We start from the raw sequence: 56,132 nt of genomic DNA, 5'->3' as shown, positions 1-56,132 counted from the left end.
TATTTACAACATCTGCTGTGTGTAATACGGGTGAAGGTTGAGCTACATTCACTCTTACTGGCACACAACTATTATTTGCTATTGATATTTGAACATCATCAATAAAGTTTCCTACTGTTAAACTACCAGTAGCAGTTGAAACTGCTTCAAAGGCTATTACAGTAGTAGATTGATCGGCTGGTACAGTATAGGTACCATTATAAACTACCCATGCGTTTCTTCCTGTACTCATGTTTTCAACAACCGAAGCCGTTGCTAAGTCTCCACCTATTTTAACTACTGCTTCATCAACCCCTGCTCTACCTCTATGTGCTACAGACCAAGATATTACGTCTCCTGGTTGTGTACAATACTCTTGATATAATGAAGATTCTGTTCTTGCATTTAACTCAGCAAAAGCAACACCTTCATGCGCAGAAACTCCATTAAAATTATTATACCAAACTTCTATTAAATTATCTGAAGCTGTTGAATCCCAACCAGGTACATTATCTTCATGCAATTGTCTAAATCTAGTAGTAGATTCAGAAGGTGATTCAAAGCTACCATTTTCGAATAAGTTTGCTGTACAACCACATTCATTACAATTTCTCGAGTCTCGAATCATCACTGTATAAGGTGTAGGACTTGGTGCTACATTTGAAAATACTGGTGATGATTGCCATGTTGTTCCATCTATACTATATGTATAAGGAGGTGTTCCTCCGCTTGCTACCGCTGTTATTGTAGCTCCTGTACCTGTACAAGAAGCTACTTGTGTTACTGATGCCGAAAGAGTTAACTCATCTGGTTGAGCTATAGTTATACTTCCTAATGAAACATCACAAACCATTCCTCCCCCAGAAGTATCTCTAATAGAAATATTATGGGTTCCTGCTCCTAAACCAACAATTCTATATGGATTATCTGCCGTATCTGACCAATTTGTTCCATCTAAAGAATATTGATAACTTCCTCCACTAAAATTTTCTGCTTGAATTGTAATTGTTCCATTATCTGATCCAAAACACTCACTATCAGTTGAACCAACTATACTTCCTCTGAATTCTTGATTAGCTGCTACATTTGCAGAAATATCTGTTGTACATGAACTACCATAAGCTACTTCAACTGTATAGCTCCCTACTGGTTGGTTATTAAAAACCCCTGTGCTATTATCAACTCTAGTTCCTGCTGAATTTATTAACGTATATGTATAACTTCCTGTTGGATTTGCTGTTACTGTAATATTCCCTGTGCCATCACAATTATAAGCTATAGTCCTAGATAAATTTGGTGCTCCTGGCACATCATTTATAGTTAATGTTCCTAATGGTTCTACACAATTATTTTCATCTCTAACTGTTACTACATAATCTCCAGGTGTTAAATTAGAACGTACTAAATCTGGTAAGTAATTTCCATTTAAACCATAAGTATAATCTGGCCCAGTCCCTCCAGTTGCTGCAACAAAAGTAATTTCTCCTCCTGTTGGTGCTGTACACGTACTATGTTTAGTTACACTTGCACTTGAAACTATTGGTGTTTTATTTTCTATTTCTATAGGACCAACTGTATACTCACATTGATAAGAATTTCTAGACGCTCTTATTGTAATAGTATAATTATTAGGCGATAGGTTGTTAAACAATCCTGATGTTTGATAAGTTGTTCCTCCATTAATGCTATATTCTAACAAATAACCATTAGAACTTCCATTAACTTGCACATTAATTGTTCCGTCAGTCTGCCCACTACACGAAATATCTGTATGTATTTCACTAAATGTTAATGGAGCTTCAACATTTATAATTATTGGGTTAGATATTGTTGTACAGTTGTTACTATCAACTACTATAAAACGATATTCTCCTTCTTGGCCATTCGGTATATTAAATGTATTACCTGTTTGCCAATCAGCTAAATTGATGTCACTAACATTCGTATATAAATCAGTTCCTTGCCTTGTCCAGATAGCATATCTGTAGACTCCTCCTGTTGAGCTATCTAAAGTTCCGCCTCCAGCTGTAAGCGTAATAATACCATCAGACGCCCCGTTTAAACAAGTTATATCCTTTGTTGAAACAGCTGTTAATGTTAATTCATTTGGTTTTATTACATCAATACTACGAGTAATAGTACATTGAGCAGTAGTCACAGTTACTTGATACGTACCAGCATTGTTTACATTAAATGTTTGATCATTACTTGGAACCGATATAGCTGAACCAACCGTGTTCGTTCCTTGAGTAACTACATAAGTATAAGGACCTGGAACATTGTTTACTTGAACTCTTATCTCGGCAATGTCATCAAAACATAAAATTGTGTTATCTATTCTTAAATCAATGTCTATATCTCTTCGTTGAATATTAATTGGAGGAAAACTATACGTACATCCTCCAGGCGCACTAGCATTTCTTATAACCAAGTTATAATCTCCTGGCTCAGAAACGTTAACATCTAAAACATTATTTGGCACATTACCTGCTTGAAAAGGTAGATTATATCCATTTGGGCCAGTTAAGCTGAACTCATATCCTGGAGGAACATTAGAAACCATAATGCTTCCATCGTTACCACAAATAATGTCCTCTGGAGTTATTGTAGGATTTAAAGTTGCTTGGAAAACGTTGAAGTAATAAGATCTTGGACAACGACCATCGTATAAAATATCTACACGATACTCTCCTGCTTCGTTAAAGGTTTCACTAATGCCACCACTACCTACTTCATTCCAAGTACATGATGTTCTTACATTCGGACAACCATTTTCTGTTTCATCGGCACAAGAACCTTCATCTAATTTAAACCATCTTGCTGTGGTTGTAGAACCTGAAGCTATCGGTAAATTTATTGTTCTAGAACTTGTTGTACCACATAAATAAATTTCTGCTAAATCTAAATTATTATTAGGACAAACCAGCATTCTATCTGCAAAAGGAGTTAAAGGGTTAGGTCCTGCTGCAATATCAATAACATTTATGGTTTCTGTTAAATTTAAACAACCACTTGCTGCTGATGCTGTTTTTGCTACGGTATAAGTACCTACTTGACTTACTGTAATCGATTGATTGTTTCCTGGTATTGGACCGTTAGGACCAGTCCATTCATAAGTTTCAAAACCAGCACCGGCTGTTAATGTAACACTAGTTCCACATAAAACTTCATCTCTTGTAAAAGAACAACCATCAATATCTACTAAAAAGTTAGAAGCTCCTACTATACCAAAGTTACAAGCATCAATCCCCGCAAAACTAGGTTCGTTAATTACTCTAGGTGTACCCGCTTCATCACTACTATAGTTTGCAAAAGCTTGATTTTCTATTCTATTAGAACAAACATTTCGTAATTCATTACAATCACTAACAACTTGAACTCTAAAACGTATTGTATGAGCTGCACCTCCTTCTTCTACCATACTATCTGGTATATTGAAGCGTAATTCTCCTCTAAAACCATTAGCTGAACTAGGTGGTGTATACGTATAATCTGCGGCTGTTAAACCTGCTGGTAAAATTAAATCTCCTGGATTTGTAAGTAAATCTACATTAACAGGTAATCTATCAATCACTTCAGTATCAATAGCATTATCTGTTCCTACGTTTTGAAAAGTTACTTGATACCATAATTGAGACCCTAAAGTTACATCTGTTCCTCCTAGATCATTACCAGCTCCATCATCAATCGTTTTAACTAATTGAATTTTTGGTTCAATAATTTCTACTGCAAGCGCATTTAAGAACGCCCAATAAACATCACCACTAGTGGTAAACCTTACATCTAATGAGGTTTGATCATTCGCTATTAAACTATTACCTACATTAGCATCATTTAAACTAAATAAATCAACGTCGAAACCTAACGTATTTTCACTATCTGGTCTTCGTCCCCCTAAAAATGCATCAAATAAGCTTATCGAGCCATTAAAAAAATTAGTTGCCCCGTTTCTATTAGGAGTTGACTGAGGTATATAATCTCCATTTGTATCTCTAATGTGAAAACCATCTCCACCAATTCCTCTATCTCCTTCAAGAGCACCAACTAACATAGAAGCTCTTACTGGCCCTTGAGGTATTGTCGTAAATCCAGAATAAGTTATATCTGTTGTTGGGTTAGAATTTGGGTTAATTGTTGAAAACCCATCAAAAATAGAGATGTTTTTACTTGACTCATTTTCATTTTCATAAACGATTACTAGAGTCCAACCTGCAGAACCTCCTAATCCATTATTTTGATCCCATCCTACTACACCACGTACGTTACCTACTAAATAATTACCATTTGGACTAGCTCCTAAACCTTGTAACATTGTAGTTACATCTTTAAAACAAACATATGGTCTTGCTGACGGTAAATCTGGCTCATTATATATAATATCACCTGTAATATCTTGATATGGGCTCCCTGGTAGTTTAAATTTTATTTGATTAAAATCATCACTTCTAACCCCTTCACCATTTCCATCGTCATCCCATCTTTCATATGGATATACCCCTGCCCAATATAAACCTGCAAATACTATTCTTGAACATGATGGTAAACTTAATCTGGCTCTAGAAGAAGAAAAAGTTGATGAATTACTATCAATATCAATGTAATCCATATACAAACTACCATTTTGAGAGAATCCATCATAAGGATCATTCGGTCCTGGTGAAAACCCAAATGGTAGCCAACTTCTATTCATACTATTATTTCCTATAAACGTTAAATCTCCTCTAACATTTATACCACCAGCTCCTAATCTCTGTGTAAAATCTACATCTGCTCTTCTAGCATTAGCTGGTAAACTTTCTTGAATTATTTGTTTTAATTTCTTTGACTCAAAAGTTCGTTTAGATTTATCATCTACTTGTGCCTGAGTAAAAAAACTTGATACTAAAATTAATAGGGGTAATAATCTTTTCATCATCGTCGGGGAAATTAATCTTGTATTTATTTGGGGGAATCTATTTTCTATTTAATATGAACAATGGTTATTGGATCGTAATAAGCGCCATTCAAATTACTATTATACATTTTAAGAGCTTCATTTCTATCTTTAGTTTTAAAGATATAAATGTGCATGTATCCTGTTTTAGGATTTACGAAATAATCTGCATTAATATCGTCATTTCGTAATTCATCTACATTTCTGTCTGCTAATGGTTTTTTAGAGTTTACAACGGTTTGTAAGTAATACCCTTCTTCTAAACCTTCAGCTTTTCTCATTACTGCTATTCTTGCTGGTTTACGAACTTTTGGTTCTTGATAACTATCAGAAGTTCCTTCTCCACGTCCAAGTGTGATTTTTAATGCATAAAGGTTTTGTTTTTTTGTACCTCCCTTAACATTAATCGTTGAATCATCTTTTGTGTCACTTTCAAAAAGACGGTTTTTCTCTTTAAATTCATCTACTTTTTCCTCGGCATCTTCTTTTTTAACAAAACGATCTATATAAACATAGTAATTCTTCCTACTTGGATCGAACACATATTTATAATCAATATCATTATTTTTATTCCTTTTCATACGGTTCATAAACGCTTGTACATTATCTATACTCTTAAACCTGTCAGCAACAACATAATACATAGTACCTCCTCCACTAGCACCAGAACGAGTAATAGTTTTTTGACGCCAAGGTTTATTAGACCTTCTTCTTAATGAAGTATCTTTATCATCAACATTTGGTGTAGGAACTACTGTTGTATTATTATTTGGAGTTGAAGTTTTTGGTGGTTGATTTTTTAACAACCTTAAAACTTCATCTAATTTTTTATGTAAAGTATTTATAGAATCTTGAGCTCTTTGGATTTCATCAGATAAATCATTATGCTCAGGGTTATCGTATTCTTTAGGTTCAACAGCTTGTGGTTTTCTATCTGGCAATGAAACATTAACAGACGGAGTTCTACGTGTTGGTCTTCTTCTACGATACGATTTTTCTCCGAAGTTATATATTAATCCGACTTCATTAGTTGCTGCAAAATCTCCTTTTTCATAGGTAAATCCTAAAGCTAAATTTTCAGAAAGATTAACTCCTAATCCTGCTGAAATTCCATATTGTTTATCATAACCTACTTTAACCCAACCTGCTTTTGGTAAATCGTAAATTACTGTTCCGCCAAAACCAAAATCTCCTTGTCCTGGTTTACGTGCTAATGCTAATACTCTTAAATCTGCTCCTTCAAAAATACCGCTAGCATACGTAAACTCATGCGTATACATAGCATGAGCAGAATAGGTTTTTTCATTAAAAGAAGTTGCTAATTCGTTTTTCTTTAAATTAAAATCGAGTAGGTTTTCAAAAAATACACCAACATCAAACTTACCAAAAGATAACGTTACTGCTGGCTGAAAATTTACGATAGGAATATCTTGAAAGTTTGCTATTAAAGGATCATTAGGATCGCTAGCATTTACTTTAACTGCATCGGCACTTCTACGGCTATATAAAAAGTTAAAACCGAAAGTAAGATCCATACTTTCGCTCATTTTAATTTTATGAGCATAATTAACAAGTGCACCAAAGTCTTTAAAAACTCCTACCTCTTGTTGATAAATAGCAATACCTGCACCAACATTTTCTCTCATCTTACCAGAGTAAGTACCTAAATACAATCTTGGTGCATCTTCAAAATCAACAAAACTATTACGAACAATTGCTGAAATGCTTGTTTTATTTTCTCTTAGTGCTGAAAAAGTTGGAACCGTTAAAAAACGGTTGAATTTCATAAAATTACGAGTAGTAAAACTGTTATAGTTTTGTCCTTGCGAAAAAACTGTAACTACACTAAAAAATACTAATACACTTAACGTAATTTTTTTAATCATACTTTTATTTTAATCTAAAATCGATATCGTTCCTGCTTTCACCACCTTCTCATCTCTTTGTATTCTATAGTAGAATACTTTTTGATTACCCAAATCTTCTTGTGGCCAATTGTTTTGATAATCATTAGTATTAAATACTTCTCTACCACTCGAATTATAAATACTAATTGTTACTGTTGGTTGAAAAGCATATCTATTTGGTATTAACCATGTATCGTTTATTCCATCTTGGTTTGGTGTGACTATATTTGGCACTACAATTTTACCATCTTCCTCTACAGCTTCAATTGTTTTTCTCACCTCACAATTATCAACTTTAGCTACTAACGTATAAAATCCTAAATTATTTACTTCTAAAGTAGAATTTGTAGATAATAAAGCTCCAGAATCGTCATACCATTCGTATGAATTTGCTCCACTAGCAGTGGCTGTAACGGTTTGTCCTGCTGGTACAACTATTTTTTCTGAAGGTGAAACTTGTACTGCGGAATCATCAAAAGGAATAACTTCGATAGGCTCCATATTATTTTGACAACCAAATCCTGAAAAATGTAATGTATAAGTTCCTACTTCGGTTACTTCTAATACTTTTGGATCTGCCAAAGTAATTGGGTTATTATCTTTATCTCTCCATTCATAAGTAAATCCTGCTACAATATCTGTAATTGTATAAGTAATCGTTCCATTAGGACATAGAGAATTTGAAGTTTGGTTTGATGTTACTTCTGGGAAAATTGTCAACTTAACATCTTGATTATCAGAATCTCCTTTAACTCCCAAATCAGCTCTTACCTCGAGATAATATACTCCATTTTCAAGATACGAAGGTACCTCATAATTATTGTTAATAGCATTATTAACCTCTGTAGTATCTTTAAACCACCTATATCTCAAAACGTTATCAGTATTAAGTTGAGTAACTCTATCAGCAGCTAGAGTATATTCTTCATCATCTGTCCCTAAAGCTTTTAGGTTACTTATAACAAGTTTTACTTTATCTAATTTACATTCTTCATAATTAGAATTAGAATCTTTCTCAATTTCAACTAAAAATTCTTTTGCTAATACAATAGTAACCTCATTTGATTTTTTTGTTGTTACACAAGAACCAGAACCTTCTGTAACTTCAGCATAATAAACCCCAGGATCAGCTATATTACTAGAGTTACCTGTAACTCCTGTTGCTGTATTATTTCTATACCATCTAATAGAAACATTTGTTAAAGTAGATGGTAAATCTTCTAATTCTAGAGTTAATCTTTCTCCTGGAATAATTACATTCTTATCATCCCCTTTGATAGCTGGTGTAAAATCTACTCCAGTTTTCGATTTTAATTCTACTTCTGCAGATTCACTAGAACAGCTTCCTGCTTCAACTCTAAGCTTATACATACCGAATTGATTAGAGTTTGGTGTAGTATACTCATGTGTAGTAGTAGATGAAAAAACTTCTGTATTATCTTTAAACCATTTGTATGTTAAACCAGAAACAAAACCTCCATCTGCTCTAAATGTATGTGTTTCGTTACCGCAAATTTCTATTACTGAACCTCCTTCTATCGTAGCTTCAGTATTACTAACTCTTTTAACTATAATTCCTGCTTCAGCAAAGACTCCTCCACAAGCTCCATAATCTATTTGTACATTGTATAATCCTGGTTGTGTAACTTCTACTTGAGGACTTGAGGTTGTTGTAAAACTATTTCCATCTCTTGTCCAATTATAAACCCCGTCTGTAGTTATATTTAAGGTTAGTGTTGTCGATGTATTTCCGCAAATTACTGCTTCCCTATCTCCATTATTAATTTTAACTTCACTTGAACTTAACATTCCCTGATACGCTTCAAAAACATCCGATTCTGGACTAATCATAGCAGGAGAAGTAGCTCTTACTCTTATTTTATATCCTCTACCAAAAGTTCCTACAGGTAATTCAAAATTTCTTGAAAAAGAAAAAGTATTATTCTCATTTACAATAGTTAAAAGACTGGTAGCTGGATCTGCAAAATTACCATCGGCATCAGAAAGCTCTAAATGAAAAACATTATCAGTATTAAAAGCAGCAGTATGATACAAAATATCAACCCCAAAATTTGGGGTAGAAGCGTTATTACAAGCGTTTGTAAATTTTAATGTTGGTTTCGTTAAAACTTGAGAAAAAGAATTCAAGCTTAACGTTAACATTAAAATTCCTAAAAGAAAAACACTTTTAGCGCTGATTTTGATCATCTTAAGGGGTTTTAAGGGGCTGTAAAATTACATAATTTTAATACAATATTACCATCTAAATATATAAAAAATCATATTGCAAATGCAACTTTACAACTTTTTAAATAAAATAATACAAGATTTTTACGTTTTTTGTAGTGCAAACTAACATCATTTTTGTGTATAAAAGGTTAAGCTTATTTGTTTTGTTTATTACGTTTTTTTCTCAGGCACAGACTGGAGGAGAAGATGCATATTTATTTTTAAATACCCCTACTTATGCTCGTCAAGTAGCCCTAGGAGGAAAAGTTTTAACTTTTATAGACGATGTAAATCAACCTATGTGGAATCCTGCCACGATAAATTTATCGCATCACAACCAACTTTCGGTTAATTACACAAGCTTTTTAGCCGGTGTAAATATTGGTTCGGTTGCTTATGCTTATGAGGTAAATAAACATATTGAAACCATTCATACCAGTGCAAAATATATTAATTATGGAAGTTTGATAAGAGCCGATGTAAATGGTAATGAAGATGGAAATTTTGGAGCTAGTGATATTGCTCTTACTTTAGGATATGCTAGAAACATTCCTAAAACCGATTTTTATGTTGGAGCTAACTTAAAATTCATTCATTCTTCTATAGATAATTTTACTTCCAGTGGACTCGCTTTAGATATTGGTTTTATTTACTATAGTGCTGATAAACCTTACATAATATCGGCTGTTGCAAGAAATATTGGTACTCAAATTAGTTCTTTTAACGGAACCAGAGAACGCTTACCTTTTGAAGTTGCTATAGGTGCTTCTTACCGACTAGAAAAAGTTCCGTTAAGATGGTATGTAACGTTAGATAATTTACAAAAATGGAATGTAGGAGTTTCTAATCCATCTAATAGCACTACAGATTTAGAAGGAAATACAACTCTCGAAAAAGTTTCTTTTTTAGACAACATGTTTAGACACGTTATTATTGGAGCAGAACTATTTCCTGAAAGTGCCATTAACCTTAGAGTTGGATATAACTTTAGAAGAGGAAAAGAATTACAACTTCAAAATGTTCGCTCTTTTGGCGGACTATCTTTCGGTTTTGGTCTTAAAATGAATCGATTAAAATTAAATTACGCGTATTCAAAATTTCACTCAGCTTCAAACGTTAGTACTTTTAGTTTACAAATAGATTTAGATAGAGGTATTCGTGGTAAAAATCCTGTTAGATATTAGAATTCCAACGTATATTTGTAATCTATTTTTTTCAACATGACAAAGAAGATTACCATAGCCATTGACGGCTTTTCATCTACCGGAAAGAGTACTATCGCAAAACAATTAGCAAAACAATTAGGCTATATTTATGTAGATACTGGCGCTATGTACAGAGCAGTAACTTTGTATGCAATGCAGCATGACTATATTAATGAGGTTTCGTTTAACAAAGAATCGTTAATTAACGATTTGAATAACATTTCATTATCTTTTAAATTTAATTCTGATTTAGGTTTTGCTGAAATGTTTTTAAACAATATAAATGTTGAAAAAGAAATTAGAACTATTGAAGTTTCTAAATTAGTAAGCCAAGTTTCTACTGTATCAGAAGTTCGTAAAAAACTAGTAAGCGAACAGCAAGAAATGGGAAAAAACAAAGGGATTGTTATGGATGGTCGTGATATTGGAACAGTTGTTTTCCCTGATGCTGAATTAAAATTATTCATGACTGCCTCTGCCGACAAACGTGCAAAAAGAAGGTACAAAGAATTAATTGATCGTGGTGACAAAGTAAATTATGAAGAGATTTTACACAATGTTCAAGAACGTGATAGAATTGATTCTACTAGAAAAGATTCTCCATTAATTGTTGCTAATGATGCTGTTGAGTTTGATAATTCTGATATGGGCTTAAAAGAACAATTCGAACGAATTTTAAGTTTAGTAGACGATAAACTATAATTCAATTTCTTAACCGTATTTGAGTAACATCTCAACTTATTTTCAAATACGTGATTCTCAACGATTATCTAAAACTTAATATAAAAAACTAAACAACAGATAGTTATATTGATAAAAAGAAAAAACCAGTCTTTTTAACAGACTGGTTTTTAGTTTTTTACAAAACATTATTTTTAACTTTTTATGATTCTAATTTTGAATTTTCAGAATATCGTCGCCATTTTTCCATACAATCAACCATATCTTTAGGTATTTCAGAATCAAACCTTAAAAACTCTCCTGTAGTTGGATGCGTAAACCCTAAAGTTTTTGCGTGTAACGCTTGTCTTGGTAACACCTTAAAACAGTTATCTACAAATTGCTTGTATTTGGTAAATGTTGTTCCTTTTAAAATTGCATTACCTCCATAACGTTCATCATTAAATAACGTATGACCAATATATTTAAAGTGTGCTCTAATTTGATGCGTCCTTCCAGTTTCTAATTTACACTGCACCAATGTTACATAGGTAAAACGTTCAATAACTTTAAAATGCGTCACCGCGTGTTTTCCTAACTCACCATCAGGGAACACACTCATTTGCATTCTATTTGTTAAACTTCTTCCTATATTTCCTTCAATAGTACCTGAATCGTCTTCAATATTTCCCCAAACTAAAGCATAATATAATCTTTCAGTAGTTCTATCAAAAAATTGTTTTGATAAATGTGCCATAGCAAATTCAGTCTTGGCAATAACTAATAATCCACTTGTATCTTTATCAATTCTATGCACTAATCCTGGACGGTCACTACTATTATTCGGTAAGTTTTCAATATGATGTATCAATCCATTAACTAAAGTACCAGAGTAATTTCCATGTCCTGGATGTACTACCATTCCTGGTTCTTTGTTTACAACAATAACCTGATCATCTTCATAAACAATATTCAATGGTAAATCTTCAGCAACCAATAAATTTTCATGTGGTGGATATGTTAACACTACCCTAACCACATCTTTAGGCTTAACCTTATAATTAGATTTTACAACTTTATCGTTTACTAAAATATTACCTGCTTTAGCGGCTTGTTGAATTTTACTACGTGTAGCATTTTCAATAAAATTCATTAAAAATTTATCAACTCGCAAAGGAACTTGTCCGTCAGTAGCTACAAAACGATGATGCTCATATAAATCATCGTTCTCTATTTCTTTAGAATTATTTTCTATCATTTACAGATTAATTTCCGTTACCGTCTCCTAAAATTAAATTAATGGTAGATTGTTTCGGTAACTTTTGTCCTGGTTGTATACGCTCTCCATTAAACTTTAATCCTCTCACAACATTTTTTCCAATATCTGGCACATAAGTAACCTTATCTCCAACTTTAAAACCTATAGAACGTAAATGCGTTGTTGCTTGTCTTTGCGTCCTTCCGTTTAAATCTGGAATTGCAACATCTCTATATTTAGACGGATTTAAAGTCAAGTAAATTTTTCTTCGTTCTTTTACAAAATCTCCAACTTCAGGATTTTGTTCAATCACCGATTTTTTAGGATAATTCGGATTGTAACTCGCGCTATCAATCACAATAAAATCTAAGTTTAATTCTTCTAATTTCTTTTCTACATCAGCAAGTGACATTTTATGTAAATTAGGCACCTCTATTTTTTGACTATGATTTGTTGTGATTCCTAACCACCACTTAAGTAAAAACACAAATAATAAAGTAGCTACAACTGCTATAGCTAACTGGATGAAAAAAGTTTTACTTTTTAAAAATTGAAATAAACTCATATCGATTTTTTGTAAAATTTAAAGGTATTAGCTTCTTTTTAGAATACCTTTTAAGAACTTTCAAAAATATAGAAAACACAAATGCTATCCTAATATTTTTAATTACTGAACAATAGCAAGGTATTGAATCTGTTTATACTTATTTTATAAAACTCTTTTTACATAAACTAAACGAGTTTTTTGGTAAGTTTGTATTACAAACATTAAATTGATGAAAAAAAATATCGCCGTTATAATGGGAGGATATTCTTCTGAAGTTGAAGTATCCTTAAAAAGTGGACAAGTAGTTTACAATCATATTGATACTGAAAAATACAATCCGTTTAAAGTACATATTTTACAAGACAAATGGGTTGTTTTAGATGAAAACAATAACGAGTTTTCTATTAACAGGCACAATTTTTCATCAGAAATTAATGGTAAAAAAATTACTTTCGATTGTGTTTTTAACGCTATTCATGGTGCACCCGGTGAGAACGGAACCATTTTAGCATATTTTGATTTAATTGGATTAAAACACACTTCTGCCCCATTCTATCAAATGGCGTTAACGTTTAATAAACGCGATACTTTAAGTGTTGTAAAACAATACGGAATTCCAACAGCTACTTCAATTTATTTAAACCAAGGCGATACTATTTCAGAAGATATTATTATTGAAAAAGTTGGTTTACCTTGTTTTGTAAAACCTAATAATGCGGGTTCTAGCTTTGGAATTTCAAAAGTAAATGCACAACAAGAATTAATTCCAGCTATTGAAAAAGCGTATAAAGAAGATTCAGAAATTTTAATTGAAAGTTTTTTAGACGGAACAGAAGTTTCTGTTGGCGTTATTCAATATAAAGGAGATACTGTTGTATTACCAATTACCGAAATAGTTTCAGAAAACGACTTCTTTGATTATGAAGCGAAGTACGAAGGAAAATCACAAGAAATAACTCCAGCTCGCATTAGTAAAGAAGAAGAAGAAACGGTACGAAAAACTGCAAAAAGAGTTTATGAAATCTTAAATATGAGCGGATTTTCTCGCTCAGAATATATTTTAGTAAACAGTAAACCTCACTTTTTAGAAATGAATACTGTACCAGGTATTACCGAAGAGAGTATTTTGCCTCAACAAGCAAACAAACATGGTATTTCTTTAAAAGAATTATTTACCAATGCCATAGAAATGGCTTTAAATTAAAATTTATTTGTTAGCTTTATATTTCTAAATTATTTTCAATGAAAAGAGCAGTTTTTCCTGGTTCATTCGATCCAATTACTTTAGGACATGTAGATATTATTAATAGAGCCATACCTTTATTCGATGAAATAGTAATAGCAATTGGGGTAAACGCCAAGAAAAACTATATGTTTTCTTTAGAAGAACGTAAACGTTTTATTGAAAATGCTTTTTTTGCAGAAGATAAAATCTCTGTAGAAACCTATAAAGGACTTACAGTAGATTATTGCAAGGAAATTAATGCTGACTTTATTTTACGTGGATTAAGAAACCCTGCCGATTTTGAATTTGAAAAAGCCATTGCTCAAACAAATAGAAAGCTATCTGGTATAGAAACTGTGTTCTTACTTACCAGTGCAGAAACTTCATTTATTAGTTCATCTATTGTACGAGATATAGTTCGTAATAATGGAGATGCTTCAAGCTTAATTCCCGACAGTGTAAAAATCTAATAATCAATTTGTTAAAAATTTTAGCAATTCACAATAAAATAGTTAAACTTGAGTTAAGTTAGGGAAACCTCTGCAGAATATTTATAGTTTTGCGCCCTCTAAGTCCCCAAAAATGAAACACTTAACTATTCTGTTTTGCTTTTTTTTAGCTACAAAAGCATTACACTCTCAAACAAACTATTACGTAGCTACTAACGGAAATAACAATAATAACGGTTCTATAAACCAACCTTGGAAAACCATTCAATACGGAATGGATAGACTCTCTCCAGGAGATATCTTAAATATTCGACAAGGTAATTACAACGAAAAACTACAAGTTAATAAATCTGGTAATAGTAATAATGTAATTACTATCAAAGCCTATAATTCTGAAAATGTAGTGGTAAATGGAGATTCTTTTAATGATAAAAAATCTTTATTTAGATCTTACAATAAAGGAAATTTTACAGTAGAAGGAATTCATTTTACCAACTGTTACTCTAGTGATGGTTTAGGAGCTATTTTTGTTGATGGTTATGGTGAAAACATCACTATAAACAACTGCAAATTCAGTAACATTGCTATTAGTAGAAATAAAAATGCTTCAGTAAATAATAGTACCAATCAGCCAGTAATTTCTTTTATTGGAAACTCTTCTCAACAATCATTAAAAAATATTAAAGTTACCAATTCAGAGATTTTTGATTGTAGACCTGGTTATAGCGAATGTTTAACCATTACTGGTAATAGCGATGGTTTTGAATTCAGTAATAATAAAGTGTACAATAACACTAATATTGGTATTGATGTTATTGGAAATTACAATGACAGTTCTAATTCTAACCTAGATCAAGCTAGAAATGGAGTTATCAAAAATAATCTTTGCTATAACAACAATTCACCTTACGCATCGGCAGCTGGAATTTATGTTGATGGGGGGAAAAACGTTACTATAGAAAACAACATTTTACATCATAACGACTACGGTGCTGAAATTGGTTGTGAAGAATCTGGAAGTGCAAGCAATATTATTTTTAGAAATAATGTAGTGTACAAAAATAAAGATGCTGGTATTGCTTTAGGAGGCTACAATGCTAGCACAGGTGGTAAGGTTACCAATTCTAAAGTAATAAACAACACTTTTTATCAAAACAACACTAAAGGTGATGGTACAGGAGAAATTTTATTTTCTCAATTCGAAAACAGTGAGATTAGTAACAATATCTTTTTCCTTTCTAATCATAATTATTTAATGTCCAATTCTAGAAATCAACCTAATTTAACTTTTAGATACAATCTAGTATTTAATCCGAACGGGAGTAACAAAATAAATGCATATTGGAACAAAAAAGATTTAACTGGTTTTTCTACAATATTGAATCAAACGCCGCTTCAAAGCAGTAACTTTCATAAAAACCCCAATTTTTGTAATCCATCACAATATCAATTCTGTTTACAAAATAATTCTCCTGCAATTGACAGTGGTAATCCAAACTATCAACCAGATGCTAACGAAACTGACATTGATAATCAAGCTCGTTTGTACAACAATGTTATAGATTGTGGTGCCGACGAATTTCATGGAACTGTTCTTGGTAATGATGATGTTACTTTAGAAAATGATTTTACAATCTACCCAAATCCAGCTTCAGATTTTATCTATATAAAATTTAAAAATGTTGTGGTATATCGAGTTAAAATATTCAATCTTTTAGGAAGCTTAGTGAGTTCAAAAACTTTAGAAACTAACTCAGATAATCGTATAAACATTTCTTCTTTTTCTCAAGGATTGTACATAATGGTTTTTCTAAACGAGAATGGAAAAAAAATTAAACATCATAAATTCTTTAAAAGATAACATATACTAGTTTTTTCATGTAAATTTATGCATTCTATTTTTAGTAAATTTCATGAAAAAACTATGTTATTTTATAATACTGTCTTTAATTTTTACTGCTTGTAACAGGCATAAAAATACACAGAAAGACTTTACTACTCTTTTCGAAAAATCTAAAGGAACCGAAACTCCTAAATACAACGAAGTAATTTCTTTTTACAAAGATTTAGCAAATACATATGCTAAAATTTCTTTGTTTGAAATAGGAAAAACCGATTCTGGCAAACCTTTACATTTAGTTGTTTTTAATGCTGACGGAAAAATTGATAAAACTCAATTAAAAACGTCAACAAAAAATAGGGTTTTAATTAATAACGGAATCCATCCTGGAGAATCAGACGGAATAGATGCATCCATGTTATTACTTAGAAACATTGTGCAAAATGATTCTTTAAAACAACATTATAAAAATTCGTTAATTGGTGTTATTCCTGTTTATAATATTGGCGGAGCATTAAACAGAAATTCTCACACACGTGCCAATCAAAATGGTCCTAAAGAATACGGTTTTAGAGGAAACGCTCAAAACTATGATTTAAATAGAGATTTTATTAAACAAGACACTAAAAATGCTGCTGCATTCGCTGAAGTTTTTCATTTGATGAATCCAGATGTTTTTATAGACAACCATGTAAGTAATGGTGCCGATTATCAATATGCCATCACACATTTATTTACGCAGCACAATAAGTTAGGAGGAAAATTAGGAACTTTTTTAGAACAAAAAATGCGTCCTTCTATTGAACAATCTTTAGCTAAAAAAAATATTGACATCACTCCTTATGTTAATGTTTGGGGAACTACTCCAAAAAGTGGCTGGAGTCAATTTTACGATTCTCCAAGATATTCCACAGGATATACGACACTATTTAACACTTTAGGATTAATGGTAGAAACTCATATGTTAAAACCATACAAACAACGTGTAGAACAAACTTATGAGCTATTACTTTCTGCTTTAGATTTTTCTCAGAACAACGCTACTAATATCAAAAAGTTAAGAAAAAAAAATATTGATGAATTATTGGCAAACAAAAAGTATCCTATCGCTTTTAATGTAGATAAAGGTAATCCGTCTTTATTAAATTTTAAAGGATATGAGGGATATTATATCCCTAGTAAAGTTACCAACGGAAAACGCTTGTTTTACGATAAGAACAAGCCTTACACAGCTTTAGTAAAGTATTATAATAACTTTATCAAATCAAAAGAAATAACGATTCCAAAAGCCTATATTTTAAAACAAGGTTGGTTTAAAGTTGAAGATCGATTAAAAAACAACAAAATTGAATTTACTCGTTTTAAAAACGACACAACAATAAAAGTTGAAGTAAATCATATACAAGACTTTAAAACACGTAAAACTCCTTACGAAGGGCATTATTTACATTACAATACCCAAGTTTCTAAAACTATTAACGAAATCAATTTTAAGAAAGGAGATATTTACATTCCAACAAATCAAAAAGGAGTTCGATACATTATTGAAACTTTAGAAGCAGAAGCTATTGACTCTTTCTTTAATTGGAACTTTTTTGATACCGTATTACAGCAAAAAGAACACTTTTCTCCTTATGTCTTTGAAGACAAAGCTTCAACATTTTTAAAGCAAAATCCAAACATAAAAGCTGAACTAGAAAACAAAATTAAAACTGATACTGTATTTGCTAAAAATCCTTACGCTCAATTAGATTTCGTATACAAACAAACACAACACCACGAAAAAGAACACATGCGATTACCTGTTTTTAAAATATATTAAAGATGATAAAAAAACTCTTTAGATGGCAAAAAGGAAGGCAAAATTCTGGTTATGAAAAAATGCTATTAGCTGGATCATATTGGCCTTTAAAATTTGACTGCTATCTTTTAAAATTTAAAACAGGTTCTGTAATACCAAAACATAAAGACCCTGTAGCAAAGGGGAAACATTTTCGCTTAAACATCATTCTTCAAAACGCTATTCAAGGAGGAGATTTTATTTGTGATAAAATTATTTACAAAACCAACCGAATAAAATATTTTCGTCCAGACTTACACGAGCATTCTGTTACAGAAATAAAAAAAGGCACTCGATATGTATTAAGTATCGGTTGGGTTAAAAAATAAAAAAGCCTCACAAAGTGAGGTTTTTTTAATAATTTCTATACTGTTTTGTTTCTTCAAAAATGTATTCTAAAATTTGCTTTTCTTTATCATCAAACTCAACATTTCTACGTTTCATCACTACTTCAGCAACTTCAAAAACTTTATTGGTTTTATATTCAGTAAAACCTGAAGCTCCTCCCCAGCTAAAAGACGGCACAAAATTTCTTGGAAATCCGCTACCAAAAATATTAGCAGATACACCAACTACAGTTCCTGTATTAAACATAGTATTAATTCCACATTTAGAATGATCTCCCATCATTAAACCACAAAACTGTAATCCTGTTTTTGCGAATCGCCCAGTTTCATAATTCCATAGTTTAACTTCTGCGTAATTATTTTTTAAATTCGAATTATTACTGTCTGCTCCAATATTACACCACTCACCTAAAACTGAATTCCCTAAAAATCCGTCATGCCCTTTATTAGAATAGCCCATTAAAACAGAATTATTCACTTCTCCTCCTACTTTGCAATAGGGTCCTAATGTAGTTGCTCCGTAAATCTTAGCTCCTAATTTTAACACTGAATTTTCGCACATTGCCAACGCTCCTCTTACAACAACACCCTCCATAATTTCAGCATTTTTACCAATATAAATCGGACCAGAAGACGCATTTAAAGTAGCAAAAGTTAATTTTGCTCCTTCTTCAACAAAAATATCTTTTCTGTTTACACAATTTACTGTTTCAGGAATTTCGGCTGATTTTCTTCCTTCGGTTATTAAATCAAAATCTGCACGAATTGCTTTATCATTCAAAGAAAAAATATCCCAAGTATTTTTAATTTGAATTACTTCATCTTCAAATTCTATTTGCTCGTACGAAGAAAAATCAACTTCTTCTTGAGTACTAGTAGTATAAAATGCTATAACATCTTCTCCTTTAAAAATTGCTTGATTCGGAACAAGATTCTCAACCATTTCTACCAAAGACTTAGAAGGTAAAAAAGACGCATTTAACAATACATTCTCATCTAGTTCTACCATTGGGTATTTCTCTTCTAAATACTCTTCTGTAACTGTCGTTGTAGTATATCCTAAGAATTTTTCCCATTTTTCACGAATGGTTAAAATCCCAACTCTAATATCGGCTACTGGTTTAGTATACGTAAAAGGTAATAACGCAGTACGAACATCACCATCAAATAAAATATAATTCATTTCTTCCTTTTTTGCAGATAACAAACTTACTACTTTCCTTTCATTTTTTAAGTCTAAAATTTTAATATTACTTTTGTCATACCATTGAAATTTTTAAAACAATCATGAAAAAGATTTTATTCTTAATAATCGCTGTAATTTTATTAATTGCATCACTTTACTACGCTTTCATATACTACGTACCTTATAGCGAAGGAGTTCGTTCGGGAGAATTGATAAAAATTAGCCACAAAGGGGTTTTAGTTAAGACTTGGGAAGGAGAAATAAGTCAAGGAATTTCTGGAGCTCAAATCTTTGCTTTTTCAGTAGAAGATGATGAGAAAAAAGTAATCGAAAACTTACAAAAATTTCAAGGACGCTATGTAAAAGTAACTTACAAAGAACGTTACGGTACCTTCTTTTGGTTAGGTGACACAAAATATTTTGTTACGAAAGTTGAAGAAGAAGCGTCACCACATTTTAGAGGAACTCAAACTACTGATGAATAATAAAACATATAAACACATAGAAGATACTCGTATCTCAATTTCTGAATTAATGCTACCTTCTCACGCTAATTTTAGCGGAAAAATTCATGGTGGATACATTCTTAATTTATTAGATCAAATAGCTTTTGCTTGTGCTTCAAAATACTCAAGTACATATTGTGTTACTGCATCGGTTGATACAGTAGATTTTTTAAACCCAATAGAAGTTGGCGAGCTAGTTACTATGAAGGCCTCTATAAACTATGTGGGTAGAACTTCTATGGTTGTTGGAATTAGAGTTGAAGCTCAAAATATTCAAACTGGTCACATCAAACATTGTAACTCTTCTTATTTTACAATGGTAGCAAAGAATGATGAAGGAAAGAGTGTTGAAGTTCCTGGACTTATCTTAAAAAATGAATTAGAAGTTACTCGATTTTTAAAAGCTATTAAGCGAATTGAAATGAAAAAGAAACGTCAAGATGAATTTGACAGAGATGATTTTGTCCCTCACGATTATATAAAAGATTTACAAGATTATAATGTAAAAATCGATTTATAATTTATGCCAGAAATTATCGATTTAAGTCAAGAGATATTTGAAGGAATGCCTGTTTACAAAAGTCTCCCTCAAGTAAAAATGACTGTTCACAACACTCATGAGGAATGGGATGATATTAAAAATCCTACCACTCAAACTCCAGCCGTTTATAAACTAGAAATGGGTGAGCATACAGGTACTCATGTTGATGCTATTAATCATATGGCAGCAAAGCATAAAGGAAAATCTATTGATACCATGCCTCTCTCTATGTTTTACACAGAAGGCATTTGTTTAGATTTTTCCCATAAAGGGCTAAGAGAACTGATAACTTCTGAAGAAGTTAAAGAAGCTTTATCTAAAGAAAGTTTAACCATAAAAGAAGATGATACTGTATTGTTTTACACCAATCATTACAACAAACATTTTAACACAAAAAACTGGGGAAATGGACCTGGAATTACTGCAGAATGTGCGCAATGGTTAGGAGAGCAAAAAATTGTTGCTTTTGGTGTAGAAACTATGTCTCCTGGTGTGCCTAAAATTTCAAACAAAGAAGTACATCATATTTGTGGAGATATGGGATTTACACATTATGAAAATATGATAAACCTTGATAAGTTAATTGGAAGAGGACGATTTAGGTTTATTGCCTTACCTTTAAAAATACGAGGTGGTACGGGATCTCCAGTAAGAGCAGTTGCTATTTTTGAATAATCTCTGTGATCTTTTTAGCTTCTCTGATTCCACTTAAATAGGCTCCATGTACTGTTCCTCTATACTCTCTTATTGTATGCTCACCTGCAAAGAATAATTTATCATCAATTGGTTCTTCAAAAACTTCATATTCCTTTGTCCTTACTCCATTAGTAGCGAAAGAATATGAGCCAAAAGTATAGGGATTCGTATTCCATTTTGTGCGTAGCATTTTAATTGGTTTTGGAATATCTTTTCCATAGATTACTCGTAGATGATTCATTATTTCTTCTATAATTTCGTTATCTGACATTTGTTCTGCTTTAATTGAATAGTCTCCAAAAGTGAATGTCATCAAAGCATTTGCATTTGCAAACTTTTTTACATTCATAAAATAATTGAATTTCCCTCTAGTTTCTGGTGTGTATCCGATATACTGTAAGTTTTCATCCCAAAAAGCTGTTTCCCAAACCAATAAAAACTTATTTACAGACCCCATATCAATACTATTAATAGCTTTTTGAGTTTTAATAGGAAGTTCTGGTCTAAACGAAATAATCTTATTCTTTAACACACCTAAAGGAACAGTTATCAAAACATAATCAGCTTCAAAATTTCCTTTAGATGTTTTTATTTTTACTTTTTCTGCATCATAATTTACCTCAGTAACTTTAGTATTTAATTTCACATCTATTCCCTTGGCTAAATAATCAGCAACTTTATCATAACCATTGGTTATAATAATATCTTCTCCATCAAAAGTTTCATCATCATAAAAATCTTTAGAAGAAAGTTTATAAATATCTCCACCAGAATCAAATTCTAAAAATGCAGACAGCATATATGTCCATAATTTATCATTCTTGTATTGCGGAAAACCTTTGTAAAAAACCTCTCCAAAACTTTTATCTTTTTTGCCGTTGAAATCACTTAAAACTTCCATAAATTTTTCTTCTGCAGATGCTAATTTCTCTTCAGAATACGACTTTTCATCCGTATCAAAAACCTCAACCTTATCATCTGAAGTTAAATAAGTTTTTGCTCCAGATTTTTTAGCTATTTCTGTAATAGGATTTCCTTCAGGTCCATGAATCCAACTTGCTCCTTCATCAAAGGATATACCTAAACTTCTATCAGTTTTTAATCTACCCCCTATCTTTTCTTGAGCTTCTAATACAATAACATCTATTCTTTTATCTTTTAAATATTTTGATGCGGATAACCCTGCAACACCTGCTCCAATTACAATTACTTTTTTGTTCGTTTTTATTGATTGTGAAGTTTTATTTGGTTTACAAGAAGCTAACAACCCCAAAAATGATAGTAGTATAATTATATTGTTCATCATACAAATTTAGTCTTAAAAATAGTGAAATATCGACTTAGTATATTTAACCAAGAAATAAAATTGCTAAAATTTCCACTTATAATACATATAGTAAATATAATAGTAGTTTTATTGTGTATATAAACTAGTTGTAAGCAATTTGAACGACAAACACTTTTATAAATCGAAAACTATCAATATGTTTGCACAGTGGATAAAAAACAATTTATAGAAGTTAGTAAGTCATTAACCAATCAAACTCGATTGAAAATATTGGAATGGTTAAAAAAACCTGACGAAAACTTCCCACCTCACCCAACTCTTGGACATTTTGACTTTGGTGTATGTGGAACATTTATTCAAAAGAAAACTGAAATGTCACAATCTACAATTTCTACATATTTAAATAATATGGAAAAATGTGAGTTGCTTATTTCTACACGAAAAGGAAAATGGACTTATTTCAAACGAAATGAAAAAACTATTGAGGATTATATAGAATATTTAAAATAATTTTTTTTATTAATCATATCGACAATTCCCGATATTAAAATACGTTATTATGATAAATACAAACAAATTGATATCAAAGTTTCCAGAAGCTAACATTCCAATTGATGGAGTTCTCTCAAGATTAATTCAAGCAGGAGAGCAACAATTCATTTTTATGGAATTTGAAAAAGACATAGAAGTACCATCTCATTCACACAATGCTCAGTGGGGAATAGTTTTAGATGGAGAAATGGAAATTACCATTAGTGGAAAAATATACAATTTGAAAAAAGGAGATACATATTTCATAGAAAAAGATGAAATTCATTCTGCCAAGATAAAAGCTGGATATAAAGACTTAACTTTATTTGACCAAGTTGATAGATACAAAGAAAAATAAACTGCACGTAACACGGTGTATAATTCATTGCTAATACTCTCCTACTTATGAAAATCCTCACGGATTTTCTGTTCAGTTTGTAATTGTTAATTTAGTTGCTTAAACACGCAACGAAATCATACACAAAACCATTACTTGTAATTTAAAGCAGCATATTTAAAATAAAGGAAGAGAAAATGGAATCAAATTCAGAAAATATTTTTAAAAAGGAATTACCCAATGTTTATATAGAGTTTCTTAGAAAGAATCCTAATGGAGATGAAATAGAATTCAATGAATATAAAGATGAAGCCCCTGATGATGAAGGTAGATACTGGAATATAATGGGAGAAAATGAATTGTTAGAAGAATGGGAAATGATTGGCGTTGGAAAATCTGCAAATTTTGAATGTTTGAAATTATATGTAAAAACTCAAAAAGAATTCGGTGCAGGACAATTTACTTCGTCAAATGTAGGAAAAGTTGATTTAAATAGAGTTGAATCTGGCTTTGTTATTGGAGATGAAAATGGAGACTATTTATACATTGATTCTTCTGACAATTTTTCCGTATGGGTATATTATCATGATGGAGGAGATGTTCGTAAAATTGCGGCTTCTTTTGGGGAATTTATAAATAATTAAAAACTACAGATAATAATGTATAATCGTAATTACAGCTGATTCATCCACATCTTAAAATGACATTATAAAAACTAACTAAAAAATCCGAAATCATTTACTTCGGATTTTTTATTCTTTAAAAGTTCTTATTATCTAAGAGTATTCCTCCTAATTGCAATAATTGTAATTCAGAATTTTTAGCATTGTATTTTGCTCTACTTAAACTTAACTCAGCATTGATTAAATTTTGTTGTGCTTGTCTAAAATCAATCGAAGAGATTTGTCCTAACTTATAACGTTCATTAGTTCGTTCAAAATTTAATTTATTTGTTTCTACATTTTTCTTCTGAGCTTGTAAAGAAAATAAATTGTTTTGATAGGTTTCCCAAGCATTATTTACATTTCTTTCTAATTGCTCTTCTTGTTGTTCTTTTTGTATTTCTTGGGTTTCTACAGCTATTTTAGCGTTCGCAACATTTGTTTTTGTTCTTCCTCCATCAAAAATATTCCATGATAAACTTAAACCTGCTCTAATTCCTGTTTGTACATTCGTTGTTGGACTAAAAGCATTGGTTGCATCGTTATCACTTTTATTCCACGCATATGAACTTGTTAACCCTACATTAGGCATCCATCCTGCTTTATTAATTTTAACATTCAGTTCTCCTATTTCAATGTTCTTTTTAGCTTGTAACAAACTTGCATTATTATCTCTAGCATTTTGTAATAAATCTGGTAAATTTAAATTAATAGCATAGGCTACGTTTGTATCTACCTTTACAGGTGTATTTACACTTCTACCCAATACTACATTTAAGTCTCTTTTAGAGTTTGCTAATTGTCTTTTAACATCAATATAGGTTATACTATCATTGTTTACATCAACCTCAGCATTTAACACTTCTAATTTTGTATTTTGCCCATATTCAAAACCATATTTTGCTCTTTCTAATCGCTTTTTAGAAATTTCTAAAGCTTGTTTTTGAGTTTCTTCATTTTCGGTTAACCTACCCACTTCATAATACGCCAAAAATAGTGTTGTTAGTGTATTTTCCATTACTTGACGTGCTTGTAATTCGGTTAAATTATAGTTCTCTTTTAAACGTTTATAAGTATTCTGTCTATTGAATCCATCAAAAATTGTATAGTTTAATCCTATTGAAGCATTGTATGTTTTAGATTCTGCTCCTTTAACCGAGTTTACTGTTCCATCTTGAAAACCAACATCAGTATCATTATTACTGTAATTAGCCCCAGCATTACCTGTTACAGTTGGTAAATAACCACTATTATAAACACTTTTGTTATTCTTTGCTGTTTCTAAATTATTCTTAGTAATTCGAATATCATAATTATTTTCAAGAGTTATTTCTACTGCTTTTTCTTTAGTTAATACCTCCTGTGCATAAAAAGAAACACTTACCAATAGAACTCCTATCGTTACATATATTTTTTTCATTCCTCTTTTCTTTTATTGTTCTAATTCTTCTTTTTCCGATTCCAATTCCTTAATAGCTCTTTCAACCTCTTCTCTTGTTGGTTTTTTACCTTCCCACAACCATTTTGCGTATACTTTTGAATAGTTTGAAATAGATAACAAAACAGGTAAGGTTAAAAGCGTTAAAAAGGTTGCTATCATAATTCCGTAAGCAATAGATATTGCCATAGGAATTAAAAATTGTGCTTGTCTACTTGTTTCAAAAATTAAAGGGGCTAATCCAGCAACAGTAGTTATAGTGGTTAAGAATATAGCTCTAAATCTCGATTTTCCTGCTGCAAATAAAGCTTCTTCATATTTCATTCCTTCTTTTATATAACTATTAAATTTACTAATGAGTACTAACCCATCATTTACCATAATTCCGATTAAAGCAATGATTCCTAAAAGTGATAAAATATTTACTGCAAATCCATGAATCCAGTGTCCCCAAGCTACTCCAATTAAACTGAATGGTACCATAACCAAAAGCATGAATGGTTGTCCGTACGATCTGAATGTAAATACAATTACAATATAGATTAGTAATAGAATTACTGGACCAACTACTGCCGCTGAACTTGATACTTTCTCTGCTTCTCTATTTTGACCTTCATATAAAGCTGTTACTGATGGATATTTAGCTACTATAGATGGCATTATACGTGTTTTTATATCTTCTAACACATCTGTTGCACTGGCTTGCGCATCTTTCATATCTGCTTCTACCTTTATTTCTCTTTGACCTTCTAAATGATTGATAGAAATTTCTCCTCGTTCAATTTTATATGTTGCAATTTCAGAAAGTGGAACTCTTGCTCCTGTTGGAGTTGCAATACGCATGTCATCTAAATTCTTAATAGAAGAACGCTCATTTTTATCGTAACGCACCCAAACTCTTATTTCATCTTGTCCTCTCTGAAAACGTTGTGCTTGTCTACCAAAAAAACCACTTCTAATTTGCGACATTACTTCATTTAAATTCAACCCTAATAAATAGGCATTATCTTTAAGCTGAAGTTTTATTTCTTTGATTCCTTGTGGATCATTATCAGTAACATCTTTTAAATCTTGATTTTTGTTTAATTCTGCTTTTAACTCGGTTTTTGCAGCTTTTAACTCAGAAATATTATTACTTAATAACGATACGGATACTGGACTTCCTCCAAAATTTCCTCCAGAACCAAAGGTTAGAGCTTCTACTCCATATACCTCGCCTACTTTTTCTCTAATGGCATTGGTTATTTCTCTTGAACTAAAAGTTCTAGTTTCTCCTGGCAATAAATTAATTCGTAAAGATGCTCTTGCTGTTCCTGGACCAATTTGTTTTAATATGTTTTCTACTACAGGCTCTCCTTCTTTACCATATTTCTTTGTAAATTCTTTTTCTACTTCCCAAGTTTTTGCTTCTATTACTGATATAATACTATCTGTAATTTTTTCATTCGTTCCTTGTGGCATAGTTAAGTTTACAGAAACTCGATCACTTGCTATTGATGGAAAAAATGTTCCTTTGATAATTCCTCCTTCAAAAGCTCCTATAGTAATCATTAAGAAAGCTACTGGAATTACCAAACCAAAAAACTTGTTTTCTAACACAAATTTTAACGCTGGAGCATAGATTTTATCACGCATAAAATCCATTACATCTTCAGCATATTTATTGAACTTATATAATTTTTGATTTCTATCTAGAGCTTTCGAGTGTGCTACGTGTGCTGGTAATATAATTAACGCTTCTACTAAAGAAAGTATTAATGTTAATGCAACTACTGTAGCTACTTCACCAAAGAACTCACCAATATTTCCATCTAAAAAGAAGAATACTGAAAATGCTAAAACCGTAGTTGTAATTGCTGAAATAATTGGCGGAACTACTTCCATTGTACCATCAATTGCTGCACGAATTGGGTTCTTTCCTTTTTCGTAATGATGGTAAATATTTTCTGAGATTACAATTCCGTCATCAACCAGAATACCAATTACGATAATCATTCCGAATAATGATAATACATTAATTGTAATGTTAAAATAACCCGCTAACATAAACATTCCAAAGAATGCAACTGGTAAACCTGCTGCTACCCAAAATGCTAATCTTGGACGTAAGAACAGTGACAAAAATAGCATAACCAATAACATTCCTTGCCATGCATTTTTAAATAATAATTGCGTACGCTGATTTAAGGTTATTGATGAATCTCTTGTTACTTCAATTTTTACATTTTCATGTTCTTTGTTAAACTTTTCTACGTATTCATTAATCTTTTCTGCCGATGATAATAAGTCTTCACTATTGGTATTGCTCACCTGCATTCTTACAGCTAAGTTGCCGTTATAATAGTTTCTATTAGGTGTTTCATTCCAAATATCTTGTACCGTTGCTACGTCTTTTAGTCTGATAATTCTCCCTGATGCGTCTGCTCTTACCACTAAATTATCTAGCTCATCACCGTAATACGATCTATTATTAGCACGTATTAAATACTCTTCAGCATCTGTTTTTACAGAACCTCCTGTAGTTAAAATATTCGCATTTGAAACAGCATTTGCTACTTGATTAAAAGTTAAGTTATAAGCGATTAAATCGTTTTCTCTAACAGCTATTTCAATTTCTTCTGCTGGATATCCTGATATGGTTATTTGTGATATTCCGTCTATTCTTCGGATATCATTTTCAATATCTCGGGCAATATTTTTTAATGATTTTAATGGAATTTTATCTCCTGTAACTACAAAACTGATGGTTTCTGCTACATTTTCTATTTTAGCTACAACAGCTGGTTCCATTCCTGTAGGAAAATTCGGAACTTTATCTACTGCGTTCTTTACATCGGCTAAAACAACATTAATATCGTAGTCTTTTAAAATTTCTACTGTAATGTTTGCAGCATTTTCAGATGATGTAGATGTTACTCTATCTACTCCTACTAATCCTTTTAAATTGTCTTCTATTTTTAAAACTACTCCTTCTTCTATTTCTTGTGGTGATGCTCCTGGGTAGGCTACATTTATACTAATAAATTTTGCATCTGTTAATGGGAAAAAGGATGATTTTAACGAAGAATATCCAAAGAATCCTAATACTACAAAAGCAATTATAATAATATTTACTGCTACTGGATATTTTATAAAATATGCGATTACTTTCTTCATCTCTTCTTATTTTGTTGATTCTTGAGTTTCAGAAAATATTTTTACTGGCATTCCTACATAAGCTCCTGCTATTGCTTTAGAAACTAATTGTGTTCCATTTTTTAATCCTTTAACTACAACAGAGCTTTCATTAAAATGTATTGGGTTTATTGATACTAAGTCTAAAACGTTATTTCTTACCACATATACTGATTTGTTTTCAACTAACAATTTTCTATTAATTTCTATGGCTTCTGTTGCTGTTTTTGTAGGTACATTGGCCTCTAAGTACATTCCTTCTCTTAAATCTTTTCCTTTTACTTCAATAAAAACTTGTACTGTTTGTGAAGTTTGATCTATTTTTCCATTTATTCTTGATACTTTTCCTCTCCAAGTTTTTGTTTTTTCTAAATTTTGAAGTGTTACAACTTTTCCTTTTTGTAAGATATCTGCGAAACCTCCGTTTACCGATAATGGTAGTTCAAATACTGATGTATCTATAAATTCTCCCATTTTTTGCCCCGATCTTACTAAGGTTCCGTTTGTTACTAACGTTTCTGTTAATATTCCATTAAACGGAGCTCTTACACTATATTTTCCTAACCTAGCTTCTAAGTTTTTTATATTGTAATAGGTTGTATAAATATTCTTTCCTGTAACAAAATATTTTTCTTTATCTGAACTTGGTGTTGGTAGCGGTTGTACAGTTTTATTTATGTTGAAGTTCTTTAAATACGTATTCCATTTTTCAAAAGAATTCGGATAATCTAATCGAATATCTGGCATAATTGAAGCTATTAAATTTTGTAATGTGCTTCTTTGCGATTGAATGGATGCGTAAAATTCTTGACTGTTAATCTTTAACAATGTTTGTCCTTTTCTATACGAAACTCCTGCTCTAAAATCTCTTCCTGTACTTTCTAATACTCCTTGTACTTCTGAATAAATATCTACTTTATTTTTTGCTACTAGATTTCCGTTTGCAGAAATAACAATAGGCACTTCTCCGTTTTTTACAGTTTCAACAAAAACTGTTTTTTCTACTTTACTTACTTTTTGCTCAGGAAGTTTTTTACTATTTTTTAAATATCTAGATAATAAAAGTGAACCTCCAAGTAATACTATTCCTGCTCCAACAATGATTAGTTTTCTCATATTTTATTTTTTAGTTGCTACTACAACTGTTATTGAATCTTTTTTATTAAATTTTCTTGTACTTTTTTAATTACATTAATGGCATGTTTTATTTCTTCCTCAGAAATATTTTCTTGTAATGACTTTGCAAATCCTTCCATGATTGGCATGGTTTCTTTAAGCAACAATGCTCCCTTTTTGGTTAAATGTATATGATTGATTCTCCTATCTGACTTTGAAGGAATTCTCGCAACCAAACTCTTCTTCTCCATGGTGTTTATTAAACGTGTTAAAGAAGTTTTATCTCTACCTGTTAAAAAAGCTAACTCTTGCTGCGGCACTCCATTTTTTTCCCCCAACCTTTTTAAAAGAACCCATTGTATCTTCGTTAAACTTATCTCCTTTGCATAAAACATCTCTTGAATATGATTGTCTATCATTTTCACTGTTTTTCCCAACCAAGGCGCTAATGTGTTTTCTATATCCATCTACTTTCTTCAATATTAGACACAAAATTAACTGAAAAGATTAATTTAGTTGCATATACAACTAGTTAATATTGTGTTAAAAAATCCGAAGCATTAAACTTCGGATTGTATTTTCTTTTTTACTAATTAATTGTATAAACATCATTCACCGTTTCACTCAGTCGGAAATAACCAAAGACTTCTTCATTTGAATCATTCACATTTATACAATTTCCTTTTAATCGAGCTGGTGTAGTTTGGAAAGGACCTCCTTGTCCTAACTGTTCTACTAACAAATCAATGTAATTATAATATCGCTGTGAAATTCCTTGTAAGCTTATTGTAATTGTAGCTCCTGCAGTTAAATCCTCATCTTCGTATTCTATAAAATTTTCATTTCCATCTGTAAATTCGTCATCTAAAGTTTCTAGATCTGGTATCGCTAAATTAGAAGCTTTAAATGCTCCAAGATAAAAATTTGCTTCATTTGCAGGATCATCAAAATAAATTTTCAACCTTATTTCATCATCTCCTCCTATTGAGGAAACTGATTCTTGTTCAATATTTTTGATTTCTGAAACAGACACCAAACTTTCCACAGCAGTATACGTTTTACCATCGTTTACTACCTCTAATTGATACTCATTATTAAGTATAGGATTAAAATTGTTTGTGGTATATTCTCCATTATTCTGATTCAAAAAAGTAAAAACTTCTCCTGTATTCGTATTCGTCACTTGAACTGTTGCATTCGTTACTGGTACATTGGGAGTATCAGAAAAGTACTCTGTAGAGGTACTTAACTTAATAGTTTGGTTAGCTCCCGTAGTTCCCTTTTCCCATAAAATTGATGCCTCCACAACTAATCGTGCTCCTCCATTAGGAACTTCTACATTTACAACCTCAGTACAAGATGAAAAAATACCGATTATTAAAATTGTGATTATTGATTTTATAATTGACTTTTTCATTTTCTTAAAATTTAAAATTATAACTCACTGATGGAACGATACCAAAAATGGTTGTTTGTGTAGCTTCATTCAATCCATTGGTAGCATTTTGTCCGAAACTAATAGAAGCTGCATTGCTACGATTGTAAACATTATAAATACTAAATACCCACTCTCCTTTCCATTTTCGATTTTTATTTTTTCTTGGAGTTAGTGTAGCTGATATATCTAAACGATGGTATGCAGGTAACCTACTTGCATTTCTATCACTATAAGTAGGCACTGATAAGCCTTGATATTGAAACTGACCATTAGGATATGTAACAGGTCGACCTGTTTGGAAAATAAAATTACTTCCAAAACTCCATTTTTCATTTAACTTATAATTTCCCGTAAATGAAAAATCATGTGTTCTATCGTATGCTGTATTATACCAATTACCACCATTAATCCCTAATCCTCCAGAAGCATTACCTGGTGTTCGTTGCTCAGCTTTAGATAATGTATAAGCTAACCATCCTGTAAAGTTTCCTTTGTTCTTTCTCAATAGAAACTCTGCTCCATATGAACGCATTTCTCCTATTAAAACTTCTCGTTCAATATTGTTTTGAGCTATTAAATCTGCTCCATCTATATAATCAACTCTATTATCTACTGTTTTATAATAGGCTTCTGCTTCAAAAGAATACATATTATTCTTAAAATTTCTGAAATATCCTATAGCATATTGATCAGCTAATTGAGGCTTTAAAAACTCACCACTTGGCGCCCAAACATCTAAAGGAGTAGCAGAAGTAGTATTAGAAATTAAATGCAAGTATTGTGCAGTACGGTTGTAACTCGTCTTTAAAGAAGACTTTTCATTAAGCTGATATGAAAGGGCAAATCGAGGTTCAAAATTTCCAAAAGAAGCTATTGTACTTCCACTAGAATATGTAGTTTCTCCTATGGCTTCTGCACGTTCATAAATTCCTAACTGTGTATTATAAACTACTGGTAAATCATTTTCATATTGATTCAATGTCTGGCTACCTAAGCGGTGAAAACTACTGTAACGTAAACCATACATCGCTGTTAATTTATTCGTAATCTTATGTTCTAAACTAGTATAAATCCCCCCTTCTAACGCAAACTTGTCATCTAATTTTCTTGGATTAATTCCCGAACTTTCATTTAAAGGATTCAACTCTCCTGGATTGAACTTGTAATAAATACCACTCGCTCCGAAGTTAAACTTCATTTTATCATTTAAATAATACCCAACATCATATTTTATATTGTAATTATTAATTTTTGATTTCCAATCTAAACCTTGTGTATCTATTTGTAATCCATAGTTATATTGACTATAAATTAAAGACAGGTTAGAAAATAACTTATCATTGAAGATATGATTCCAACGTAAATTCCCAGAGACATTACCATATGAATTTGAAAATCTATTGGCTAAACTAAAGTTATCTTGACCTAAATAACCTGACAAAAACAGTCTGTTTTTATCGTTAATTTTATAGTTTGTTTTAAAATTTAAATCATAGAAATTAGCACTATTATTATTGTTTGTTAATTTTAAAAATAGGTGAGCATAAGAGACTCTTCCTGCAAAAAGAAATGATCCTTTGTCTTTAAATGTTGGTCCTTCTACAGTTAATCTACTAGATATAGCGCCGATTCCTCCTGTTAGAGATAGTTCTTTACTGTTTCCTTCTTTTTGACGAATATCTAATACAGAAGAAATTCTACCTCCAAATTGTGCTGGAATTCCACCTTTATATAATTTTATATCTTTAATTGCATCACTATTAAAGACTGAAAAAAAACCAAATAAATGCGAAGAATTATAAATAATTGCTTCATCTAACAATACTAAATTTTGATCTTCAGCTCCTCCACGTACATTAAACCCTGAAGCTCCTTCTCCCGAATTCGTAACCCCAGGTAATAGTTGTATTGATTTAATAATATCTACTTCTCCCATAACCGCTGGTATTTGCTTAATCGTTTGTGTAGATAGTTTTGTTACACTCATTTGCGGAGTTCGCAAGTTAGTCTTCTTCATTCCTTCTGAAGTAATAACAACTTCATCTAACTGTGAGGTGTCTTCTGCTAATTCGAAATCAAGTTTTAAATTAGCCTCTAATGATACTTTTTTCTCTATTGTAGTATATCCTAAATAAGAAATAAGTAGTGTATAATTTCCTTTTGGAACTGTTAATGAATAGAAGCCGTATTCGTTGGTTGATACTCCAACATTAGTTCCTTTTACAATAATGCTTGCTCCTGCTAAGGTTTCTCCATTTGTCTTGTCTTTCAATGTTCCTCTTATTGTAAATTTCTCTTGAGAGAATCCCCAAAACGATACTAATAAGAAAACATATAAAATGTGTTTCTTCATATATTTTTGAATTAATTTTCCTCAAAACTAACGAGAAGAAACCTTCTGTATTGGCTTATTTTATTGGGATTGGTGCGAAAAAACCTTTTTTGGAGTGAAAAGACTTAGATTAACTTTTCTTTAAGAATGGAAAAATATGCATTAGCATATTAATACAAAGAAAGTTTGATTTTTATATCTTTTAAAAAGGTTTTTGATACTGGAATTTTTATGCTTTTTTCAGTTCCTAAAATCAAATTTGGTTTTTGATTCATATATCGTAAGCCTTCAATATTTAATAAATTTACTGCATACGAACGATGGCATTTAATAATAGATGGAAAATGATCTAACTCTTTTAATATTTTTGAAAACCTTGTTCTAATATTTTGCTCTACTAATTTTTCATTTTTTATATAGCGTACTGATACATATTGATTTTGAGATTCTATCACACAAATAGTATTCATTGGTACAGTTAACTTACAATCATTCTTCTCATCTAGAAATTGAACTAATTCTTCATTTCCTGAAGCAATTTTATAATGATTGGTTATAACATTTAAGTCCTTTTCAAGTTCTTTTTTTTCCTGTAACATTTGCTTAAAAAAACTATAGACCAACATTCCTAATACAGGATATAATAAAACAATAGATAAAATAAGTGCTGTTCGAAAAATAGGTCTTAAAATTTCTTCAAATAGATTTTCTAATGAAATAATATCATCTTCAAAAAAGATTAGATCAACTACAATTCGTAAAAAAACAATCAATAAAATATCTATGAGAAACCACAGAAAAAACTGTTTTACAGTATAATTTCTTGTCAAAAATTGTTTTCGCAGTATAAACTGGCTAAATGTTAACACTAAAAAAATAATGCTCGAAAACAAAACAAGTACCATTAAAAACTCTGATAATGTATGCCCATCTGCTTTTACTTTATCATAAATTCCATAAGGCTGATACACCATAAAAAATGCCATAAAAAACAAAGTACAACTGATAGCATACATCCATTTTTCTCTAGCAATGGTAAAAAATTGAAAAGGCAAATTTAAAAACTGTCTAATTTTCATTGATAAAGTTTGGAAAATATATAACGGCGATAAAACTAAAAAAATTGCTTTTTCTATATAGTTAAATAGTTCTTAATAGAAATCCCCAAAGGAAATTTCCTTTGGGGATTTTTTTATTTTATATAGAACTTAGTCTTTGAAAAGAAACCACTGACGACCTTTACCCAAAAATCACTAATCTCTCCATTTTTTTCTAGTTTTACTATAAAAAACTCTTCTCTTTTCCAGTTTACTGGAATCCCTAAGACTTTAATACTTACAAGACTTAGTTTAATCATTGATGGTCTTTCAAATGGACCTTTCTTCCAATCTAATTTATTAGGAACTCTCTTGTTTAAGAAAACATAACCTTTACTTTCTACAAAAGCAGATAACTCCTTAATAATTGTATAATCAAACAAAATTATCCTTCTATTTACTCAAATACATTTTACGTCTTGAATATAAATCATAGAAAGTATCATCTCTTAACGAATCAATAAATAGAATACTTTCTCCAGTAGACTTCATCTCTGGCCCTAGTTTTTTATTTACATTCGGGAACTTGTTGAATGAGAATACGGGTTGCTTAATTGCAAATCCTTCTAACTGTGGATTGAAATCAAAATCAGTTACTTTCTTCTCTCCAAGCATTACTTTCGTAGCATAGTTTACATAAGGCTCTTTATAAGCTTTTGCTATAAATGGTACTGTACGAGATGCTCTTGGATTTGCTTCAATGATATATACTTTATCATCTTTAATAGCAAACTGAATGTTTATCAATCCTTTTGTTTTTAATGCTAAAGCAATTGTTTTCGTATATTCTCTAATTTGCTCTAAAACTAATTCTCCTAAGTTAAAGGCTGGCAATGTTGCATTTGAATCTCCAGAGTGTACTCCACATGGTTCAATATGCTCCATAATTCCAATGATATATACATTTTCTCCATCACAAATCGCATCAGCTTCTGCTTCAATAGCTCCTTCTAAGTAGTGGTCTAATAATAATTTGTTATTCGGAATCTTACGTAATAAATCAACTACATGTTCTAATAACTCTTCTTTATTAATTACAATTTTCATTCCTTGACCTCCTAATACATATGATGGACGCACTAAAATTGGAAAATCTAACTCATCTGCTAATTGTAAAGCTTGATCAGCAGTTTCTGCTACACCAAATTCTGGGTAAGGAATATTGTTATCTTTTAATAAAGTTGAAAAACTTCCTCTATCTTCTGCTAAGTCTAAAGCTTTATAACTTGTTCCGATAATTGGAATTCCATAACGATCTAATTTCTCAGCTAATTTCAAAGCAGTTTGACCACCTAACTGAACAATAACTCCTTCTGGTTTTTCATGCTTGATGATATCGTAAATGTGCTCCCAGAATACTGGCTCGAAGTATAACTTATCTGCAGTATCAAAATCAGTAGAAACTGTTTCCGGATTACAGTTAATCATAATTGTTTCATATCCAGATTCTTTTGCAGCATATACACCATGCACACAACAGTAATCAAATTCAATTCCTTGCCCAATACGGTTAGGTCCAGAACCAAGTACTATAATTTTCTTTTTATCGGTTACAATACTCTCATTTGCTGGCAATTTCTCACCATCTGCAGTTTCAACCTCATTTTCAAAAGTTGAGTAATAATATGGCGTTTGTGCCTTAAACTCAGCAGCACAAGTATCTACCAACTTGTATACACGTTTTATCTTTAATTCTTCACGCTTTTTATATACCTCACTCTCTAAGCATCCTAACATATGTGCTATCTGACGATCTCCATATCCTTTTTGCTTAGCTTCTAGTAATAACTCTCTATCTAAAGTGTCAATAGTGTAGGTAGAAATTTCTTTCTCTAACTGGAATAATTCCTCGTATTGTTTTAAATACCACATATCAATCTTAGTGATATCATAAATCTTACTTAAAGGAATTCCCATTGCAATAGCATCGTAGATTGCAAAAACACGATCCCAACTTGCATAGGTTAACTTTTCAATAATTTGGTTGTAATCTTTATATCCTTTTCCGTCAGCTCCTAAACCATTACGTTTAATTTCTAACGACTGTGTAGCTTTGTGTAATGCCTCTTGGAAAGAACGTCCAATTCCCATTACCTCTCCTACAGCTTTCATTTGTAAACCTAAAGTTCTATCTGAACCTTCAAATTTATCAAAGTTCCAACGTGGAATTTTTACAATCACATAATCTAACGTTGGCTCAAATAATGCTGAAGTAGACTTCGTAATTTGGTTATCTAATTCATCTAACGTATATCCAATAGCTAACTTCGCAGCAATCTTTGCAATTGGATATCCAGTTGCTTTTGATGCTAATGCTGATGAACGCGATACACGTGGGTTAATTTCAATAGCAATAATATCTTCTTTCTCATCTGGAGATACTGCAAACTGAACATTACATCCTCCTGCAAATTCACCAATTGAGCGCATCATTTTAATTGCCATATCACGCATTTTCTGATAGGTTTTATCAGAAAGTGTCATTGCTGGAGCTACGGTAATTGAGTCTCCTGTATGGATTCCCATTGGATCCATGTTTTCAATAGAACAGATAATTACTACATTGTCATTATCGTCACGTAATAATTCTAACTCATATTCTTTCCATCCCATCATTGCCTTATCAATCATTACCTCGTGGATTGGAGAGATTTCTAATCCTCTAGATAATGATTTTTCAAATTCAGCTTCATCATATACAATTGAGGCACCTGCACCACCTAAAGTAAAGGATGCTCTAATACATAATGGAAAACCAAACTCTTGTGCAATTTCTTTACCTTTTAAGAATGAAGTAGCAGTAGCTTGTGGTGCCATTGGCACATCGATTTCTTCCATTAACAAACGGAACTTATCTCTATCTTCCGTTATATTAATTGCATCAATATCAACTCCAATAATTTCTACCCCAAAATCTTTCCAAATTCCTTTTTCATCCGCTTCAATACATAAATTTAATGCTGTCTGCCCTCCCATTGTAGGTAAAACTGCATCGATTTGTGGGTGCTCTTTTAAAATTTGAATGATAGACTTTGTATTTAATGGCAATAAGTAAACATGATCTGCCATTGAAGGATCGGTCATGATCGTAGCAGGGTTAGAATTGATTAAAATTGTTTCAATTCCATCTTCACGAAGCGAACGTAATGCTTGTGATCCTGAATAATCGAATTCGCATGCTTGACCAATTACAATTGGTCCTGATCCAATAATTAAAATTGATTTAAGGTCTTGACGTTTTGGCATTTTTATATAGTTGTGTTGTGTTTTGTAAAAATATAAATTGAGTGGGTATAAAAAAAGGTGTTACTAAAAAAAGTAACACCCTTATTTAATGACTAACATCATTATCTTTTATGTCTTGTTTCAGAAGAAACTGATAATTTCTTTCTTCCTTTTGCTCTTCTTCTTGCTAATACTTTACGACCATTAGCAGAAGCCATTCTTTCTCTAAAACCATGTTTGTTTCTTCTCTTGCGTTTCGATGGTTGGTACGTTCTTTTTGGCATTTCTAAATTTTTTAAATGTCTTGTTTATTAATTTAACTGCTTTTGTGAAATTCCGTCTGCTAAAAGCGTGGGCAAATATACAACAGTTTTTTAGTCCGACAAACCCATTTTTTGTTTTTTTTAATTATTTTTTTTCTTTGCAGAAATCCACTGCAATATACCCTATTTTTTATTCTTTTTATTTGTTCATATTCACAGACTTCTTACTTTTGCCCAAACCTAACAACACCATGAACAACACTAAATATGTCTTTGTAACGGGAGGCGTAACTTCATCATTAGGAAAAGGTATTATTGCCGCTTCCTTAGCTAAATTACTACAAGAAAGAGGCTATTCGGTAACTATTCAAAAATTAGATCCTTATATTAATATAGATCCAGGAACTTTAAATCCGTACGAACACGGAGAATGTTATGTTACTGATGATGGTGCAGAAACTGATTTAGACCTAGGACATTACGAACGTTTTTTAAACATTCCTACTTCACAAGCTAATAATGTAACTACAGGTAGAATTTATCAATCTGTAATTAACAAAGAACGTAAAGGAGAATTTTTAGGAAAAACGGTACAGGTAATTCCCCATATTACTGATGAAATTAAACATCGAATTCAAATTTTAGGAAATACTGGCGATTATGATATTGTAATTACTGAAATTGGTGGAACTACAGGTGATATTGAATCTTTACCATATGTAGAAGCTGTTCGTCAATTACAATGGGAGTTAGGTGAAGAAAATGCTATTATAGTTCATTTAACATTGGTTCCTTATTTAGCTGCTGCAGGTGAGTTAAAAACTAAACCAACGCAGCATTCTGTAAAAATGTTGATGCAAAGTGGTGTGAATCCTGATATTTTAGTGTGTCGCTCTGAACACCCAATCAACGATAATATTAAACGTAAATTGGCGCTTTTCTGTAATGTAAAGAAACAAGATGTGATTCAATCATTAGATGCAGAAACTATTTACGATGTTCCTAATTTAATGTTTGCTGAAGGATTAGATTATGTTGTATTAGATAAATTACGTTTATCAACTAGAAAACAACCAAAGTTAAGAGCTTGGAATAAATTTTTAGAGCGTCATAAAAATCCAACTTCAACCATAGAGATAGGTTTAGTTGGTAAATATGTAGAATTGCACGATTCTTATAAATCAATTACTGAAGCCTTTATTCATGCTGGTGCAGCAAATAAAACGAAAGTGAATGTTCGTTGGATTCATTCTGAAGAATTAACTCCAGAAAATGCTGCTTCGAAATTAGAAGGGCTGAATGGTGTTTTGGTAGCTCCTGGTTTTGGAGATCGAGGTATTGAAGGAAAAATTGCTGCAGTACAATATGTACGAGAAAATAATATTCCTTTTTTAGGAATTTGTTTAGGAATGCAAATGGCGGTGATTGAATTTGCTCGTAACATACTGAACCTAAAAAATGCTAACTCTACCGAAATGGATGAAAAAGTTAAACATCCAGTAATTAACCTCATGGAGGAGCAAAAAGAAGTTACCGAAAAAGGCGGAACCATGCGTTTAGGTGCTTGGGATTGTAAGATTCAAAAAGATTCTAAAGTATTTGATGCTTATAAATCTGAAATGATTAGCGAGCGTCACAGACACAGGTATGAATTCAATAATAAATACAAAGAACAAATAGAAGCCGCTGGCATGAAAGCTACAGGTATTAACCCAGAAACTGGATTAGTAGAAATTGTAGAAGTTCCTACACATCCTTGGTTTGTTGGGGTTCAATATCATCCAGAATATAAAAGTACGGTGTTAAATCCGCACCCACTTTTTGTAGACTTTATTAAGGCCTCCTTAAAACATTCGAAGAAATAAAATAAAAATCCTGCCAAGAGCAGGATTTTCTTTTTTTAACCCAAAACGGAATACTGTTTGAACTACCATACATCATAAAATTAATCATAGTAAAATCACTATAAGTTCATAGTAGTTTTACTACCTTTGTCGGGTTTTTTAGGAAACTGAAAAACGTTTAATGACAAGTTGACATTATAATATACATCAATGGAACAAAAAAAATTTGATTTTAATTCCTTAATAGGAATGTTATTAATTGGTTTAATCTTTTTCTGGTGGACCAATAAAACTGAAGAAGAAGTTACTCCCGAAACTACTAAAACAGAACAAGTAGCTAAACTTCCTGAAAACAATGCAGATCAAACAACAACTCCTGTTTTTGAAAACGATTCTTTAAAATCGGTAGCATTAACAAACAAACTAGGAGCCTTTGCTTTTGGTGCATTACAAGCAAAACAAGAAACTAAAGTTTTAGAAAACGAAGTTTTAAAATTAACTATTGACACTAAAGGTGGACAAATAATTGAAGCTTTAGTTAAAAATGAAAGAACTTACGATTCGCTTCCTTTATATTTAGTTAAAGATAAAAACGCTTCTTTTAATATTAACTTCGGTACAACAGATAATAGAATTTTAAACACTAAAGATTTAGTATTTGTTCCATCATATACCGAAAATGGAGGGAATAAAATTCTTTCTATGAAATTAAAGGTTTCTGAAAGTCAATTTTTAGAATACCGTTACGAAATGAAACCAAACGATTACCGTGTAGGTTTTGCAGTTCGTTCTCAAGGATTAAATAGTGTTATCAATTCTTCTCAGCAAATTAATTTAGACTGGACTTTAGATGGTTTACGCCACGAAAAAAGCATGAAGACAGAAAACACGATGTATTCATGGTATTATTTTAAAGCTGATGATGAAGTAGATTACTTACGTCCTGGAAATTCTGATGTTTTAAACGATGTAGATTGGGTTGCTTATAAGCAGCACTTCTTCTCTTCTGTTTTAACAACAGATACACCTTTTAACAATGCTACGTTAACTTCAACAGATTTAGTTAAAGATGCTGAAGTAGATACATTGTTTACCAAAAGATATGAATTAAAAACTCCTTTACAGTTAACTAACGGAGAATTAAATTATAATATGGAGTGGTTCTACGGACCTACAAATTATAATTTATTAAAGACTTACAAAGGAACTGATTTAGCAGAAATTAGTGACTTAGGTTGGGGAATATTCGGATTCTTAAATCGTACTATTTTCTATCCAGTTTTTAATATGTTAAAAGGATTCATTGGTAACTACGGATTAATCATCATTTTAATGACAATTGTAGTTCGTATTATCATGTCGCCAGTATTATATAAGTCGTATGTATCGAGTGCTAAGATGAAAGTGATTCGTCCAGAAATGGAAGCTATCAATAAAAAATATCCTGGTAACGAAAATGCAATGAAGCGTCAGCAAGAAATTATGGCTGTACAGCGAAAAGCTGGAGTTAGTATGATGTCGGGCTGTATACCAGCATTATTACAAATGCCTGTATTCTTTGCCTTATTCAAGTTCTTTCCAACGAACTTCGATTTACGTCAAAAAGGATTTTTATGGGCACCAGATTTATCTTCTTATGATGTTGTATTTAAACTTCCTTTTGAAATTCCTTTTTATGGAGATCACGTTAGTTTATTCCCAATTTTAGCCTCTATTGCTATTTTCTTCTACATGAAAATGAATCAAAGTCAGCAAGCAAATATGCAAGCTCCAACGCAAGAAGGTATGCCAGATATGAGCAAGATGATGAAGTACATGATTTACTTCTCTCCTATCATGATGTTATTCTTCTTTAACAACTATGCGAGTGGATTAAGTTTATACTACTTTATCTCTAACTTACTTACAATTACAATTATGTTTGTAATTAAAAACTATGTAATTGATGAAGCTAAGATTCATGCTAAAATTGAAGAAAACAAAAAGAAACCTGTTAAAAAGAGTAAGTTTAGAGAGCGTTTAGATGCCGCTATGAAACAAGCTCAGGAACAGCAAGAAGCTCAAAAAAGGGCTAAGTCAAAAAAGAAATAATTTTTATTTTTCAATACATTAAAATCCGCAGTTTTACTGCGGATTTTTTATTTAACAGAGTTTTAACAAAACACAATTAAACCTATACAGACATTTGTAGTCTTACTCATTTTAATCAACCAATTAATTTTATTTAATGAGACAACTCACATTTTTACTACTTCTTATAAGTAGTATTGCATTTGCTCAAAAGCCTAACTACAAAGGACGAAACATTTCTAAAATTACACTTACAGGTAAAGTTGTAGAAACAAACACACAACAACCTTTAGAATACGCTACAATTGTTTTAACACATTTAAAAACAAAAAAAGTAACTGGTGGTGTTACTGATACTAAAGGGAGTTTTTCTTTTCAAGTTCCTAAAGGAATGTATGCTATAAAGGTTGAGTTTATAGGCTTTAAAAGCAAAAACTTACCTAACAAACAATTAACAGCAAATACCAATTTAGGTACAATTACACTTTCTGAAGATGCAGAAACTTTAGAAGAAGTAGAAGTTGTAGCGGAAAAATCTACAGTAGAAATCCGCTTAGATAAAAAGATTTACAACGTTGGTAAAGACATGACTGTAAAAGGTGGTAATGCTTCTGACGTTTTAGACAACGTACCATCTGTAAATGTTGACGCCGAAGGTGCAGTTAGTTTACGTGGTAACGAAAATGTACGTATTTTAATAGATGGTAAACCTTCTGCTTTAGTTGGTTTAACAGGCACTGATGCTTTACGTAATTTACCTGCCGATGCTATCGAAAAAGTAGAAGTTATTACCTCTCCTTCTGCTCGCTATGACGCTGAAGGTACAGCCGGAATTTTAAACATTATTCTTAGAAAAGGAAAAATCACAGGCTTTAATGGTTCTGTAAATCTTACACTTGGTAACCCAGATCAATTTGGTATTGCTCCAAGTCTAAACTATCGTACAAAAAAGATTAACTTATTTTCTAATCTTGGATATTCTTATCGTAAAGGTCCTGGAAATTCATTCTCTAAATTTTCTTATTTAGGAGGGGATAATGTAATAGATAGTATTCAAACTGAAGATAGAACTTTTGATAGAACCAATAAAAACTTTAACGCTTCAATAGGTTTAGAATATTTCCTCACTAAAAATAGTTCTATTACAGGATCTTTCTTTTACAGAAATTCTAAAGGAGATGACATCGCTACCAATATTATTAATCAGTTAATGTTCAATAATCCACAGGATATTACTCGTATTGAAAACGAAGAAGAAAAAGGAATCGACAAACAATACTCCTTAAACTACACCAATAATTTTGATGGAAAAGGACAAAAATTAACTATCGATTTACAATATGGCGAAAGTGATGAAACAGAACTCTCTCCTATTACCTCGAATGGAGTTTTAACAGAAGATAATTCGCAGGTAACAAAATCTACCGATAAATTATTTCAGATTGATTACGTATTACCAATTGGAGAAAAATCGCAATTTGAAATCGGACACAAAACTACGCTTCAAGATTTAAGTTCAGACTTTAAGGTAAATATATTAGATCCAACTAACAATTTCGATCCTTCAAATGCTATTAATTTCAAACAAAATATTTATGCTTTTTATACACAATATGGAAGCAAAATCGATAAATTCTCCTACCTATTAGGATTACGTACAGAAATTACTGATATAGATTTAGATTTACTTACAACAAACAAAACTTCTGATAAAAACTTTACAGAGTGGTTTCCTACCGTTAATTTAGGATATGAATTAAATGATAACGAAAACCTTACTTTAGGTTACAGTAGACGTTTAAGAAGACCACGTCACTGGTTTTTAAATCCTTTTGAAACTAGAAGTTCTACAACCAATTTCTTTAGAGGAAATCCAGATTTAACTCCAACATTTACAAGTTCTTTCGATTTAGGTTATAATACAAGAGTTAAAAAATTAAACTTAGGAGCTTCTATATACTATCAAATTTCTACCGATTTAATTCGTCCAGTATCTTTGACAGAAGTAAGAAACGGAAACAATGTTTTTGTTCGTCAACCATTAAACTTAAATGATGAGCAGCGTTACGGTATTGAATTTACTACAAACTACAATGTTTCTAAAAAAGTACGATTATCAGCATCTTTTAACTACTTTAAATTTAAGACGGATGCATTCGATTATACATACACTTTTACTGATATTAACGGAAACTCAGTTACTAAAACTTTGCCTTTACCAGAAGTAAATGAAAGTAGTTGGTTTGCTCGATTTAATTCTAGAATTACCTTACCTGCAAAAATTCAGTGGCAAACTCGTATTATGTATCGTGGACCACAAGCCAGTGCTCAAACAGATAGAGACGGAATCTTTGTTACTAACTTAGCTTTTAGTAAAGATTTGTTTAAAGACAAAGCTTCTTTAGTTTTAAACGTTAGCGACTTATTTAATTCACGTAAAAGAGAAAGTGTAACCTATTTTGGAGGCAGAGAGAATCCACGCACAATTTCAGACGGAACTTTTCAATGGAGAGAACGTCAAATTTCTTTAAGTTTTGTGTACCGATTTAACCAAAAGAAAAAGCGCGAACGTCCTCGTAGAGAATTTGATGGAGGTGGTGAAGAATTTGGTGGATAAAAATATATAAGAGGAAGCAATTGCTTCCTCTTTTTTTATACTTTCTTCATTCCAAAAATCACTCTTAGTATATTAAAACGCTTTACAAACAGCTCATAAAGTAACACTACAACAAAGAAACTCATTGATATTAAAACAAGCATTTTAGTTACCACAGGTAACTCAATGTTTTTAAAGTAATATCCTAAAACTATGATCACAGGTTGGTGTAATAGATAAAAAGGATAGATTCCTTCGTTTAACCTCTTTCTCCAACGAGAATCTTTATTAAAGTACTTTTTCGTATACCCTAACGCAGCTAAGCCGCAACTCCATCCTATAATAATACCTGTAATTCCATATAACCAATCCATCAACTTTTGATGTGTAAATAAGGAGGAAATAGAAAATAGAAATATGGTGGCTATAACTGTTTCTATTAAATACAAACGTCTTTGATTTTCTATTGCCTTCACTAAACCTTGATCAGTAATAAAAACGAATCCAGCTATAAAAAACAAAGTATAATATATAAAATAAGCCCAATCATTATACAAGGCATGAGTACTATCTGGAAACCATTGTCTAAGTATGGCTTGTGAACCAATTAATAAAACTAAATATAAATTTAAAGCTAAGGGTTTTTGAAGTAGTAGTCCCCATTGTTCCTTAAGGATATTAAAACGATTACTTCTTAAATAGTTTAAAAACGGAGATATAAGTAATGAGATTAAAAACAAGTACAATATGAACCATAAGTGATGCCAACTAAAATTACCTGTTGGATATATACCGTCAAACATTTTCAAGTAAAAACTTCCTAAAGAAGAATACGCATCTATTTTCTCTATGTACACTTGTACTGGTACTAAAGTGATAACACCTACTATAAAAGGAATAAAAAGTCGTGTAAAACGTTCATTCAAATATTTTTTTACAGTTCTATGCCCCAAAGCGTAATAGGTTCCTACACCAGAAACTAAAAATAGCAAAGGCATTCGCCATAAATGTAAAAACCACATCAGTTTATTTAACCAAGTAACAGTTATATTATTTTTAACATGCCATCCCCATGAATTAAAATACATACCAATATGGTATAGAAATACACTAAAAATTAAAAGAATTCTAAGCCAATCAATGTAAAATTGTCGACTGTGTTTTTTAGATTTAATAGGTTTCATATGATTTTAAATTTTATTCATACAAACCTAATTTCAAAGATCACTTTTTAACGTATTTCCTTATAAAGTAGACGTTCGAGCTTATCGGGAAACCCTTTAACTATTCTTTCTGTATGCAGAAGGAGTTTGAGAAGTTAGCTTTTTAAAAGCCGTATTAAACGCTGATTTCGAGTTATATCCAACCTGTTCTGCTACTTCCTCTATGGTTAATTTCTTCCCTTCACTAGAAGAAAGAATACGTTTAGCCTCCTCAACTCTATAAAAGGCTAACAACTCAAAAAAAGTCATATTTAGATCATCATTTATAGTCTGAGAAACATGATGAGAGCTTTCATTAATATTAAATGCTAAGTTAGAAAGTGATGCTAAATTACTAGTAAAGTATTTCTCTTCTTTCATAATTCTCTGAATCTTTTCTACGATCACTTTTTGATCCGATTTTGTCAATGAAGATTTTTGATATTTTAAACTTGGAAATTCTAAAAACGAAGAAGATTGTTGAAAATAGTTAGAACTATTCATAATAACAATCACATTGAATAGCAAAATAAACGACAAATAAACATACAGTATATAATCACCAATATCATCTTTAAATGTAGCTTTCACCACAATCAGCAATAAAAAAAGCAATGTAAAATGCAAAGTAGAGCTTCGCAATGATCTTAAGGTATGATTGGTTGTATTAAATATAGACTCTCCTAAAGACTTACCTTTTAACACTAGTTTTCGAATAATAATAAACGAATAAATTCCTATTTGAAAAATGGTTAATTCATTAACATAATTTCGTATCCCTAAGGGATTATCATTTTCTTTGGAATAATCTACAGCTAAAGGTTTTAAATCGAAATCTAATGAAAAAATATTGGAATTATATTTAAAAGCTTCCGATTGAATAAAAAAGAATACACAATAAAACAACCAAAATAAAAAAGGAATATAATGCAACCATTCTTTATTACTACGTTGTTCTCCTAACTGACGAGACACAAAAAAATACAACAACGGAGCAATGATAAAATTAGTAGGTTCTGAAAAATTTGTGAGATGCAAACATTTAAAAATAAGTCCAGTATAATTTAACCAACCTTCTAACATGTTCAATGAAAAAGTTAAAAGTAATAACCCCATAAAAAGATTGGACTTATTATACTTAAAAGATTTTTGAATAAAAAAGTACGATAATAAAAAACCCAATACAATTCCAACAAAAATTATAAATGCTGGAATATCTAAACGTAAATCAACAGACATATTCTCTTAATAGAAAGTTATCAGAACTCTAAATGTAAACTATTTTATTCGAATCATGTAAGAAGATACTAGAATAAAAGCGAAAAGCTCGTTCAGTTGAACGAGCTTTTTAATATTATTGAATTAAGATGCTTACTTACCTTCAGCAGCTTTCTTAGCTTCTTTCTTTAATTTCCAGTTTTCCCAGATTGTACCACCAATCCAGTAAGGAACTACAAATGTCAATAAGAAAATTAACAACCAAAATCCAGCTGTAAAAATAAACATGAATAATACTAATCCTGAAAATTCTGAAAAATCTAACATTTGTTTCTTCTTAATAATTGTTACGCGACAAAATTAAAACTATTTTTTTTTACAACCAATAAAATCTCATAAAAATCAACATCTAAAACTATAAGAATTTGTAATTTTGGACTTCGTTAATTTTAAGCAATTTAAACAATTCAACATGACTAAATATAGAATTGAAAAAGATACAATGGGACAGGTAGAAGTACCTGCAGATAAATATTGGGGAGCACAAACAGAGCGTTCTCGTAATAATTTTAAAATCGGAGCTCCTGCTTCTATGCCTTTAGAGGTAGTATACGGATTTGCTTACTTAAAAAAAGCCGCTGCTTTTACCAACTGTGAATTAGGTGTTTTAGCAGCAGAAAAACGTGATTTAATCGGTCAGGTTTGTGATGAAATTTTAGCAGGAAAGCACGATGATCAATTTCCATTAGTAATTTGGCAAACAGGTTCGGGTACACAATCTAATATGAATGTAAACGAAGTAATTGCCAATAGAGCGCACGAAATTGCAGGTAAAGTAATTGGTGAGGGAGAAAAAACTATTCAGCCAAATGATGATGTAAATAAATCACAATCATCTAATGATACGTTCCCTACTGGAATGCACATTGCAGCTTATAAAAAGATTGTAGAGGTTACGATTCCTGGTGTAGAGCAATTACGTGACACCTTACAAGCTAAATCTGAAGCTTTTAAAAATGTTGTAAAAATTGGACGTACACACTTAATGGATGCTACTCCTTTAACATTAGGACAAGAGTTTTCTGGATATGTAGCACAATTAAACTTTGGTTTAAAAGCTTTAAAAAATTCATTAGCTCATTTAGCTCAATTGGCTTTAGGAGGTACTGCTGTAGGTACTGGATTAAATACTCCAGCAGGTTACGATGTATTAGTAGCAAAATATATTGCAGAATTTACAGGGTTACCATTTGTTACTGCTGAAAACAAGTTTGAAGCTTTAGCTGCACACGATGCTTTAGTTGAAACACACGGAGCTTTAAAGCAATTAGCCGTTTCTTTAAATAAAATAGCCAATGATATTCGTTTAATGGCATCAGGACCTCGTTCTGGAATTGGAGAATTAATCATTCCTGCAAACGAACCAGGATCTTCTATCATGCCAGGTAAAGTAAACCCAACACAAGCAGAAGCTATTACCATGGTTTGTGCACAAGTAATGGGGAATGATGTTGCTGTAACTGTTGGTGGAACTCAAGGACATTATGAGTTAAACGTATTCAAACCAATGATGGCTGCAAACGTATTACAATCGGCTCAGTTAATTGGAGATGCTTGTGTATCATTTGATGTAAATTGTGCTGCTGGTATTGAACCAAACCACGGTAGAATTACAGAATTGGTAAACAATTCATTGATGTTAGTAACTGCTTTAAATACTAAAATTGGGTACTACAAAGCAGCAGAAATCGCAAATACTGCGCACGCTAACGGAACTACTTTAAAAGAAGAAGCTATCAATTTAGGATATGTAACTGCTGAACAATATGACGAATGGGTAAAACCAGAAGACATGACAGGTAGTTTAAAATAAAACTGTATTTTTGTACAGAACTTAAAAGCTGCAAAAAATTGCAGCTTTTTTTAGCTAAAAAAATTAACCATATAAGATAATGAAGATGAACAAACACGAAGAATATATGAGTGAAGCTGTAAAAGCAGCTTTACGCGGAATGCAAAACAACGAAGGTGGTCCTTTTGGATGTATTATTGTAAAAGATGGAGAAATTGTGGGACGTGGAAACAACAAAGTTACCTCAACAAACGACCCTACAGCTCATGCAGAAGTTACTGCGATTAGAGATGCTTGCAAGAACTTAGGCTCTTTTCAGTTAGATGGATGTGTTGTATATACCTCTTGTGAGCCTTGTCCTATGTGTTTAGGAGCTATTTATTGGGCAAGACCAGACAAAGTATTCTATGGAAGTAATCAAGTAGATGCTGCTAATATTGGGTTTGATGATGAATTCATTTATAAAGAAATTCCATTACCATACGAGAAAAGAAGTATTCCGTTTGAGCAAGTAGGACGTGAAATAGCTTTAGAGCCATTTCAAAAATGGTCTGAAAAAGACGATAAAATTGAATATTAAAATACAAATCCTAAACTCTTGTTTAGGATTTTTTTATACTTAAAACTTATTTTGACTCTTGGTCTATTTTTAGGTAAATTCGTTAATGCTGAATATAAACCATTAAACATTAAAACGGATACATATTCTTAAACTAAGTTATATTCTACCTAAAAATGAAAAAATTATTTTTTATATTTTTTTTATTACTAAATACTTATAATTCTTATAGTTGTAGTTGTAAGCATAAAAAAATTACTCAAGAGATATATGACACCTATTCTTTAATCTTTACTGGAGAAATAATTGACGTTGAAGATTGTGATAATTTAGGATATCAAAAATTCACCTTTGAAGTTGAACAGATTTTTAAAGGTCAAACAACTAAATTTATTTCTGGTTATAACAATTGTGGAGGAGTTTGTAATTTTTTGTACAAAAAGGGACAAAAATGGTTAGTTTACTCTACCCCAAATGCATATGGTTTAATAAACGACTCATATGCCTGTAATCAAAGTATAATAATTTACAGTAGTGAAAATGAATTGTTATCAAAAAATGATTTTAATAATTATAAAGAGGCTTTAAAATTTGAATTTGATTTCTTAAAAATTAGAAAAACTAAAGATTCAAAAATTGTTAATTTTCAACTTATAAAACTAATTCCTTTATTAAAAAACATTTTTATTTTTTGTTTAATTACCCTATTCTTATTCCTGTGTTACAGGTTAAAAATCAAACTATTACCATACAGCATCGGTATAGGAATAATTAATGGTTTTTTCTACTACTTCCTAATTAGTAAATTTTTATTTCCAAAATTAATGGGTTTTAAAATTATACATATCACTTTAATTTTTGCTTTCCTTTTTATTTTAAACTTAATTTATTTAACTCTATTAAAAGAAAAACTCAACTTTAAGCAATCATTTATTTATAATTATGTCTCATATATATCAATAGTTATAACTACTTTTTATATGATATTTTTGAATTTACATCAAGAAGTAGAATATAATAAAGATTTTTACAAAGCTTTTTCCTTTATTATAGGTATAGGAATAGTTTTTAGCCTAATTACAACTATAGTTAAATTAATTGGAAAGAATATTCTATTAAAAATAAAAAAGAACAGTATATAACATTGGTATAATTAATATAGATTTTAGTGTATTTTATAGAATCTTCAAATCTTTTTGATTTAGCTAAGTTCTTATTAATCATAACTGAAAACGTTAGTCTAATTCTCTAATTTATAAATCTAAATCAGCATTCCTACAATTCCTAAAAACAAACATAAAGGAGAAAAATACATTGTATCATTTTTAGCAAACTGAGTATTTTTAATTTTCTTAAAAAAGCCTACATACTTAAAATCTCCAATGGCTCTAAGTAGAAAAATACTTGCTATTATATAAACTCCGTAGTTTAAAATAAAAATTGGTAAAAACTTCATTGAAATAATTTGTAGTTTTTCAGCATACAATAAAGCAAATAAGACTAAGAACAATCCCACAAAAACTGTAGCAATGATTGGTGGATTTATCACTTTATCCTTATTAGTTTTGGTCGGTATTACTCCACATATACCCCACTCTCCTCCAAACGCCCAATAAAAATGAATTACTGAAATCAAAAAGAGAATTAAAACACTAATCACTCCTAAAAAATAAATCATAATTGTGGTTTTTAATGTAAGTTTGTCAAACAAAATTACAAACAACACATGACAACTTTATTGATAAATATCAAGGAATTAATTCAAGTTAGAGAAGCTACTATTACAAAAGTTAGTGGAGCTGATATGAAAGTATTACCTACTATTAAAAATGCATTTTTATTAATTGAAAATGATACTATTGTAGATTATGGTTCTATGGATAATGTTCCTACATTAATAGAAAACACAATTGATTGTACTGGTAAAATGATATTACCAACTTGGTGCGATTCTCATACACATATTGTTTACGCTGGTAACAGAGAACAAGAATTTGTTGATAGAATAAACGGTTTAAGCTATGAAGAGATTGCCAATAAAGGTGGTGGGATTTTAAATTCAGCAAAGAAATTACAAGAAACTTCTGAAGAAGAGTTATACAAGCAATCAGCAGTTCGCTTAGAAGAAGTAATGAAATTAGGTACGGGTGCTGTTGAAATTAAATCGGGTTACGGTTTAACTGTAGAAGCTGAATTAAAAATGTTACGTGTAATTAAAAAATTACGTGAGAACTATAAACTTCCTATCAAAGCTACTTTTTTAGGTGCGCATGCCTTTCCAACAGAATACAAAAGCAATAAAGAAGGGTACATCAATTTAATTATTGAAGAGATGCTACCAAAAGTTGCTGAAGAAAACTTAGCTGAGTTTATCGATGCTTTTTGCGAAACAGGATATTTCTCGGTAGAAGATACCAACAGAATTTTAGAAGCAGGTAAAAAATACGGGCTAACACCTAAAGTGCACGTAAATCAGTTTACAACTATTGGTGGTGTTCAAGTAAGTGTAAAACACAATGCGCTATCTGTAGATCATTTAGAAGTAATGAATAAAGAAGATATCGAAACCTTGAAAGGAACTAATACGATGCCTGTGGCATTGCCTTCTTGTTCGTACTTTTTAAGCATTCCTTATACTCCTGCACGAGATATCATCAATGCAGGATTACCCTTAGCTTTAGCTACCGATTTTAACCCAGGTTCTACTCCATCAGGTAATATGAATTTTGTGGTTGCTACTGCATGTATTAAAATGAAAATGACACCTGAAGAAGCCATTAATGCAGCAACAATTAACGGAGCCTATGCTATGAATCTTTCTGATGAAGTTGGAAGTATCACCAAAGGAAAAAAAGCAAATTTTATCATTACCAAAGAGATTTTAAGCTATGGAGCAATTCCTTATAACTTTGGTTCGGTTTTAATTGATTCGGTTTTTATAAACGGAAAAGCTATCTAACATGTTATACATTTTCTCTAAACAAGAAGTTACCAATTTTGTTAATCCAAGAGAAGGAGAAACAAAACTAGGAGAAGTAGTACAATCAATAACTAATTTAGATGACTTAGCGAATTCATCTGCAGAGTTTGTAATCATAGGAGTTCCTGAAGATATTGGTGTAAAAATGAATTACGGAAACGGAGGTGCACAAACAGCTTTTATTCCTGCTTTAAAATCATTTTTAAACACACAACAAAATCAGTTTATTGATGGAAAAGACATCTTAGTTCTTGGTTATTTAGATTATGCTGAACAAGTTGCTGATTTTGATGGTTTAGATCGTGAAAAAGGTGATTATTTAGTAAAAGCTATTGATACTAAACTATCAGAAATCATAAAAACAATTGTTGAAGCTGATAAAACTCCAATCATTATTGGTGGTGGGCATAACAATTCGTATGGAAATTTAAAAGGTCTCTCTGAAGGAAAAAATCAACCAATTAATGCTATTAATTTAGATGCTCACACCGATTTACGTCGTTTAGAAGAGCGTCATAGTGGAAACGGATTTTCATATGCTATTGAACATAAATATTTAGAGAAATACTTTATGTTTGGTTTACACGAAAACTATACACCTCAGTATATTTTCGATTTTATGCACAGTAATACCAATATTGATTATAATCTTTTTGAAGAATTAGAAGTTTATCAAACTACTACTTTTGAAAGTGAATTACAAAGAGCGAATAACTTTATTGAGAATACTTCTTTTGGAATTGAAATAGATTTGGATTGTATTCAAAGCTTTCCTAGTAGTGCTATGACTCCGAGTGGATTTACACCTCAACAAACCCGTCGTTTTATGTATTACTTCGGAAAAAACAAAAATGCCTCTTATTTACATATTTGCGAAGGTGCTCCAGCTGTTATAAATGATAGCATAGCAAACGGACAAGTAGGAAAGTTTATTTCTTATTTAATTTCAGATTTTATTAAAGCTAAGAAATCAAACTAATCAATCCACTTTTTAAAGTCTTTTACGCGCTCTCTACTTACTATAATTTCTTGTTCTTTAAAAGAATCTAGTTTTAACTGTAAACGGGAATTGGTATAAGAAACGATATCTTTTATCGCATTTATATGCACTACAAAAGTTCTATTTACTCTATAAAAATGTTCAGGATCTAATTGATCTTGCCAATGCTCTAAAGAATGATCTATTAAATAGTTTCTATTAGCATTTGTATGAATATAGGTTGCTTTATTTTCTGAATAAAAGCATTCTATTTCATCGGTATGAATAATTTTTAAATGCTGACCTACTTTAATGGTAAATCGTTTTTTAAACTTTCTATCAATTGGATTAATTAGAAGCTTACGAATTTCATCAATATCAACTCTTAAATCGGTTTGTTTAGGTTGTTGTTCTTTAAACTTATCAACTGCTACTTTTAACTCATCTTCATCAATGGGTTTTAATAAGTAATCAATCGAATTTAATTTAAAGGCTTTCAAAGCATATTCATCATACGCAGTAGTAAAAATTATAGCTGACTTTACAGGCACTTCTTCAAAAATCTCGAATGATAATCCGTCAGATAATTGAATATCTAAGAAAATTAAATCAGGATGTTCGTTGTTTTGAAACCAATTAATCGCTTCTTCTACCGAATGTAACATTTCTTGCACAGGAATATCTAATGCTGCTAACATTCTGTTAAGCCTTCTTGCTGCTGGCTTTTCGTCTTCTATAATTAATACTTTCATGTATATAAAGTTTGGCTGTACTAATATATTATTTTACTTCTTTTCCTTGTTTAAAAACTCGTTTTGTTTTTGCTATATCTTCAATATTTTCGGTCGGATTCCCATCTACCAAAATCATATCTGCTCTATAACCTTCTTTCAAAAATCCTTTATCTTTTAAATTGAAATGAATAGCTGGTAATGATGTTGCTGATTTTAAAACATCAACAGTAGACAATCCTGCATCATTTAACAATTTCAATTCTTTGTATAAATCGGTTCCGTAGTTAATATTTCCATTTGGTGGATCGGTTCCGGCTAAAATTGGAACTCCTATTTCATATAATCTTTTTACTTCATCTTGCATATTTTTTACTTTTTCTAAAGCTTGCTCTTTGGTCTTTTTGTAAAAAAGCTCTTGTACTTTTTGCATCGTTAAAAGTGTAGGAATTACAAAGAACTCTTCTCCTTTTAAATCGTCAAATTGTTCTTTGGTTAAAGATGTATCTTCCCAAATATGCACTAATCCATCTGCTTTATTCTTTAATACTTCATGTGCATCGACAGCTTTAGAAACATGAATTACCGCTTTTTTATTTGCTTCATGAGCAGCTGTAATCAGAGCTTTTGTAGTTTCTTCATTTAAGGTTGCTTTCCAAGGTTCTCTAATAATTTTTATATAATCTGCACCAGCTTTTACTCTTCCTTCTACAAAGTCTTTAGCCTCTTCTGGTTTGGTTAATGTTGGGGTTGGAAATCCGTATTGAGTTCCATGTCCTTTTGGTGCAGTTGCTGCTCCACCAGCACAATAATAATCGGCATGTTTGTTGGAAGCTCTAAAACCTTTCATCATAGGAATTAACGTTTCAACTGCATGCATATCTAATAAATTTAAAACGCCTGCTTTTGCTGCTTGCTCTAAACTTGCCGGAGCCCAAACATGCACGTGAGCGTTAGTTAATGCTGGCAATAATGTTTTTCCTTTTCCATCGATAATATTCTGATGCTGAATAGGCTCACTAGCTATTTTAGAAACTTTCCCATCAGCAATTAATATTGACATATTTTCTTTTACTTTTTCTCCATCAAATAGTCTTACATTGTTTATTACAAAACTTTCTTGCGAGAATAAAAATGAAGTAAAAAATAGTAAGCTATATAGTAATTTAGTTTTCATCAATTTTTGTTTTTAAGTTATCTTCTTTGTTCTTTATTCATGTATTCTTTAATCTTTCGATCTTCCCAATCTTTATTGAATAGATTCGGCATTCCAAATGTTCCTATGGCGTGAAAAACTACTATTACTCCCCACCAAAATAAAAATCGGTAATTAGAAGCATCTGTTAAGGCTTCAAAAACTGAATCTCCGTATTGAATATCCTTGTATATTCTTCTTATAATTAAAAATACATTAACAGCTAAATAAACAGTTAAATGCTTGTAGAATTGTTTTATGTCTTGAACTCTTTTTTGAGCTCTAACATATCTTTCTCCTCTTGAATAATCTGGTTCCATAATTGTGTTGATTAGTTGTTGTTTTGTTATTTAGCTAGATTTATTCATGTATTCTTTTATCTTACGATCTTCCCAGTTCTTGGTAAAAGAATTATTAAATCCGAAAACTCTAATTGTATGAATTATAAGTATAATCCCCCATACAATCCATGAAAATGAAACTTTATAATCGTAAAATATTTCGATAATACTTTCACCATTTTCTAATCCTCTTAAAATATTTTTCCAAGAAGTAAGTGTATTTATTATTAAATAAATTGCAACATGCCAGTAGTATCCTTTTAACGCTTCTACTCGTTTTTTAGCTTGAAGGTATTTTATTTCTTCTGTGTTAGGT

The 56,132-nt window shown here is 31.2% G+C and carries 45 protein-coding genes and 1 pseudogene (1 of these 46 only partly in view); 21 read left to right on the top strand and 25 right to left on the bottom strand.

Features of this window, described 5'->3' with window-relative positions; genetic code table 11:
- The 3 genes and pseudogenes from WH52_RS10520 to WH52_RS10510 all read right to left on the bottom strand — a co-directional run.
- A pseudogene (locus WH52_RS10520) lies at positions 1-4,894 on the bottom strand (hypothetical protein); the annotation flags it as partial.
- A gap of 44 nt (positions 4,895-4,938) precedes the next feature.
- On the bottom strand, positions 4,939-6,798 hold the full coding sequence (locus WH52_RS10515; protein ID WP_086030901.1) for a PorP/SprF family type IX secretion system membrane protein: 1,860 nt from the start codon (positions 6,796-6,798) through the stop codon (positions 4,939-4,941).
- 9 nt (positions 6,799-6,807) lie between these two features.
- On the bottom strand, positions 6,808-9,027 hold the full coding sequence (locus WH52_RS10510; protein ID WP_086030900.1) for a T9SS type B sorting domain-containing protein: 2,220 nt from the start codon (positions 9,025-9,027) through the stop codon (positions 6,808-6,810).
- A gap of 185 nt (positions 9,028-9,212) precedes the next feature.
- Between WH52_RS10510 and porQ the strand changes: the two genes are divergently transcribed.
- Both porQ and cmk read left to right on the top strand, forming a co-directional pair.
- Positions 9,213-10,232 carry a type IX secretion system protein PorQ gene (gene porQ, locus WH52_RS10505; protein WP_233131551.1) on the top strand — a complete coding sequence of 340 codons (1,020 nt, stop codon included), beginning with the start codon at positions 9,213-9,215 and terminating at the stop codon, positions 10,230-10,232.
- A 36-nt stretch (positions 10,233-10,268) separates the two neighbouring features.
- The gene (gene cmk / locus WH52_RS10500; protein WP_086030899.1) at positions 10,269-10,955 is read left to right on the top strand and encodes a (d)CMP kinase; all 687 of its coding nucleotides are present in this window, start codon (positions 10,269-10,271) and stop codon (positions 10,953-10,955) included.
- 181 nt (positions 10,956-11,136) lie between these two features.
- On the opposite strand, the gene WH52_RS10495 is transcribed toward cmk, so the two are convergent.
- Both WH52_RS10495 and WH52_RS10490 read right to left on the bottom strand, forming a co-directional pair.
- Positions 11,137-12,171 (bottom strand): RluA family pseudouridine synthase, encoded by a 1,035-nt coding sequence (locus WH52_RS10495; protein WP_086030898.1) that lies wholly within the window; start codon positions 12,169-12,171, stop codon positions 11,137-11,139.
- Positions 12,172-12,178: 7 nt separating this feature from the next.
- Entirely contained in the window at positions 12,179-12,736 is a 558-nt protein-coding gene (locus WH52_RS10490; RefSeq protein ID WP_086030897.1) for a PASTA domain-containing protein, read from the bottom strand.
- A gap of 211 nt (positions 12,737-12,947) precedes the next feature.
- Here WH52_RS10490 and WH52_RS10485 point away from each other — a divergent pair, with 211 nt between their 5' ends.
- The 5 genes from WH52_RS10485 (at position 12,948) to WH52_RS10465 (ending at position 18,401) form a co-directional block, all read left to right on the top strand.
- Complete coding sequence (locus WH52_RS10485; protein ID WP_086030896.1) at positions 12,948-13,922, top strand: D-alanine--D-alanine ligase; 975 nt, start codon at positions 12,948-12,950, stop codon at positions 13,920-13,922.
- A 38-nt stretch (positions 13,923-13,960) separates the two neighbouring features.
- Positions 13,961-14,413: a pantetheine-phosphate adenylyltransferase gene (gene coaD / locus WH52_RS10480; protein WP_086030895.1), complete on the top strand. Its 453-nt coding sequence runs from the start codon at positions 13,961-13,963 to the stop codon at positions 14,411-14,413.
- Positions 14,414-14,525: 112 nt separating this feature from the next.
- On the top strand, positions 14,526-16,253 hold the full coding sequence (locus WH52_RS10475) for a T9SS type A sorting domain-containing protein (RefSeq protein WP_086030894.1): 1,728 nt from the start codon (positions 14,526-14,528) through the stop codon (positions 16,251-16,253).
- Positions 16,254-16,305: 52 nt separating this feature from the next.
- Entirely contained in the window at positions 16,306-18,054 is a 1,749-nt protein-coding gene (locus WH52_RS10470; RefSeq protein ID WP_086030893.1) for a M14 family metallopeptidase, read from the top strand.
- Between the two features lie 2 nt (positions 18,055-18,056).
- Positions 18,057-18,401: a hypothetical protein gene (locus WH52_RS10465; protein WP_086030892.1), complete on the top strand. Its 345-nt coding sequence runs from the start codon at positions 18,057-18,059 to the stop codon at positions 18,399-18,401.
- A 25-nt stretch (positions 18,402-18,426) separates the two neighbouring features.
- On the opposite strand, the gene WH52_RS10460 is transcribed toward WH52_RS10465, so the two are convergent.
- Positions 18,427-19,602 carry a GlmU family protein gene (locus WH52_RS10460; RefSeq protein ID WP_086030914.1) on the bottom strand — a complete coding sequence of 392 codons (1,176 nt, stop codon included), beginning with the start codon at positions 19,600-19,602 and terminating at the stop codon, positions 18,427-18,429.
- Positions 19,603-19,706: 104 nt separating this feature from the next.
- Here WH52_RS10460 and WH52_RS10455 point away from each other — a divergent pair, with 104 nt between their 5' ends.
- From WH52_RS10455 to WH52_RS10445, 3 genes are read left to right on the top strand one after another with little or no spacing between them, the layout of a single operon-like run.
- The gene (locus WH52_RS10455) at positions 19,707-20,090 is read left to right on the top strand and encodes a 6-phosphogluconate dehydrogenase (protein WP_086030891.1); all 384 of its coding nucleotides are present in this window, start codon (positions 19,707-19,709) and stop codon (positions 20,088-20,090) included.
- Positions 20,083-20,631, top strand: a complete 549-nt coding sequence (locus WH52_RS10450) for an acyl-CoA thioesterase (protein WP_086030890.1) — start codon at positions 20,083-20,085, stop codon at positions 20,629-20,631. The genes WH52_RS10455 and WH52_RS10450 overlap by 8 nt, the downstream gene beginning before the upstream one ends.
- A gap of 3 nt (positions 20,632-20,634) precedes the next feature.
- On the top strand, positions 20,635-21,327 hold the full coding sequence (locus tag WH52_RS10445; protein ID WP_086030889.1) for a cyclase family protein: 693 nt from the start codon (positions 20,635-20,637) through the stop codon (positions 21,325-21,327).
- Here the strand turns inward: WH52_RS10445 and WH52_RS10440 are convergent.
- Positions 21,314-22,654, bottom strand: a complete 1,341-nt coding sequence (locus WH52_RS10440; RefSeq protein WP_086030888.1) for a flavin monoamine oxidase family protein — start codon at positions 22,652-22,654, stop codon at positions 21,314-21,316. The two genes, WH52_RS10445 and WH52_RS10440, sit on opposite strands and share 14 nt — an antisense overlap.
- Before the next feature lie 189 nt (positions 22,655-22,843).
- Here WH52_RS10440 and WH52_RS10435 point away from each other — a divergent pair, with 189 nt between their 5' ends.
- The 3 genes from WH52_RS10435 (at position 22,844) to WH52_RS10425 (ending at position 24,148) form a co-directional block, all read left to right on the top strand.
- Positions 22,844-23,146 carry an ArsR/SmtB family transcription factor gene (locus WH52_RS10435; protein WP_086030887.1) on the top strand — a complete coding sequence of 101 codons (303 nt, stop codon included), beginning with the start codon at positions 22,844-22,846 and terminating at the stop codon, positions 23,144-23,146.
- A 49-nt stretch (positions 23,147-23,195) separates the two neighbouring features.
- Positions 23,196-23,525, top strand: a complete 330-nt coding sequence (locus WH52_RS10430) for a cupin domain-containing protein (RefSeq protein ID WP_086030886.1) — start codon at positions 23,196-23,198, stop codon at positions 23,523-23,525.
- A 176-nt stretch (positions 23,526-23,701) separates the two neighbouring features.
- The gene (locus WH52_RS10425; RefSeq protein WP_086030885.1) at positions 23,702-24,148 is read left to right on the top strand and encodes an SMI1/KNR4 family protein; all 447 of its coding nucleotides are present in this window, start codon (positions 23,702-23,704) and stop codon (positions 24,146-24,148) included.
- Positions 24,149-24,263: 115 nt separating this feature from the next.
- On the opposite strand, the gene WH52_RS10420 is transcribed toward WH52_RS10425, so the two are convergent.
- From WH52_RS10420 to rpmH, 10 genes are all read right to left on the bottom strand, one after another.
- Positions 24,264-25,586: a TolC family protein gene (locus tag WH52_RS10420; RefSeq protein ID WP_086030884.1), complete on the bottom strand. Its 1,323-nt coding sequence runs from the start codon at positions 25,584-25,586 to the stop codon at positions 24,264-24,266.
- A 12-nt stretch (positions 25,587-25,598) separates the two neighbouring features.
- Positions 25,599-28,760, bottom strand: a complete 3,162-nt coding sequence (locus WH52_RS10415; protein WP_086030883.1) for an efflux RND transporter permease subunit — start codon at positions 28,758-28,760, stop codon at positions 25,599-25,601.
- Between the two features lie 6 nt (positions 28,761-28,766).
- Positions 28,767-29,894, bottom strand: a complete 1,128-nt coding sequence (locus WH52_RS10410; protein WP_086030882.1) for an efflux RND transporter periplasmic adaptor subunit — start codon at positions 29,892-29,894, stop codon at positions 28,767-28,769.
- Positions 29,895-29,923: 29 nt separating this feature from the next.
- Entirely contained in the window at positions 29,924-30,361 is a 438-nt protein-coding gene (locus WH52_RS10405) for a MarR family winged helix-turn-helix transcriptional regulator (RefSeq protein WP_086030881.1), read from the bottom strand.
- Positions 30,362-30,483: 122 nt separating this feature from the next.
- Positions 30,484-31,311 carry a DUF4249 domain-containing protein gene (locus WH52_RS10400; RefSeq protein ID WP_086030880.1) on the bottom strand — a complete coding sequence of 276 codons (828 nt, stop codon included), beginning with the start codon at positions 31,309-31,311 and terminating at the stop codon, positions 30,484-30,486.
- 4 nt (positions 31,312-31,315) lie between these two features.
- A complete protein-coding gene (locus WH52_RS10395; RefSeq protein WP_086030879.1) occupies positions 31,316-33,685 on the bottom strand; it encodes a TonB-dependent receptor in 2,370 nt (789 codons plus the stop codon).
- A gap of 149 nt (positions 33,686-33,834) precedes the next feature.
- The gene (locus WH52_RS10390) at positions 33,835-34,743 is read right to left on the bottom strand and encodes a LytTR family DNA-binding domain-containing protein (RefSeq protein WP_086030878.1); all 909 of its coding nucleotides are present in this window, start codon (positions 34,741-34,743) and stop codon (positions 33,835-33,837) included.
- Positions 34,744-34,856: 113 nt separating this feature from the next.
- Positions 34,857-35,144, bottom strand: coding sequence for a hypothetical protein (locus tag WH52_RS10385; protein WP_086030877.1), 288 nt, complete (start codon positions 35,142-35,144; stop codon positions 34,857-34,859).
- Positions 35,145-35,154: 10 nt separating this feature from the next.
- Positions 35,155-38,007, bottom strand: a complete 2,853-nt coding sequence (gene carB, locus WH52_RS10380; protein WP_086030876.1) for a carbamoyl-phosphate synthase large subunit — start codon at positions 38,005-38,007, stop codon at positions 35,155-35,157.
- A gap of 101 nt (positions 38,008-38,108) precedes the next feature.
- Positions 38,109-38,270 (bottom strand): 50S ribosomal protein L34, encoded by a 162-nt coding sequence (rpmH, locus tag WH52_RS10375; RefSeq protein ID WP_086030875.1) that lies wholly within the window; start codon positions 38,268-38,270, stop codon positions 38,109-38,111.
- Positions 38,271-38,500: 230 nt separating this feature from the next.
- Here rpmH and WH52_RS10370 point away from each other — a divergent pair, with 230 nt between their 5' ends.
- From WH52_RS10370 to WH52_RS10360, 3 genes are all read left to right on the top strand, one after another.
- Positions 38,501-40,114: a CTP synthase gene (locus WH52_RS10370; protein WP_086030874.1), complete on the top strand. Its 1,614-nt coding sequence runs from the start codon at positions 38,501-38,503 to the stop codon at positions 40,112-40,114.
- Positions 40,115-40,303: 189 nt separating this feature from the next.
- Positions 40,304-42,184 (top strand): membrane protein insertase YidC, encoded by a 1,881-nt coding sequence (gene yidC / locus WH52_RS10365; protein WP_086030873.1) that lies wholly within the window; start codon positions 40,304-40,306, stop codon positions 42,182-42,184.
- 136 nt (positions 42,185-42,320) lie between these two features.
- A complete protein-coding gene (locus WH52_RS10360; protein ID WP_086030872.1) occupies positions 42,321-44,780 on the top strand; it encodes a TonB-dependent receptor domain-containing protein in 2,460 nt (819 codons plus the stop codon).
- Between the two features lie 35 nt (positions 44,781-44,815).
- Here the strand turns inward: WH52_RS10360 and WH52_RS10355 are convergent, their stop codons facing one another.
- The 3 genes from WH52_RS10355 to WH52_RS14980 all read right to left on the bottom strand — a co-directional run bounded on the left by WH52_RS10355 (position 44,816) and on the right by WH52_RS14980 (position 47,506).
- Entirely contained in the window at positions 44,816-45,943 is a 1,128-nt protein-coding gene (locus WH52_RS10355) for an acyltransferase family protein (RefSeq protein ID WP_086030871.1), read from the bottom strand.
- Between the two features lie 96 nt (positions 45,944-46,039).
- Complete coding sequence (locus WH52_RS10350) at positions 46,040-47,200, bottom strand: helix-turn-helix domain-containing protein (RefSeq protein ID WP_086030870.1); 1,161 nt, start codon at positions 47,198-47,200, stop codon at positions 46,040-46,042.
- Between the two features lie 132 nt (positions 47,201-47,332).
- Complete coding sequence (locus tag WH52_RS14980) at positions 47,333-47,506, bottom strand: hypothetical protein (RefSeq protein WP_198938429.1); 174 nt, start codon at positions 47,504-47,506, stop codon at positions 47,333-47,335.
- A gap of 145 nt (positions 47,507-47,651) precedes the next feature.
- Here WH52_RS14980 and fumC point away from each other — a divergent pair, with 145 nt between their 5' ends.
- The 3 genes from fumC (at position 47,652) to WH52_RS10335 (ending at position 50,732) form a co-directional block, all read left to right on the top strand.
- On the top strand, positions 47,652-49,052 hold the full coding sequence (fumC, locus tag WH52_RS10345) for a class II fumarate hydratase (RefSeq protein WP_086030869.1): 1,401 nt from the start codon (positions 47,652-47,654) through the stop codon (positions 49,050-49,052).
- 85 nt (positions 49,053-49,137) lie between these two features.
- Positions 49,138-49,611 carry a nucleoside deaminase gene (locus WH52_RS10340; RefSeq protein WP_086030913.1) on the top strand — a complete coding sequence of 158 codons (474 nt, stop codon included), beginning with the start codon at positions 49,138-49,140 and terminating at the stop codon, positions 49,609-49,611.
- A gap of 155 nt (positions 49,612-49,766) precedes the next feature.
- Positions 49,767-50,732, top strand: coding sequence for a hypothetical protein (locus WH52_RS10335; RefSeq protein ID WP_086030868.1), 966 nt, complete (start codon positions 49,767-49,769; stop codon positions 50,730-50,732).
- 119 nt (positions 50,733-50,851) lie between these two features.
- Here WH52_RS10335 and WH52_RS10330 read toward each other — a convergent pair whose 3' ends face one another.
- Complete coding sequence (locus tag WH52_RS10330) at positions 50,852-51,268, bottom strand: DUF3995 domain-containing protein (RefSeq protein WP_086030867.1); 417 nt, start codon at positions 51,266-51,268, stop codon at positions 50,852-50,854.
- 48 nt (positions 51,269-51,316) lie between these two features.
- Here WH52_RS10330 and hutI point away from each other — a divergent pair, with 48 nt between their 5' ends.
- On the top strand, positions 51,317-52,549 hold the full coding sequence (hutI, locus tag WH52_RS10325; RefSeq protein WP_086030866.1) for an imidazolonepropionase: 1,233 nt from the start codon (positions 51,317-51,319) through the stop codon (positions 52,547-52,549).
- Position 52,550: 1 nt separating this feature from the next.
- Positions 52,551-53,549, top strand: a complete 999-nt coding sequence (locus WH52_RS10320; protein WP_086030865.1) for a formimidoylglutamase — start codon at positions 52,551-52,553, stop codon at positions 53,547-53,549.
- Here WH52_RS10320 and WH52_RS10315 read toward each other — a convergent pair.
- The 4 genes in view from WH52_RS10315 to WH52_RS10300 are tightly spaced (at most 30 nt apart) and all read right to left on the bottom strand, a layout consistent with a single transcriptional unit that may run on beyond the window.
- On the bottom strand, positions 53,546-54,301 hold the full coding sequence (locus WH52_RS10315) for a LytR/AlgR family response regulator transcription factor (protein ID WP_086030864.1): 756 nt from the start codon (positions 54,299-54,301) through the stop codon (positions 53,546-53,548). The two genes, WH52_RS10320 and WH52_RS10315, sit on opposite strands and share 4 nt — an antisense overlap.
- 28 nt (positions 54,302-54,329) lie before the next feature.
- The gene (locus tag WH52_RS10310) at positions 54,330-55,457 is read right to left on the bottom strand and encodes an amidohydrolase family protein (RefSeq protein WP_086030863.1); all 1,128 of its coding nucleotides are present in this window, start codon (positions 55,455-55,457) and stop codon (positions 54,330-54,332) included.
- 17 nt (positions 55,458-55,474) lie between these two features.
- On the bottom strand, positions 55,475-55,795 hold the full coding sequence (locus WH52_RS10305) for a 2TM domain-containing protein (protein WP_086030862.1): 321 nt from the start codon (positions 55,793-55,795) through the stop codon (positions 55,475-55,477).
- A 30-nt stretch (positions 55,796-55,825) separates the two neighbouring features.
- On the bottom strand, positions 55,826-56,132 hold the 3' portion of the coding sequence (locus WH52_RS10300; protein WP_086030861.1) for a 2TM domain-containing protein. Its footprint extends 14 nt past the window's final position; 307 of the gene's 321 nt are visible here — the last part of the coding sequence; its start codon lies beyond the right edge, outside the window — the gene reads right to left on this strand; it ends in the stop codon at positions 55,826-55,828.

The sequence above is a fragment of the Tenacibaculum holothuriorum genome (assembly GCF_002120225.1).
Lineage (GTDB): Bacteria > Bacteroidota > Bacteroidia > Flavobacteriales > Flavobacteriaceae > Polaribacter > Polaribacter holothuriorum.
Note: the sequence above shows the minus strand (reverse complement) of the source record. Positions and strands in the feature narration are given on the sequence as shown.

Coding starts and splice junctions, on each gene's coding strand:
- WH52_RS10405 (WP_086030881.1), bottom strand. CDS start 30,361: ATGGATATAGAAAACACATTAGCGCCTTGGTTGGGAAAAACAGTGAAA.
- WH52_RS10335 (WP_086030868.1), top strand. CDS start 49,767: ATGAAAAAATTATTTTTTATATTTTTTTTATTACTAAATACTTATAAT.
- WH52_RS10445 (WP_086030889.1), top strand. CDS start 20,635: ATGCCAGAAATTATCGATTTAAGTCAAGAGATATTTGAAGGAATGCCT.
- WH52_RS10320 (WP_086030865.1), top strand. CDS start 52,551: ATGTTATACATTTTCTCTAAACAAGAAGTTACCAATTTTGTTAATCCA.
- WH52_RS10390 (WP_086030878.1), bottom strand. CDS start 34,743: ATGAAAATTAGACAGTTTTTAAATTTGCCTTTTCAATTTTTTACCATT.
- WH52_RS10490 (WP_086030897.1), bottom strand. CDS start 12,736: ATGAGTTTATTTCAATTTTTAAAAAGTAAAACTTTTTTCATCCAGTTA.
- WH52_RS10430 (WP_086030886.1), top strand. CDS start 23,196: ATGATAAATACAAACAAATTGATATCAAAGTTTCCAGAAGCTAACATT.
- WH52_RS10495 (WP_086030898.1), bottom strand. CDS start 12,171: ATGATAGAAAATAATTCTAAAGAAATAGAGAACGATGATTTATATGAG.
- WH52_RS10305 (WP_086030862.1), bottom strand. CDS start 55,795: ATGGAACCAGATTATTCAAGAGGAGAAAGATATGTTAGAGCTCAAAAA.
- WH52_RS10510 (WP_086030900.1), bottom strand. CDS start 9,027: ATGATCAAAATCAGCGCTAAAAGTGTTTTTCTTTTAGGAATTTTAATG.
- cmk (WP_086030899.1), top strand. CDS start 10,269: ATGACAAAGAAGATTACCATAGCCATTGACGGCTTTTCATCTACCGGA.
- hutI (WP_086030866.1), top strand. CDS start 51,317: ATGACAACTTTATTGATAAATATCAAGGAATTAATTCAAGTTAGAGAA.
- WH52_RS10370 (WP_086030874.1), top strand. CDS start 38,501: ATGAACAACACTAAATATGTCTTTGTAACGGGAGGCGTAACTTCATCA.
- yidC (WP_086030873.1), top strand. CDS start 40,304: ATGGAACAAAAAAAATTTGATTTTAATTCCTTAATAGGAATGTTATTA.
- fumC (WP_086030869.1), top strand. CDS start 47,652: ATGACTAAATATAGAATTGAAAAAGATACAATGGGACAGGTAGAAGTA.
- WH52_RS10340 (WP_086030913.1), top strand. CDS start 49,138: ATGAACAAACACGAAGAATATATGAGTGAAGCTGTAAAAGCAGCTTTA.
- WH52_RS10475 (WP_086030894.1), top strand. CDS start 14,526: ATGAAACACTTAACTATTCTGTTTTGCTTTTTTTTAGCTACAAAAGCA.
- WH52_RS10310 (WP_086030863.1), bottom strand. CDS start 55,457: ATGAAAACTAAATTACTATATAGCTTACTATTTTTTACTTCATTTTTA.
- WH52_RS14980 (WP_198938429.1), bottom strand. CDS start 47,506: ATGTTAGATTTTTCAGAATTTTCAGGATTAGTATTATTCATGTTTATT.
- WH52_RS10515 (WP_086030901.1), bottom strand. CDS start 6,798: ATGATTAAAAAAATTACGTTAAGTGTATTAGTATTTTTTAGTGTAGTT.
- carB (WP_086030876.1), bottom strand. CDS start 38,007: ATGCCAAAACGTCAAGACCTTAAATCAATTTTAATTATTGGATCAGGA.
- WH52_RS10355 (WP_086030871.1), bottom strand. CDS start 45,943: ATGAAACCTATTAAATCTAAAAAACACAGTCGACAATTTTACATTGAT.
- WH52_RS10400 (WP_086030880.1), bottom strand. CDS start 31,311: ATGAAAAAGTCAATTATAAAATCAATAATCACAATTTTAATAATCGGT.
- WH52_RS10425 (WP_086030885.1), top strand. CDS start 23,702: ATGGAATCAAATTCAGAAAATATTTTTAAAAAGGAATTACCCAATGTT.
- WH52_RS10330 (WP_086030867.1), bottom strand. CDS start 51,268: ATGATTTATTTTTTAGGAGTGATTAGTGTTTTAATTCTCTTTTTGATT.
- WH52_RS10450 (WP_086030890.1), top strand. CDS start 20,083: ATGAATAATAAAACATATAAACACATAGAAGATACTCGTATCTCAATT.
- WH52_RS10420 (WP_086030884.1), bottom strand. CDS start 25,586: ATGAAAAAAATATATGTAACGATAGGAGTTCTATTGGTAAGTGTTTCT.
- WH52_RS10470 (WP_086030893.1), top strand. CDS start 16,306: ATGAAAAAACTATGTTATTTTATAATACTGTCTTTAATTTTTACTGCT.
- WH52_RS10350 (WP_086030870.1), bottom strand. CDS start 47,200: ATGTCTGTTGATTTACGTTTAGATATTCCAGCATTTATAATTTTTGTT.
- coaD (WP_086030895.1), top strand. CDS start 13,961: ATGAAAAGAGCAGTTTTTCCTGGTTCATTCGATCCAATTACTTTAGGA.
- WH52_RS10440 (WP_086030888.1), bottom strand. CDS start 22,654: ATGATGAACAATATAATTATACTACTATCATTTTTGGGGTTGTTAGCT.
- WH52_RS10415 (WP_086030883.1), bottom strand. CDS start 28,760: ATGAAGAAAGTAATCGCATATTTTATAAAATATCCAGTAGCAGTAAAT.
- WH52_RS10395 (WP_086030879.1), bottom strand. CDS start 33,685: ATGAAGAAACACATTTTATATGTTTTCTTATTAGTATCGTTTTGGGGA.
- WH52_RS10360 (WP_086030872.1), top strand. CDS start 42,321: ATGAGACAACTCACATTTTTACTACTTCTTATAAGTAGTATTGCATTT.
- WH52_RS10460 (WP_086030914.1), bottom strand. CDS start 19,602: ATGAATTATATTTTATTTGATGGTGATGTTCGTACTGCGTTATTACCT.
- WH52_RS10410 (WP_086030882.1), bottom strand. CDS start 29,894: ATGAGAAAACTAATCATTGTTGGAGCAGGAATAGTATTACTTGGAGGT.
- WH52_RS10315 (WP_086030864.1), bottom strand. CDS start 54,301: ATGAAAGTATTAATTATAGAAGACGAAAAGCCAGCAGCAAGAAGGCTT.
- WH52_RS10485 (WP_086030896.1), top strand. CDS start 12,948: ATGAAAAAAAATATCGCCGTTATAATGGGAGGATATTCTTCTGAAGTT.
- WH52_RS10455 (WP_086030891.1), top strand. CDS start 19,707: ATGAAAAAGATTTTATTCTTAATAATCGCTGTAATTTTATTAATTGCA.
- rpmH (WP_086030875.1), bottom strand. CDS start 38,270: ATGCCAAAAAGAACGTACCAACCATCGAAACGCAAGAGAAGAAACAAA.
- WH52_RS10465 (WP_086030892.1), top strand. CDS start 18,057: ATGATAAAAAAACTCTTTAGATGGCAAAAAGGAAGGCAAAATTCTGGT.